This is a genomic window from Paenibacillus sp. FSL H8-0332, from assembly GCF_037963835.1.
Classification (GTDB): Bacteria; Bacillota; Bacilli; order Paenibacillales; family Paenibacillaceae; genus Paenibacillus_AQ; species Paenibacillus_AQ rhizoplanae.
In genome coordinates, this window is the sequence record NZ_CP150145.1 from 6,511,158 (window position 1) to 6,568,828 (window position 57,671).

Below are 57,671 nucleotides of genomic sequence, written 5' to 3' on the forward strand. Positions count from 1 at the left end.
GACACCTACTCCGGCTCCTGTTCCAACTGTAGCACCTCCGGTGTTCCCGGGTTCTACAGCGCCTATTTCGGCTCTGGGGGTTGCTAAGGATTATTCAGTGTATATCCTGGAGGATATTGATTATTCATCTACTTCTTTTCAGAATAAAGCACGTACAGCAGCGGGTGGTAATTTTACAACTCCAAATCTGACCTTGGGTGGAAATTTACCTGAAAGTGAATCAGGAGCAACTCTTGTAGTCGGCGGTAACATAAACTGGTCATCTAATAACGGAAGTATGCGAGGCAAAGCGTATTACGGAGGCAAAGTAATTGCTATTGCAGAAGCCTACAAAAATAAGGTTTTCCTTGATACATCACTGCCATTTGCCCAAGTTAACCAGCATTTAAAGAATCTCTCTAGCTATTTGGGCCATTTACCAGGCACTAATGTTACCTCCGTCTTAGCAAACGGCAGAAATGACTTTACTCTTAACGGAACAGACCCAAATCTAAATATTTTTAATGTTACTCTCAAGGATAGCTCTAAATCTATCAGTGCTGTGAACATAAATGCACCAGCCGGTTCTACAGTAGTTATTAATATATCAGGCAAATCAGCAAGCTTTGGTAACGGCTCTATTAACCACGAGAATGTTGCCAACGATCACATTATCTTCAACTTTTATGAAGCTGAAACTCTTGTTTCGCAATATTATGCTATAGATCAGTCGATTTTGGCTCCTTTAGCAACACTCTCATTAACAGGAACTTATAATGGAACAATAATTGCTAAAAAACTGCAACCTATTGGTGGAGGAATTGATATCGGTGGTGTAAATCCCTTTAATGGAAATTTGCCTGAAATGCCTGCCGCAACCACAGCACCAACCGCAGTCCCTACAGCGACTGCTACACCTGCAGCTACAGTAACAGTTACACCAGTACCTACTGCTAGTGCCACGCCAACCGTGATGCCGACAGCTACACCTGTTCCAACAACTGTGACTATGAAGTTTTTAGCTGTTAATCTGGAAGTGATTATTGAGATTACTTCAATTGTGGTACACGATGAATATATACTGGTTGATCAAAAGTTATCGCTCCCGTCAATCACAACTATTCTGCCTGACGATGTAGATGCGAAGGACCGGACTCTTCAGTGGACTATCGTAAGCGGCAAAGATTTCATTAAATTCATAAGCGACGGTATGATCCAAGCAATTGCGCCGGGCGAAGCAGAGATTCTGGCTTCAGTTCAAGATGGAAGCAAGGTTGTCAGCAATATAGCCAGGATTACTGTAACAGCCCCTATCCCGCCTGAGCCTATACGTACCATTGAGCTTACCGGAGATACTTCAGGAACCGCCAATACCCCAATTCATTTGAATGCTGTATACACCAGCAATCCAGTTGAGACGGATATAACCTATAAGTGGACAATCACAGATGGGAATGGCAACAACGTTAATCAATACCTGACAACGAGTGGTCCAACTTCACCTACGGGAACCTTTAATGCACCGCAGAGTGGGATTTATACTATCACAGTAACTGCATACAGCAATAGTAATACGGCTGGCTCCCCGGCCATCAAGACCATTGCCATCACCAATCCTTTAAGAGACTTTATAATCGATAGTGCTGACAGTGTTTTTGTTGGTAAATTCATAGAGATGAGTCTAAAGGACTTCGCTCCTGATAACGCAGATGATGCCTTCGATATCCATTGGAGCTTAGTTGGAGATGGTGCTCAATATGCAAGCTTAACCAAAGCCCCAGACGATACGAATGACACTAAGTATATTTTAACTGGCATCAAAGCAAAGGATACTGTCACTGTTTCAGTCACAGCAGGAGACATTACTAGGATTAAGAAAATTAAGATCGAACCTCTGGTTCTTACGGATATCCAGTTTACCGGCACTATCGTGGAGATGAACGTTGGCGAAACCAGACATCTGGACCAGCTTCTCTGGTTCTCGCCAAGAGAGATTACTCTAAATGATGTTCGGGATCAATTGGATTGGACAAGTACTTTCTCTGGAATTGCCTCCTTCCAAACTCCTGTTACTGCAGACAATCGGGGGATAATTCATGCACACAAAAGCGGAAGTACACTTGTAACTGTGCAGTATGCTAACAACCCCCTGATCAAAACAACTATACTTGTCAAAGTATATCCTCTTGATACGGATGACCGTTACTAAGGAAACTAAATTACAATATTAAAAGGAGCCTTTGGGCGCAGTGGATAATGCCGCGAAAAGGCTCCTTTTAATGATGTATAACGTCAATTTACCAGTTGCATAGGTCCGACATTTACATTGACGGTTTGCACTCTGGGTAAGCTGGATTGCTGATTCTCATAGATATCCGGTTTATAATCTATCACAAAACGCTCTGGAGCTGCCGCTTGGTTAATGATTAGCCTGCCAGCATTGCTTGGAAGAGGCTCCATAACATTACCTTTCACTGCATGGACAGTCAGATCATCTTTAGCAAAAAAACCGCCGATCAGGTGGAACATAGAGCCCACGCCATACAATTCACCACTGGAGTCTGTATAAAAGAAAGCTTCCATCGTTTCCTCTGCACTTGGTTCGTTCACAGCAAAGGCGTGCAGGCGGTTGATAAGCACTTTCCCTTTGGAGATCAGGACCAGTTCTTTGGTTTCCAGGTCATTACCCTGAAGTCCCCGAATATTTGCATCCTCAACCGTTGTATCACCTAACACCAGCAACGTCGAATCAAACTTAACGTTGCCTTTGATCTTAACATTGCCGGTAACTAATATATTAGCCCGGACTGGTAAAAAATCCGGTTTAAAGTTATTGATCTCCAAATTCCCGGCAACGATGAACCAGCGGGGCATACTCCCGCTTTTGGGATCAATCTCATTGGACGGTCCCTCCCGGTAAAACAATTTCTTGTAATCCAAACCATCGACAAGCAAATTTCCGTTAAAAACAACTGTGGAATCCAAGTTCTCCAACTGCTGTAGTTTCTCATTGTATATTTCAAGATCCCTTTGATACTGCTCAAGGACAGCTTCCTCGGCATCCGGAAGCACTTTATCTGGAGCTATCGGCATCCCTTGAATATGTGTGACCTCCGAACGCCCGATAATCCAAGAATTTAAGTCTGCAATGCCTTTGTTGTATTCTCCACGCATACTGTTTCTTAATGATTTTTGGGTAAAATCATCCTTAGAGGTGGACAGCCCCTGAGCCAGCTTATCAAAAAACGACTCCTCAACGTTGATTTGGACAAATTTATTTTCCTCCTTAATTTTGATGTTAGCCGGATTCACATGCAGAATCTTAGCCAATATATCATTCCTTGCGCTCTCTGTTTCAGGCAGGGAGGTCATCGTATCTTCTTGATCTTCTGACAGGATACTCTCTTTCGGCTGGAAATTCTCTTTATACTTGATGTTGCTCATTGCTTGAACATGTACCTCACCCGGGGCTGACCCATTCGCATTACTCATGATGATAGGGAAATCCAAGGTGACTTCAGGATATCTATGTCCCAAGTAAGTGTACCAAGGTGTATTCGTTATCAGCAGCTTCTCTCCGGCATACACATTGCCCTTAAGCACAGGAGCTCCATTCAGCCTTAGAGTCTTCTCTGAGCCGAAAACATACTTCAGGAAGTCTGGATAACTGTCTATAATAACCTGTTGCCTCAGTGTCCGTTCCACTCCGTTGACCACAGCCTTGGAGCTGATATTGATCGTATATTGGATAGATTGTTTTTTGATTTTTTTGTCTTTAGTATCATCATACTTGATGCCATCCACCGAACCCCTGCTGGTAGATTGTAATTCTGTAGCTACTTTCAGACTGGACTTATTGCCATCCAGCTTCGCAAGAATTACTCCCAGGCTTTCCGGGTCAATATCCTCCAGCTGTAATCCCTTCAGCTCGGATTGAATATAGGCCGCAGCTTCATTAAGTCCTTTTTGCGCAAGATGCAGGGACTGTACGTCACTCTCCCTTGTTTCACTTCTTTGGGCTCCTCCAATGGTTGCACCTAGAACTGCTAATCCGAGAATTGTGAGCAGGAGGACAATAAACATTACCAGTACGAGTGCAGAGCCTTCTTCTGACTTCATGCGGGAGAACCACTCCGCCGGTCTGCTCCTATTCTTAAACCATAATCCCATTTCTGCCCACCGCTCCTAGAATCCGAATTTGCTCTCAACCACAAGCTGCCGTCTGGTATCTCCACGTTCTAAAGTCAGAGAAAGCTTGATACTTAGCAGGCCACTCTCACAAGGCTGGATTGAATTTGCACTGCATTCCAAGCTCATTGAAGAATTCGGGTCCAACATTGAATCTGTCGAAGTCCGTGTATTATATGTATCTGCTGATGTTGGAGTAGTTACGTCACCTACGGAATTTGGAGTTGATATGGGTTCTGTTTTTGAAAGCTCATTAATCACTAACTGCCCGCCGGATATGCCTATTGCTACTTCATCGATCCCACCGCTAACATTATCTCTGCGCAGAAGTATGGTCTTATTCACTTCATCAGAAGAAATAGTGTTTGGAGCAAAAGTATAGATTTCAGTAATAATGGCAGACATCAGTAAGTCACTTTCATCCCTCAACGTATTCTCCATAGTCACTCTCTGATAACTCTGCACGCCAAACGTCATTACTCCATAGACCAGTGCGGATACCAGAGAAAATAAAGACAACGCTGCAATGAGCTCTATAAGCGTAAAGCCTTGTTCTTTGCGGAGAAGATCAACGAATTTTCTCATCTGTAATATATCCCTCCACAACGGTCTCCTTAGCATTTGTTCTAACCTGAATGGAATCCCGCACTCTGACCCGAACCGGCAAAAGGTACTCAGCAGTAGCCTTCTCAACAGCATCCGATGAATGTATCATTCCCGTATGCAGAGTAGACTGATATTCAATATCTATCTGATAACTGATGTTATTAATCGTAGGATTCAGTACCTTCGCCAAAGTGTTCACATCGCTCACCGCAGTACTGTAGACGCTGCAGCTCACTGTTGTCTCTGTCAACGGAACACAGCCGGAGGCCTGAATCGCAGGGTGACCTATAATTTCAGGTTCTGCTCCTGAAGCAGGTTTCCCTTTAAGGTACAGCTCAAGCTTCTGAAAATCCTGCTTCTCCATATAAAACAAAGCGTTCCGCGCCAGATTGACCATGATCGTCTTGTTCTGGTTGGATTTGGAGTAGGATAGCGCGTGGGTGAAGTATGAGGTCAGCACCAGGGACACTATCGACAAAATGACGATGGAGGCCAGCACCTCGATCAAGGTGAAGCCCGCTTCCTTGCCCCGCTCGCGGCTGCGGTTCCATGGGTCTTTCCAGGACATTGTGTTCGCTCCCTATACTCTATTGGATTCAATTATGGATAGTTCCCACGCAGCAGAATATCGGCTTCTCTCACCCTCTGGCCGGAGTACATCCATGTCTTCAGTCCTGTGTCCTTGCGTATTTCTATGAATCTTTCTACCTACTTCCATTATATTCTTTCTCCTCCGGCAGCAGCAATGCTTGCGGACAATAAATCTGGAGAAATCTACAATTTATATCAGGTGGGGGCTGTGCTATCATGTGGGCAGAAAGGGGATACGTAAATGGCTTTGATTGAATGTAAATTTTATTCGGAGGTGCTGGGGCTCAGTACTTCGATGACTGTCATTCTGCCGCAGCAGACCACTACGCAGATCGGAATGAGCAATGTCTCCAAAGGGACCTTACACCCCACCCTGTACCTGCTGCACGGCCTGTCTGATGATGATTCGATCTGGCTCCGCCGGACTTCGATTGAGCGTTATGTGGCGGAGATGGGTATCGCCGTAGTTATGCCGCAGGTACACCGCAGCTTCTACACGGATATGAAGGCAGGAGGACAGTATTGGACGTTTATCAGTGAGGAATTACCGGCGCTGGCCCGTTCCTTCTTCCCCCTGTCTCCAAAACGTGAGGATAACTTCGTAGCAGGGCTGTCGATGGGCGGTTATGGGGCGATGAAGCTGGGACTGCGCAAGCCGAAGGACTGGGCCGCTGCAGCAAGTCTGTCGGGAGCGCTCGATATGGCGCATAATTACTTGAACTTTGAAGATTCAGCGCAGAAATCCAAGGATTATCTGCAGGTTTTTGGAGACAAGGACATTACAGGCACTCCAGAAGACCTGCTGTGGCTGCTTCAGGAAGTTAACCGCTCCAAAGGGCCGAAGCCGCTTCTCTATCAGTGCTGTGGCACCGAGGATTTCCTCTATGAGGACAATCAGGTCTTCCGTAAGGCCTGCGCCAAGACCAAGCTGTCTCTAACTTATGAGGAGGGGCCGGGCCAGCATGAGTGGGGGTATTGGGATACCAAGATCCGCGATGTGCTGAAGTGGCTGCCGCTAAGCAAGTAGAATCTTCCAGATTGTAAGCGGATACGGATCATTCCCGTAAGCTTCTACTGGGGTGCGGAGAATATAACCTTATTATCGCTCAAAAAAAGACTGTCCTACCGCATCTAACCGATGCTGAGTAGAGACAGTCTTTCGTTTATCCTCTAGTTTCGCCTTCAGGCTCTACTAGTCTTACTCCGCAGCATGTCCATGCTGCTTCACCCATTCACCCGCAGCCGTCAGGTCCGCTTCGGCCCGCCCGATGGCGGCCTGCACCTGAACCGTGGCGGTACCGCCGTAGACATTACGTGCGTTCACAACAGCCTCGGGCTGGAGCACCGCATAGATCTGGTCGTCGAACAGCGGGGAGAACTGCTTGAATTCGTCCAACGTCAGATCCAGCAGGAACTTGCCCTCGTTGATGCAATACAGGACTGTCTTGCCGATCACCTCATGCGCCTGACGGAACGGCAGGCCTTTGCCTACCAGGAAGTCGGCGATATCGGTCGCGTTGGAGAAGTCGGTATTCACCGCTTCGCGCATCCGCGCCTTGTTCACCGTCATGGTGGAGATCATCGGTGCGAACAGCTGCAAAGCCCCTGTAAGGGTAGCTACGGTATCGAACATGCCTTCCTTATCTTCCTGCATGTCCTTGTTATAGGCCAGCGGAAGTGACTTCAGCACAGTCAGGAGTCCGATCAGGTTGCCGTAGACACGGCCGGTTTTGCCGCGTACCAGCTCCGGTACATCCGGGTTCTTCTTCTGCGGCATGATGCTGCTGCCGGTGCAGAAGGCATCGTCCAGCTCCACGAAGCTGAATTCGGTGCTGCTCCACAGCACCAGCTCTTCGCTAAGACGGGACAGGTGAGTCATCACCAGCGAAGCATTCGCCAGGAACTCCACGATGAAGTCGCGGTCACTGACTGCATCCAGACTGTTCTCATAGACCCCGTCGAAGCCAAGCTGCTCGGCCACGAAGTGGCGGTCAATCGGGAACGTCGTTCCCGCCAGCGCCCCGGCACCCAGCGGCAGCACATTAATCCGCTTGTAGCTGTCCGTCAGGCGCTCCGCATCGCGGCGGAACATCGATACGTAGGCCAGCAGATGATGCGCGAACAGAATCGGCTGTGCCCGCTGCAGGTGGGTATATCCCGGAACGATGGTCTCCAGGTTATCCTTGGCCTGCCCGATCAGCGCACCCTGCAGCTCATGCAGCAGCGCTACCAGCTCCACCACGCGGTTACGCAAGTAGAGGTGCATATCCGTAGCTACCTGATCGTTACGGCTGCGGCCGGTGTGCAGCTTACCGCCGACCGGGCCGATCTCTTCGATCAGGTTCTTTTCAATATTCATGTGGATATCTTCATCGGCAACCGAGAACACGATCTCTCCCGCACGTACCTTGTCCAGCACCTTCGCGAGCCCATTCTTGATCGTCTCGACATCCTCCTGCGGTAGAATTCCGCATTTGCCCAGCATCGTGACATGTGCCAGACTGCCCTGCACATCCTCTTCTGCCAGCACTTTATCGAACTCGATAGAAGCCGTATATTCCTCTACCAGCTTGTTCGTTCCTTTGGTAAAACGTCCGCCCCACAGCTTGCTCACCTGTTGTTCCTCCTCGATGGACGTTAGAAGGGCCGCCCCTGTCCGGTTGGGAGGAACGGCCTTCTTGTGTCCGCTTTTATATGCTGCTACTTATTGGATTCCGCTACGCCTGCCGATACCTTCAGACGCAAGGCATTCAGACGGATGAAGCCGGTCGCATCGCCCTGGTCATAGGCTTGGGTAGGGTCTGCCTCCATCGTGGCGATATCCGGGTTGTACAGGCTGACCGGACTCTTGACTCCGGCGCCGATGATGTTGCCCTTGTAGAGCTTCACGCGTACCGTACCGGTCACGTTCTTCTGGCTCTCCTTCACCAGGGCCTGCATCGCAATCCGCTCCGGCGCGAACCAGAAGCCGTTATACACCAGCGTGCTGTAACGGGTGATCAGGCTGTCACGCAGGTTCATCACTTCACGGTCCATGGTGATCGATTCCATTTTGCGGTGAGCGGTGAACAGAATCGTTCCGCCCGGAGTCTCATACACGCCGCGGCTCTTCATGCCGACAAAACGGTTCTCGACCATATCCACGCGTCCGATCCCATGCTTGCCGCCCAGCTCATTCAGCTTCTCCATCACTTGCAGCGGAGATAATGCTTCGCCGTTCAGCGCTACACAGTCACCTTTGAGGAAGTCCAGCTCCAGATATTCCGCCTCGTCCGGCGCATCCTCCGGCGCATTCGAGAGCAGGAACATTTCCTTGTTCTCCGGTGCGCTTGGATCGAACCAAGGATCTTCCAGCACGCCGCTCTCATAGCTGATATGCAGCAGATTGCGGTCCATCGAGTACGGCTTAGCCGCTGAGGCTTGTACCGGAATACCGTTGGCTTCGGCGTACGCGATCATCTCGGCACGGCCCGGGAACTGGTTGCGGAACTCTTCCAGACGCCAAGGCGCAATTACCTTAATGCTCGGTGACAACGCAGCGGCATTAAGTTCAAAACGCACCTGGTCGTTACCTTTGCCGGTAGCTCCGTGAGCAATGGCGGTAGCGCCTTCGGCGATGGCGATATCCACCATGCGCTTGGCGATCAGCGGACGGGCAATGCTGGTACCCAGCAGATATTGTCCCTCATAGAGTGCGCCCGACTGGAACATCGGGTAGATGAAGTCATTCGCGAACTCGTCGCGCAGATCATCGATGTAGACTTTGGATGCGCCGGTTGCTAGTGCTTTTTCCTCCAGACCGTCCAATTCCTCTTTTTGACCAATATCCGCTGTAAAAGCAATAATCTCCGCATCATACGTTTCTTTCAGCCATTTCAGAATGACTGAGGTATCCAGCCCGCCGGAATAGGCGAGTACAATTTTTTCTTTTGGCATGGGGTGTTTAGCTTCCTTTCGGTGTGGGAGGTTATAAGATAAACTGCAACATCATAAACGGGTTTTGGACGTCACTACAGAGAATATTTGGACTTCCGGCCGCTGTTGTCTACAGATTTCTTGATTTATACCGCTCTTCGCGGTTGAAATCCGTAGACAAAGGCGGATGCTCACGCTCCTACAGTTCCAAAATTCCCTTCCGATCCTCCCAACCCTCTTATTTAAGTTCCCGTTGATCCTATATATGTGTTGTGTATATATAATTCTATTACTTTAACCCAGCGCTTGCTGTGGGTTGGGTGTGGCCGATCTAGCCCATCAAAGCCGCCATAAGCGCCTTCTGCGCATGCAGGCGGTTCTCCGCCTGATCGAAGATCACGGAGTTCGGGCCGTCGATAACGCCGGTGCTGACCTCTTCCTCACGGTGGGCCGGCAGGCAGTGCAGGAACAGATAATCACTCTTCGCGCCTTTCACCAGCTCTTCGTTGACCTGATAGTCCTTGAACGCTGCTTCACGCGCCAGCTGCTCGGCCTCGAAGCCCATGCTCGCCCAGACATCTGTATAGATCACATCAGCGTCCTGTACGGCCTCCTGCGGGCTGCGGGTCACCGTGATGACCGAGCCTGTCTCCTTGGCGATCTCACGCGCCTCGGCCACGACAGCCTCGTCCGGCTCATAGCCCTCAGGTCCGGAGATAGAGACATGCACACCCAGCTTCGCGCCGCCGATCAGCAGAGAATGGGCCATATTATTGCCGTCGCCGATGTATGCCAGCTTCAGGCCCTTCAGCTTGCCCTTGTGCTCGTATACGGTCTGGTAGTCCGCCAGCACCTGGCAGGGATGCGCAAGATCGCTGAGGCCGTTGATTACAGGCACTGAGGCATACCGGGCCAAATCTTCCACTTTATCATGGCCGAACGTACGGATCATGATACCGTCCAGATAACGCGACATGACCTGGGCCGTATCACCAACCGTCTCGCCACGTCCGAGCTGGATGTCATTTTTGCTGAGGAACAGCGCATGACCGCCAAGCTGATACATCCCTACTTCAAATGACACGCGTGTACGGGTAGAGGATTTCTCAAAAATAAGGCCGATCGTCTTCCCCAGCAGCGGCTGGTAGACCTCACCATTCTTCTGCTTGCGCTTCAGCTCAATCGCGAGGTCAATCAAATACGTGATTTCCTCCGGGCTGTAATCATTCAGCTCCAATAAATCACGGCCTTTGAGCTGTGCGGAAATCTTGTCTGTAACGCCTGGTGTACCGTGACTCATGAATTTGCCTCCCCGCTTACTTTGTTAGCATAAGTATGAATTAGTTCCGATAGGATGTCCACCGCCTGATCAATCTCGGCCGTGCTGACATACAGATTAGGCAGCAGCCGTATCACATCCGGGCCAGCTTGAACAAACAGCAGTCCGCGCTTTTGTCCGGCGAGAACGATCTCGGCTACCGGCTCCTGGCATTCAATGCCGATCAGCAAGCCTTTGCCGCGAATCTCCTTCACAAAAGAAGTGTCCGCCAACTTCGCTCTCAGCTGTCCGCTTAAGTATTCGCCCATCTCCGCAGCCCGCTCGGGCAGCTTATCTTCGAGCATGGTCTCAATGGTCGCTTCCATCACCGCTGCCGCCAGCGGGGTGCCGCCGAAGGTACTGGCGTGGCTGCCCGGGCTGAAGGCCTCGCGCAGATAGCCTTTGCCGAGCATCACACCAGCTGGGAAGCCGCTCGCCACACCTTTGGCCAAGGTGAAGATGTCCGGCTCAATGCCGTAATGCTGATGAGCGAACAATTTGCCCGTACGGCCCATGCCGGTCTGCACTTCATCCACGATCAGCAGCAGCCCGTGCTCCTTGCATAGTGCCACGACGCCATCCAGGAATTCCTGCTGCACCTCAAGGACGCCGCCCTCAGCCAGCACCATCTCCAGCATGATCGCCGCTGTATGCTCCGTAATCGCTGCCTTCAGCGCCTCCAGATCATGGAGAGGAACGGTCTTGAAGCCTGCCGGAAGCGGCAGGAAGCCCTCTTTTACCTTCGCCTGTCCAGTGGCTGTCAGTGTAGCCAGCGTACGTCCATGGAAGGACTGCTCGAACGTAATGACTTCATAACGGTCCACACCTTGCACCTTCTGATGATACCGGCGCGCCAGCTTGATGGCCGCTTCATTCGCTTCCGCTCCGCTGTTGCAGAAGAAGACCTGATCCGCACAGCTATTCTCGGTGAGCAGCGTAGCCACCCGCTCCTGTCCCGGAATGTGGAACAGGTTCGAGACATGCCACAGTGTATCAATCTGCTCCTTTAGCTTCGCACCGACCTTCTCCGGCGCATGGCCCAGGCTCGTTACCGCAAGTCCGCACATGAAGTCCAGGTACTTGTTGCCCTGATCGTCCCAGACCCAGCTGCCTTTGCCCTTGACCAGACTGAGATCATATCTGGCGTAAGACGGGAATATCGCACTCAGCTTGGCCGGAGCAGAAGCAGCCTCCTGTCCCTGCGTTTCCGCTGAACGTCCCTGCGGCGCCTCTGTCAAAGAATTCTTGTCCGTTTGCGTAAGCTCACTCATTCTTAGTCACTCTCCCACCATGCTGCTGCCGGCTTCCCGTCAGCGCGTCTAATTTCTTGTCACTCTGCTACGAAACTAAGGATACCTCTCAGAACGTCTTTCTGCCCTGTCTGCTGCATTTCCTAACGGACAATCCGCGTCCCCAGCGCTTCGCCCTTCAGCACCCGGCTGAGTACACGCGGCTCTTTGCCGTCTACAATAATAACCTCGGACACCTGACCCTGGATGCAGTCCATGGCGGCACGCACCTTGGGAATCATTCCGCCGTAGATTTCACCGTTCTCAATCAGCTCTTCGATCTGCGCCACCGTTACGGACGGAAGCACGACCTTCTCCCCGTCCACCGTCCGCATAATGCCCGGCACATCCGTAACCACGATCATGCTCGGTGACCCTATATAAGAAGCCACCGCTCCGGCGGCAGTATCTGCATTGATGTTGTACCGCTGGCCATCGCCATCTACGCCTACTGGTGCAATAACCGGAATATAGCCCATCGCCAGGATACCCGTCACAATCTCTGCCTGGACTCCGCTTACCTCTCCCACCAGACCGACTTCATGATGGTTAGCCACCGGACGCGCCGTAATCAGGTTACCGTCTACGCCCGATACTCCGAGCGCCTGTCCCCCGCTGGCCTGAATACGCCGGACAATCGCCTTGTTGATGCTGCCGGACAGGGTCATCTCGACCACATCCAGCACCTCTTCCGTCGTTACCCGCAGGCCGTTCACGAAGCGGCTCTCAATGCCGAGCTTCTCCAGATTGCCGGAGATCGCCGGGCCGCCGCCATGGACAATGACAGGCTGGTTCCCGCTGAGCTGCAGCTCCCGCAGATCCTCGAAGAACGAATCCGGCAACGCTGCCAGCGTACTCCCGCCGCATTTCATTACGAACAACCCGGAGGCCCCCGCCTGCGACTGAGACTCTATCGGTTCTAACGTCATCTCCCTGCCCCCTCTGTACAAGCTTCTACACGCCTCTGCACAAATTACGTACGGTAAGCCGCGTTAATCCGCACATAATCATAAGTCAGGTCACAGCCCCAGGCTGTAGCCTGCCCGCTGCCGTCTGACAAGGTTACCGTGATCAGCACGGTATCGCTTTTTTGCAGATAATGCAGCGCCTGCTCCTCATCAAAAGCCACCGGACGCGATCCGCGCAGCACCTCGATCTCACCCAGCTTTATATCTACCCGCTCCGGCGATACCGGAACGCCCGCGCGCCCTACAGCCGCGATAATCCGCCCCCAATTGGCATCCGCACCGAAGATCGCCGACTTCACCAGGCTTGAGCCGACCACGGTCTTGGCAATCGCCGCCGCAGCCTCATCATGCACCGCCCCGTTCACCTGCACCTCAATCAGCTTCGTGGCCCCTTCGCCGTCACGGGCAATCGCCATGGCCAGACTCTGGCACACATGAGTGAACGCCGCTGCAAAAGCATCCCAGTCCGCATGCAGACGCGTCAGCTTCTCATTGCCGGCAAGTCCGCTGGCCATCGTGACCAGCATATCATTCGTACTGGTATCACCATCAACAGTAATCATATTAAAAGTAGTGTTGGTCGCGCTTCGCAGCAGGCTGAGCAAATCCTCGCCGTCAATGAGCACATCGGTGGTCATGAAGCCCAGCATCGTCGCCATGTTCGGGTGAATCATCCCGGAACCCTTCGCGGCTCCGGCAATCGTAACCTCTGTACCGCCTACCGTTACTTTTACGCAGCTTTCTTTTTTGACCAGATCGGTGGTTAGAATCGCCTGGCTGAATTCCTCCGCACCGGCAGCGCCTGCGTCCATCTTCTCCGGCAATCCGGCAATCCCGCTGCGCACACAGTCCATCTTCAGCAGCTCCCCGATCACACCCGTGGAAGCGACAGCGACATCCAGCTCATTCACACCCAAATAACGGGCAGCAGCCGCACGCATCTCATACGCATCCGCCTCGCCCTGATCCCCTGTACAGGCATTGGCATTGCCGCTGTTCACGATCACCGCCTGCAGCGTCCCGTCCGCCAGACTCTCCCGCGTAACCTTCAGCGGAGCCGCCTGAAACACATTGGTCGTATACACCGCAGCCGCCGTAGCCGGCACCTCACAGAGAATCGCGGCAAGGTCATTGCGCTCTGTTTTTTTGAGACCGCAGTGCAGGCCACCGGAGGTGAAGCCCTTAGGTGCAGTAATACTTCCGCCTTCTACGACGGTATATAGTGGTTGCTCACTCATGATATTGTTTGACCGCTTGCGCTTATGGATACACTGGTGTGTAACCAAGCCCGCGGGTTTCCTCCCATCCCATCATCAAATTGAGGTTCTGAATCGCTTGCCCTGCGGCGCCCTTAACGATATTGTCGATAACCGACACAATGGTAACCCGTCCAGTACGCGCGTCTGTAGCAAAGCCGATATCGCAGTAATTCGATCCGCTGACTTCTTTCGTCGCCGGAACCACGCCGGGCTCACGCACCCGCACATACGGCCTGCCTGCATAATAGTTACGGTATAATTCCACCAGATCCTGCTCGCTGTGTTCGCCATTCAGTCCGGCATACATCGTAGTCATAATCCCCCGGGTCATCGGCACCAGATGCGTAGTGAACGTTACTGTTACTTTCTCCCCGGCGATATCGGTCAGCACCTGCTCAATTTCCGGGATATGCTGATGTTTGTTGATTTTGTAAGCTTTGAAGTTCTCATTCATCTCGGCAAAATGCACCATCAGGCTCGTTCCCCGCCCTGCCCCGGACACCCCGGATTTCGCATCAATAATGATGCTGTCCGGCTTGATCCAGCCTGCCTCAAGTGCAGGAATCAGTCCCAGCAGCGTAGCTGTCGGGTAACATCCCGGATTCGAGATGAAATCCACTCCGGCCGCACGTTCGCCGTACACCTCGCATAAACCGTATACCGCCTGCTTCAGATAAGCTTCTGGAGGAGCCGGGTGCTTATACCACTGCTCATACTCCGCGCCATCCTTCAACCGGAAGTCCCCGGACAGATCGACAACCTTGAGTCCGGCTTCCAGCAGCCCGGGCACCAGCTTCGCGCTCACTCCCGAAGGGGTAGCAGTGAATACAACATCCGCTCGGCTCGCAATCTCTGCTGCATCAACACCATCCAGCTTGCGCTGTACCACTCCTGTTAAATGCGGAAAACCCTCCTCAATCGGCACACCCGCACTCGAAGAGGAAATCACTGAAGTAATCTCTATATCAGGGTGGCCCTGCAGCAGCCTGATCAGCTCCACGCCCCCATAACCTGTTGATCCGACAATTGCCGCTCTCAGCTTGCCTGTCACTGTCATCCCCGCTTCCCGTTTCTCATTTCTATCATTATCGCTCATGCATAACCGTCCTGCAAATATGTATTATTATACGACCGAATTAATATAAATACAACATGTTACGTTAAGTTTATTCAGAGGATTCCATGCAAAAAGAAAAGCGCAGAGCCCCCTAAGGGAGTCTACGCTTCTCTTTTGAACCCTTCGCCCAGCACTTCATGAGCCTCCGTAATAATCACAAATGCCCCCGGGTCCACCGAGCGGACAATCGCCTTCAGCCTGGTAATTTCATTCTGGCCTACTACGACCATCAGCACCGTACGGTTGTCACCGGTATAGCCGCCTTGCGCATTGAGCTTGGTCAGCCCGCGGTCCAGATCATTCAGAATCGCCTGCGAGATGTCCTCTGTGTGATCCGAGATGATATACGCTACCTTCGTGGTGCTGAAGCCCACCTCCAGCGCGTTGATCACCCTGCCGGTGACGAACAGCCCGATCAGTGCGTACATCGCCTGCTCCATCCCCAGCACAAAAGCCGCCAAGGTAATCACCGTACCATCCAGCAGCACGACAGACAGCGAGAAGCTGAAGCCGGTTAGCTTTTGAATAATCTGAGCTGCAATGGTCAGTCCGCCTGTAGAGCCGCGCCCCCGGAAGACGAGGCCCAGGCCGAGACCTACACCAATTCCTCCATAAATAGAGGCCAGGAGCGGATTCGTGGTCGGCACAGGCCCGTCCTTCGTCAGGAAGATAAACAGCGGCAGCACAAAACTGCCCAGCAGAGAGCGGATGCCGTACTGTTTGCCGAGGAAGATCACGCCGAGAATGAAGAGCGGAATATTAAGCGCCCACTGGGTAAAAGCAGGCTCTGCCCCAAACCAGGCCTCAGCCAGTACCGACAGCCCCGACACCCCGCCGGATGCAATCCGGTTCGGGAGGAAAAACAGGTTGAACGCCAGCCCTGTGATCAGCGAGCCGATCAGAATTAGCACAATGTCCACCGTATGACGCAGCGGCCCGTTCAAGGGGATGAGCGGAGGTTTGTTGCGTGAATTGATTTTTTGCATGGTTGGCCGGACTCCTTTATGTTCAGACAAAAATTCCTACACCTCCGAAGACGCGTAGGAATAGGATTACATTTATTCAGTTTCCGTCTTGATCTGGCTCCGCAGATAGCCGTCAATGAACCCGTCCAGATCGCCGTCCATTACCGCTCCAATGTTGCCTGTCTCTACAGAGGTGCGGTGATCCTTCACCATACTGTAAGGATGGAACACATAAGAACGAATCTGGCTGCCCCAGGCAATCTCGGATTGTTCCCCGCGGATCTCGTCCAGATGTGCCTGCTGCTCCTGAATTTTGCGCTCATAGAGCTTGGAACGCAGCATCTTCATTGCCTGCTCCCGGTTCTTGATCTGTGAACGCTCATTCTGACACGTGACTACCACGCCGGTTGGCATATGCGTAATCCGCACCGCTGAGTCCGTAGTATTGATGTGCTGACCGCCCGCGCCGCTGGCCCGGTACGTATCAATCTTCAGATCTTCCGTACGGATATCCACCTCAACATCGTCTGCAATCTCCGGTACCACATCGCAGGATACGAAGGAGGTATGCCGTCTGCCTGAGGAGTCAAAAGGCGAAATGCGCACCAGCCGGTGAACGCCCTTCTCTGCCTTGAGGTACCCATATACATTGTGGCCTTTAATTAATAAAGTTACACTCTTGATCCCCGCTTCATCGCCCGGCAGATAATCAAGCACATCCACCTTGAAGCCCCGCTTCTCCGCCCAGCGTGTGTACATGCGCAGCAGCATTTGGCCCCAGTCCTGAGACTCGGTACCACCTGCCCCCGGATGCAGCTCCAGAATGGCATTCAGTTTATCGTAAGGCTGATTGAGCAGCAACTGCAGCTCGAACTCATCCACTCGGGCGCTTATACTGCGGATCGTTCCGGCTATCTCATCAGCCAGTGCGTCGTCGCCTTCCTCATCTGCCAGCTCCGCCATCATGGCAGCATCGTCATAATCCTGCTGAAGCTTCTCGAATTGGTCAACCACCGACTTGACGACATTCATCTCGCCAATCACGCTCTGCGCCTGATCAGAATCATCCCAGAACCCGGGAGCCGCCATCTTCTCTTCAAAGTTCGCTATAATCTCCAGCTTCAGGTCTAAGTCAAAGTGACCCCCTAAGGTTGGTTAATTTCTTGCCCATTTCACGCAGGTCCTGCTTCACATTAGGATCGATCAATTGGATCACATCACCTTTCAAATTAAAATATTGCGCCGGGCTGCCGGTTTGGGCTGAGGAATATGGTGCTCAGCTTCGCCTGCTCAGCCAGAAACTCGGATGCCCGCTTTATTTGGGTGTACGACGTAACTGCGGGGAATGTTTGGACTTTCGGCCGCTATTGTGCCCAGATTTATTGATTATACCGCATAGCGGATAAAATCCGGGCACAAAGGCGGACGCTATCGCTCCTGCAGTTCCAAACTTCCCCTCCATTACTTCCACCCTCATTTAAGAGACCACCCGTCGCTTCCCTCTGTCCAGCGCCGCCATCACCATAACTTCCAAAGCCCAAAAAAGCAGCCGGGCCGCAAACGGGGAGTCCCCCGGGCCCAGCCGCTTTTTATTGTCATTATAACCTAAGTGCCAGTGAACAAAACCGCAAATGCGGTAGGGTGAAAGGTATTCGCAGCTTAATGCCTGCTCATTATTTCACCGGGTTCATAGAACCGGCCTTGACCTCTCAGGCTCAACTGTAGCTCTGTTTCTTTTACGCCTGTCCGTGGCAGTTCTTATATTTCTTGCCGCTGCCGCATGGGCAAGGATCGTTACGGCCGACAGTGGATTCCACATGCACCGGACGGTTCTCAGCAGGCTCTGCGTTGGTAGAGATCTTGTCTTCCTCCACTACCGATTGCCGCTCCTGATTCGTCTCGATGTGCGCCTTCATAATGTAGGTCGCCACTTCCTCCTGAATGTTCGCGGTCATGGCGTTGAACATCTCGAAGCCCTCGAATTGATATTCGCGCAGCGGATCGGTACCGCCGTAAGCACGGAGGTGAATCCCCTGACGAAGCTGATCCATGGCATCGATATGATCCATCCATTTGCTGTCTACGGAGCGAAGCACGATAACCTTCTCGAATTCACGTACCAGCTCGGAGCCAAGACGTTCTTCACGTGCAGCATACTTCTCAAGTACACGGGCGAAGATGAATTCGATCATTTCATCTACTTCTTTGCCCCACAGATCATCGCGTGTCAGCTCATCTTCTTCAAGAAGCTTGCTGTTCACATAATCTGCAACCTCTTGCAGCTCCCAGTTCTCCGGGATATCGTCACTACAGTGGGCATTCACAATGCGGTCAATAACCGGCTTGATCATTTCCACTACGATGTCTTTGATATTGTCCGACTCCAGAATTTCGCGGCGCTGCTTGTAGATAATCTCGCGCTGCTGGTTCATGACGTCATCGTATTGCAACACGACTTTGCGGATATCGAAGTTGTTACCTTCTACCCGCTTCTGGGCAGATTCAACGGCCTTGGTAATCATACGGCTCTCAATGGGCTGATCTTCCTCGAATCCCAGACGGTCCATCATGTTCAGCACGTTGTCCGCACCGAAGCGCTTCATCAGCTCATCCCCAAGGGACAGGTAGAACTGTGTCGAACCCGGATCGCCCTGGCGTCCGGCACGGCCGCGAAGCTGGTTATCAATCCGGCGTGATTCATGGCGCTCTGTACCAATAATATGCAGACCGCCCACATCGGTTACCCCTTCGCCCAGCACGATATCCGTACCGCGTCCAGCCATGTTCGTGGCAATCGTTACCGTTCCCGGTTGACCGGCAAAAGAGATAATTTCGGCTTCTGCAGCATGGTGCTTCGCATTCAGTACCTGGTGTCTGACACCCTTGCGCTTCAGCATTTCCGATACGCGTTCAGAGTTCTCAATCGATACCGTACCTACCAGCACCGGCTGATTCTTCTTGTGGCGTTCCACAATTTCAGCAACGACCGCGTTGAACTTGCCGTTCTCGCTTTTGTAGACTACATCAGGCATGTCGATCCGTTGATTCGGCTTATTCGTAGGAACCTGGAGAACCTCAAGACCATAGATCTTCTTGAACTCCTCTTCCTCCGTCTTCGCCGTACCTGTCATGCCGCCCAGCTTGCGGTACATCCGGAAGTAGTTCTGGAAGGTGATGGTAGCCAGCGTCATGCTCTCATTCTGAACTTCAATCTCTTCCTTCGCTTCGATCGCCTGGTGCAGCCCGTCGCTGTAACGGCGGCCCTGCATCAGACGGCCTGTGAATTCATCGACGATCATAACCTCGTCTTCATTAACCACATAATCGACATCCCGGCGCATAATAGCGTTCGCCTTCAAGGCCTGTACAATATGATGGTTCAAGGTAACATTGCTGTGGTCATACAGATTCTCTATCCCAAAAGCACGCTCAGCCGTGGCCACGCCCTTCTCAGTAAGCGCGACAGACTTCACCTTAATATCCACGGTGTAATCCTCTTCGGCAGTCAGCTTCTTCACGAAACGGTCTGCCGCATAATACAGCTCTGTCGATTTCTCAGCCTGGCCGGAGATAATCAACGGTGTCCGCGCTTCATCAACAAGGATGGAATCGACTTCGTCAATAATACAGAAGTGCAGCGGGCGCTGTACCATCTGTTCCTTATAGAGCACCATGTTGTCGCGCAGATAGTCGAACCCGAATTCATTATTCGTTCCGTACGTAATATCGCAAGCATATGCTGCTTGTTTATCATTATGGTCCATGCCGTTCAGGTTGACCCCAACGCTCATGCCCAGAAAGTTATAGATTTGTCCCATTTGCGCACTATCGCGCTGAGCCAGATAATCATTTACGGTTACGACATGCACGCCTTTACTCAGCAGCGCATTCAAATACACCGGCAGCGTTCCAACCAGCGTCTTGCCTTCCCCGGTCTTCATCTCGGAGATCCGGCCTTCATGCAGCGCCATACCCCCAACCAGTTGAACGTCAAAATGCCGCATGCCCAGCGTCCGTTTGGAAGCTTCGCGTACGGTAGCAAAGGCCTCGGGAAGAATCTCTTCCAGGGTCTCACCTTTCTCAATACGGGCGCGGAATTCCGCTGTCTTCGCCTGCAGCTCTTCATCCGTAAGCGATACGAAATCCGGCTCCAGACCATTAATAACTTCCACCGTCTTCATGAGACGTTTGACATCCCGTTCATTAGTGTCGCCAAATATTTTCTTAACAAGTCCTAGCATGGTTAACCCCTTTCATGCAACACAGATGGTGGAACCGAGCCCATCCTCATAGATTGAAAGGGCCATATATGATTTCGATTCCGCTGCTTCATAAATTGTAACAGTTTGTAAGAGAAGCCGCAATACAAGCCGCCCTAACCTTATTCTGTATAATCCCCTTATATGAGGACAGATAATGGCATTTTAATGAAACTTCTATATATACGCACAAGAGCCCTATTCGCTTCAGGCGAATAGGGACTCGTCTAATTGTCCACGTTAGGCTGAACCGAAGCCTTCCTTATTCCAACAATTCCCGGTCCGCAGGTTAGTTCTGCTCGATCAGACCGTACTTGCCGTCATCGCGTTTGTAAACTACGCTAACTTCGGAAGTGTCAATGTTGGAGAACACGAAGAACGTATGTCCAATCATGTTCATTTGCAGAATCGCTTCTTCCACATCCATAGGCTTCAAGGTAAACCGTTTGTTCCGCACAACCTCAAGATCATCATAATCCTGTTCCTGCTCTTCAACAGCTACGGCACTGGCCGAACCTTCCACGAACAAGGTCTTCAGGCTGCCTTCCTGACGGAACTTGCGATTAAGCTTGGTCTTGTGCTTGCGGATCTGACGTTCCAGCTTGTCCACTACGGCATCGATGGATGCATACATATCATCGCTGCGGTCTTCCGCACGAAGCGTCACACCAGCCAGAGGGATTGTCACTTCCACCGTATGAAGGCCGCGAACGACGCCAAGCGTCACAAATCCTTCTGAGGTAGGGGGTGCTTCGAAATACTTCTCAAGTCTGCTGAGCTTCTTATCAACATACTCTCTCAAAGCGTCGGTCACTTCAATTTGTTGACCTCGAATGCTGAATTTCATAAGGCACTCCTCCTTTATTTACTTTTCCATTATAGCAAATTGTCAGGGCTAAGTAAAAAACAAATCATGACAGACTTTACATTCAACTAACAATACATGTAACAGAGCTGCCGTAACAACAAACGGCCCGGCTCGAGCATAAAGCCGCCCTCGCCGGACCGAATACTGTTGCTGTATTATCTCACTCTAAAACCTGGATTATGAATAATTGCCTTCATCAAGCTTACTTATTTAGTGTGAATCCGCAGAAGCTCTACAGGGGACAAGGTTCCATTAGAGTCAGTGATAAAGAAGACCTTATACGCTGTATTGGCAGTGAGTCCAGTCAGGTTAATGCTGTGTTTTACAACTGGAGCACCTGTGATTGTACCAGCCCAAGGCCCCATTAATGTAGCACCTGCACTGTTCTGTCCGTTAGCAATCTGCATTGCCGTTGGATCAGCATCTGTTGCCTTAACCACCACATATTTCAGAGGGGTTACTGGTGCGGCCATCTGCCCGTAAGCTGCATAGACCTCTGCTGTTACCGTTCCTATGCTAGTCACTCCAACCTGTGTAAGCGAAGTGGCAGTGCTTGCCGCTGTTTTCAATTGAAGCGGTGTTACGCCAGACCAATTACCAGAAGCATCAGCCAGGGCAACGTATACGGTATAATCCATACCTGCACTTAGACCATACACAGAGAAAGCAACAGTAGTGTCGCCAGTTGCAGCGATTTTGCCGGAATGAACGCCTGCTGTTGTTGCATTAATCATTCCGTCTTTCACTTGTGCTGCAGTTGGTGCTGTTACGTTCATGCTGTAAGGAGCAACTACATAATACACAGCTCCCGTTACAGAAGGCTTAACATATACATCTGCGGTAACCGAACCTACATGACCGTAGGTTACGTTACTGACAGAAGGCGAGGTCGCGCTACCGCCTCCGCCACCACCTCCGCCAGTACCTCCGCCACCACCACTACCGCCAGGAACCGGAGTAGCTGTTGGGCTAGTAGTTGGCACTGGAGTTGCTGTAGGAGCAGGGGTTGTTGTAGGTGTTGGCATTGGGGTTACTCCACCACCGGTATTCGGCTTATGCACAACCGAGTTGCTTATAATTCCAACCGCTTCGGCACGGGTAAGAGATTTCTTCGGACCGAAGGTTCCGTCAGGATAACCGTTGATGATCTTCTTCTCAGCCGCTGAGGCTACTGCCCCCTTGGCCCAAGCTGCGATCTGAGCATTATCCTTGAACTTAAGCGGAGTAGAGCTTGTACTCAGCTTAAGCAGCTTGGCAGCAATGACTGCTGCTTCCTGCCGGGTGAGCGGATTATTGGCCCGGAAGGTATTATTCTCATACCCGCCAATGTAACCAGCCTTCACAGCCTTGGATACTTCGCTATATACCCAGTTTGATTTCTTCACATCGGTGAAGCTAATGGAAGCCGTGTCGGTGAACCCGAACAGGCGATTGATCAATGCCACATATTCACCACGGGTAATAGCCTTATTCGGCTTCACCGTTCCGTCAGGATAACCGCCCAGGTATCCTTTATCCAGCCAGCTCTGCAGTTGCTTCTGCGCCCAATGTCCTTGAATATCCTTGGGTGTCTTCGCTGCGTACGCACTACCCAGAGATCCGAGCAGCATTGAAATACCAAGTACTCCGGCCGTAAGGCCACGCCACAATTTCTTCATTCTGTTGTTCATCCTCCTGTGATTTTGATGGGCATAGGCTTCACTGCATGTCTTCTTACCAAAAATCTTTCGGAAGCATACGCCTAAGCTAATAAATAGAGTGCAAACTAGGCAAGAAAAAAGCCCAACGGTTCTCATTACCCATATTTTGGAGAACGTAAACACTTTTCCAAACTAAATTTTACAAAAAGTCCAAATAAGCTCTCTTTTATTCCAAATTTAAATAATATTTATGAATATAATGTAAAATAACCTCGCAAAATGCGGTCTGCTTTGGATGCTCTGGAGGGTTGCTTCTCACGATTCTATGCACTTTCAAGCATATAAAAAAGACCCCAGGGAATGTCCCCAGGGTCTACCGCTAGCGTTGTCTCAATTGCTAACCATCTACCATATATGTAGGTCGGCTTCGCCGGATGATTATAATTTGATGACGTTAGCTGCTTGTGGTCCGCGTGCGCCTTCAACGATATCGAACTCTACGGATTGACCTTCATCCAACGTCTTGAAACCGTCAGTTTGAATCGCGGAGAAGTGTACGAATACGTCGCCACCATCGGCAGTTTCGATGAAACCATAACCTTTTTCTGCGTTAAACCATTTAACTTTACCTTCCATTGACTAAACATTCCCTTCGTCATCAGATGAACGTGAGTCTTGCTCACAATTCGACTATACCACCGCTGCTTCTCTATTGTCAATTGGAATAGTAAATGGTTACATGCAATATTTTACCAGAGTACAATTGACATCAGAAATGGATATAATTCGGTAATATAAGTTACAAAAAAAGGAGCAGACGTTTTAAAAATACCCGCCTGCTCCCCGACTGAAACAGGGAGAATCTATTATTTTTTCTATTATTTTTTCCGGTCCATCAGGAAGCTGTCCGGGGTGTAGGCTGTCTCGTATGCATTGCGTTGGATTTTGGCTTGATTGCGTTTTTGAAGCCAGTCTTTGGCTTCGAGGCGATGGGCATTCATGCGCGCCATGATGGCCGGATCATGCTCCAGGATTCGACGCAATACCTCTTTTTGCGCAAGGGTCATCTGACAATTCTCGACCTCTTCCCCAATGGCTTCGACAAGTTTCTGGCGTTGTTCTACGAAGGCTTCGAGTTCTTCGTAGGTGGCGAATTGTAATTGATTTATAATGGTTTGGGTTAGCTTTTCAAGTTCTTGTAACAGATTATCCATGCTGGAGGTCTTGTTCTGCAGTCATTTTAGAAGCCTGAGCGAAAGTCTGACGAAGTTCCAGTAGGTAACCAATCGCCTCCTCTGCCTGTTCCTTGGATTTCTTTATGTTGGATTCAATGAATAGATAATTAATATATTCATACATTGAAGCAAGCCCCTTGGACACTTCGTATGAGTTATCCAATGTAGTGATAAGCTCATTTACAATAGTTTGTGCCTTCCCCAAGTTAGTGCTCACTTTATTAAAGTCGGCCGACTCTATTCCTTCTAACGCCGCCTTACCAAAACGTATCGCTCCGTCAAACATCATAAGCAACAGTTGTGCCGGACTTGAAGTCTGCACCGAGGATTGCCGATATTTATCGTAAGGAGATGTTATCATTCATATTCACCCTTTGTTAAATATTTATTTGAAATAGCTTGAGAGGTTACTAGACTGGCTATTATACTTATTCATTGCGGTTTCCATGGCAGTGAACTTCTTATAATAGTTAGTCTCCATAGTTGTTAGACGGGTTTGTAAATTTGCTATTCGAGTATTATAGTCAGTTAATTTTTTTCCCATGAGGCTTTCAGTCTTATAGGCACCGGTAATCTCTGTAGTATATTTGGAAGTGCCAGCTTTCACAGCTAACTTATCCAACGATGTATTAACCTGTTCAGCCATCTTACTATATATCCCTTGTGATCCTGCCGTACCTTGAAATATTGATATTGCTTTTTGAGGATTTTCCTGAAGCGCTTGCTTCAATTTATCAGTGTCAATATTAATTTTACCATTTTCATAATACTGGCCTGTGGTAATACCCATTTCACTAAGCCCTTTTAATTGACCTGTTATAATGGTTCTCAAGGAAGCTAGTGTTGATTTCAGAATATCATCATTTTTCAACATTCCACTTTTTGCTTTGGCTTCCCACAGCTCAATATCCTTTTCTTTCATATCTTTCTTCTGTTCATCTGTCAGTGGAGTGAAATCTTTATATCGTTCCTCAGATACTTTTGTATTTAACAAACTTATCAGGTCGTTATAATCTTTAACAAAGTTAGTGATGGTATCTAACGTTTTTGTTGTATCTGTTTGAGTAGAAATTTCAGTAGCACCGTCTGTGCCTGACACCGCCAACAGTGTCATCTTCACACCGTTTACTGTGATTGTATTGTTCTCAGAACTGAACTCTTGTATATATGTTGCCGGATTCCCTGCCTGAGCTCCATTATTGGCAACTGATACTTCGATCGAGGCCTTTTTAGCTGCAATCGGGACTACACCAGAATCCATCCCAAAAAGATTCAATAGCGAGCTTTCTGCAACCACACCACTGGAGTTAGTCATTTTCAGATTATTATCAGTTCCATAATCCTTAGCAGTGATATTAAAGCGTCCACTGACTTCATCAAAACTTGCAGTTACCTTTGCATTAGCAGCTCCATTAATTTTGCTAACTACATCAGCAATAGTATCATCTTTACTTAAAGAGATGTTGGTCTTGTTAATGAATAAATCATAGGTAGAAAGCCCTCCACCCAACTCACCCAAAGTAGTCTTAAGTGTTGCTTTTACTCCACCTTCCACCATGCCGACAGTTAATGCCGCTTTTGGTAAAGAAGACTTCTCAGCAAGATTATTAACCTTAACGCTCATGGGAATCGAACTTGCATCAGCATTCGCCTCTGCCTGAATAGCTTTGGTATTACCAGTCACAACAGCTTTCTGTGCATTCATTGTAGCGGCTAAATTATACTTTAAAATCTTATTATTACGGAAGTCTACAAGTTTAGAGTTAATTTCACGGTAATTATCCCGTTGCCACTGAAGTGTCTGTTTCTGTTGATTCAGTTTATCTAGGGGTATTCGTTTGGCATTCATCATTTCTTTAACAATACTTTCTGTATCCATACCAGAAACCATACCACTAAGGCGAATAGTCATAAGTTCATCCCGTCCTTTCTATACTTTCTCATCAATGATGATTCCGGCCAATTCCATCATCTTCGCTACCAGATCCAATGTCTTCTCGGGGGGAACTTCACGAATAAGCTCTCCTGTATCTTTATTAAGCACCTTTACCATAATAGCGTGCGTCTTTTCGTGTATGCTGACTTCCAATGTGGTTGAAGGACCTTGAAGGGCCTTAACCGCCTTCTCAATAGTACGGATCAATTGCTCTTCTCCTACCGATACCGCTGTACCCTGTTTCTCTAGCGTATTAAGTTGAGTTGTATGTATTAACGGAGCAGTTGGGGTAAGACTCCCAGCATTATCTGGAATTACATCCTTAACTGGAGCAGTGGAACCGGGTATATAAGTTGAAGCCTTACCTCCACTAGCTGTAAATGAAAACTGTACGTTCATAATAGAACCTCCGATAATAACAATTTACTATATATATCGGTTAGTTCTTGCGGAAGATTAAGGGAATGCAGAAAGATTCGTAATTAATCCATGAAAAAAGAGACCCCTAAAATAGGGATCTCTAATCTTGCTAAGAAAGGATTAACGAAGCAATTGAAGAACGCCTTGTGGCTGTTGGTTAGCCTGAGCCAACATAGCCTGAGCGGCTTGTGCAAGAATGTTGTTCTTAGTCTGGCTCATCATTTCTTTAGCCATATCAACATCACGTACACGGGATTCAGCAGCAGTCAAGTTCTCGGAAGTAGTTCCCAAGTTGTTGATAGTGTGTTCCAGACGGTTCTGGAACGCACCCAACTTGGAACGTTCGCCGGAAACTTGTTTGATTGCATCGTCCAATGTTTTGATTGCTTTCTCTGCACCTGAAGTAGTCAGTACATTGACATCTTTGATTTTGTCATCTTTGTTGCCCAAAGTTTTAGTATCCATTTGGCTAATGTCGATTAACATTGTTTGATCTTTGTTAGCACCAATGTGAATACTTGCACCTGTTGTAACTACATTAATAGTAGAAGTTGAGGCTGCCGCGCCTTTAACCACAAGTTCTGAAGATCCAAAAATAACATTTTGTCCAGTTCCTGTCACTGCAGTAGTTACACCTTCTGAGTCAGCAATAGTTGCAGTAGCATCTACGCCGTCTGTTAATGCACCCGCACCGATAAGAGCTGTGTCAGCACCGCCAACCGTAAGAGTTTTTCCTGAACCAAACTCAGTTGCTGTAAAGACAAGTTTGTCAGCACCATCAAAGGATGCTTCAAATCCTGTTGTAGCTTTATCTTTGTTCAAAGCTGTCAGTAATTTAGCCTTAGTGTCTACTCCTGTAGTATCAATCTTGACACCATTAATGGAAATGTCTTTAGTTGTTGCTCCAAAGGCAGTGTCTACAGCAGCATCAGCTGCATAAGCAGGAGTACCTGCAGCTGTAGCTGCTTTAGTAGCCTCGACTCCAACAGTAACCGTGTATGCACCCTTTTTAAGACCAGACAATGAAGTGATTTCTACATTTCCAGGAGCACTTGAAGTTCCAGATGCACCCAACGATCCATTCAACAGCGTCTGAGTATTGAACTCAGTAGTACTGGAAATTCTGTCAATTTCAGAATTCAACTGACCCATTTCCTTCTGAATTTCATTACGGTCGGAACCTGTATTAGTATCGTTACCTGCTTGTACAGAAAGTTCACGCATACGTTGCAGGATGGAATGTGTTTCATTCAAAGCGCCTTCAGCGGTTTGAATCAAAGAGATACCATCTTGAGCATTACGGGAAGCCTGATCCAAACCGCGGATTTGGCCGCGCATTTTTTCGGAAATTGCCAGACCAGCTGCATCGTCACCTGCACGGTTAATTCGAAGACCGGAAGACAGCTTCTCAATATTTTTGTTAGTGTTAGCAGTGTTAGCTGCCAGTTGACGGTGCGTGTTCAAAGCCGCGATATTGTGGTTGATAATCATTTTGTATTTCCTCCCTGAAATTGAGTTGTTCCACATCCATGTGGTAAACGCTGCCGTTAAGGTCGGCCGCCCCTCCGGATTCAGCGTCTAATATATATATCGACTTGTCCGGTAATTTGTTTATAGCTATTTACATGAAATCGCAAATTTATTTTTGTGTGCGTAACCGCTCCATTAGAGCATTAAGATTGCCTGGGGTTGGCGAAGCAGATTCCTTATTGGCTTCTTTTATTGATAGATACACTTCTTCCCGGAAGATATCGACATGCTTCGGAGCGTTAATGCCTACCTTCACAATATCTCCTTCAACACTCAGAATAGTAATCTCAATATTATCTTGTATAATAATCGACTCGCCTTTTTTGCGGGTAAGAACGAGCATATTATTCACCACCCTTTTCAAAATGATCATGGGGAGCATTCCATAAACTATGTCTTGTTTGATAGTTCGAGTTGTGAAGTACAACCTGCTTCCCTGAACGTGTAATCGGATTTAGTACTATAGGGGCAAGTAAATTAACAGTTGAGTGTTCCAACTCTTCTTTGATTGTAACCATACAACGAATATTTACATCCTCTATAATCTCTAATTCTTCCTTATCCGCTTGTGGAAGCTCAAATTCATAGGTCGGATAGAAAATAAAAGGGTCACTCAATAAAAACGATACACTAGTATTTTGAAGAGATTGTAAATAGCTGAACGGTCCGTCTTCTACCGTAATCAATGCAAAATCAATATCTTCTTCAAAACCCGGAACACCTTTAGGAAAATGATATATTTGTTCTTCTGTAATATCCAGGTTTCCCCAAGTCAATGTTTCTATAATCATTCTACGAACACTCCTTATTCATAAATAGTCTAATAAAAAAGCCATAGATATTTGGTTATATCAACCGAATCTATAGCTTGTAACAATATTTACATTTGAATATCTATCTCCGGCGGTACAAAGCTTATGGATGGTCTCTGTCTTAGATAAATATCTAACTTAGATGGTGTAAAGTTAATTTGAGGATCATGAGCCTCTGCTTGAATACTCACCTCAGATTTACGATATTCAATTTCAGGAGGAACTAACTCGACATTTATATGCACGTTATCAACCGATGCAGGTCCACGAATCTCCGGATAGGACACCGGCTGCCAATCTTCACCGTAAACCTCTGCTATACTATTTCCCGGTTTATGAAAATTAGCCACGCGTTCCCCTTGCTCCATTCGTTTGGCAATGCCTTGAAGCCATAGCTGCTCAATACCTGAATAGATACGCTGATTCATCTCGCGGTACGTTCCACCTGTATATGCGGCTCTGGCCTGAGTCTGATCAATCGTCATTTCAGCAGGAGACTGACGAATTTCTAATTGCCCAGGAGTTGTATTTATTTGCAGATCCGCTTTAGGCTGGACTATTGATAGGCTCCCGGAAGTGGTTTCCATTCCAATTAATGCATTGGTTTGCCGTATTTGAACTGCGGGTATCATCTAGAAGCTTCCCCCTATCTTATGAAGTCAACCAGGGTAGCCTGAATAATTTTGGAACCTACAGACAGAGAAGCATTGTAAATGTTCTCCTGGATCTTGGAATTCATTAACAACTCGGCATAATCACCATCTTCAGTCTTGGACTGCAGGTCTGTTAAATTCACTTCCATATCACTTAGTCTGTTCTTCATTAATTCTATCCGGTTAGCTTTGGCTCCTACTTCAGCCTGGACTGTTAATATCTTATTGATTCTACTATCAAGATTACCTAGTTGAGTAGATACCTCCGACGTATCTCCATCAGCCAATGCAGTTGTAATTTTATCGATGACTGCGAATATATTATCTTCTTCATTTCCGCCAAATACATCACTACCTGTAATGTTAATTGGAAGCTGAACACTGTCACCTACAGAATAATTCAATAGTCCTTTATCTGTAACAATAGAAGCTGCACCAGATGTGTCAGGAGTTCCATCTGCTCCTGTAGCAAACTTATAGGGTTGAACATCATATTGCTGTCCATTAAAGATGTATTTCCCCTTGAACTGGCTATTGGAAATATCAATAAGCTGTTCCTTAAGCTGTTTCACCTCTGCATTAATACTATCAAGAGCCTCTTGAGGATTAGATCCACTAGCTCCTTTTACAGAGAGTTCACGAAGTCGTTGGATCACATCTCCCGTCTGAGTCAATACAGTATCATTAAATTCCAGCCAAGATGTAGCGTCATCTACATTCTCCTGATATTGCTCATTAGCTGACAAGTCCGCGCGGTATCGAAGAGAATAAGTAATACCTACCGGATCATCGGAAGGCTTGTTAATTTTACGTCCAGTTGCTAACTGCAGTTGTGTATCGTTCATCGTACGGGCGTTGCGGTTAAGGTTAAGCAGAAGCTGTGAATTCATCATATTAGAGGTTACACGTAACATCGCTTAAATCCCCCTTTCTTATCTGCCTACGGTGCCGGTAGAGTTAATTAATTTATCGAGCATTTCATCATAAGTCGTCATAAAACGCGCAGCAGCGCTATAAGCATGCTGGAATACCAGCATGTTCGACATTTCTTCATCCAGCGAGACACCGCTGACTGACTGACGGCGCGCATTTACCTGTTCTACAAGATAATTGGAGTTCTCTGTCTGGCGGGTCGCTTCTTGGGATTGAACTCCCAGTTGTCCAACCATCGATTTATAAAAGGAATTTGCAGTTGCCTTAATTCCGGTAGTAGGCGATGTGAACGAGCCAGATTGTTGGGTGGCTAGAAGCAGGGCAAGCGTATTGTTCCCTTTGACAACTGCTTCAGAGGTGCCCGTTCCAGTAGTTCGAAGCGAGGTAGCTAAAAGATTAGTATCGGCAGCAATAACAGAATTAAAGCTAATGTTACCTGCTGTAAATACATTTCCGTCACCAGAGATTGTGAACAGCGGTTTCCCAGGATTGAGTGTGCCATCCATGGTATATCCGAGCTGATGAAGACCGTTCAGCCCTTTCACAGTTGTCTTCACATCAGCGCTTAAAGTAATACCTTTAGGGAAAGGTGTACCGGCTGCGATTGTGGTCGTAGTCCCACCTGCTTGGGGAATTATAACATCGGTAGTTAATACCGTACCTTCAGGAAGGATAGATCCTTTGGGGAGAGTAATCTCCATATCACCGTTAGCAATAGTATTCGCAATATTATCAAGCTGCTTCTTATAATCCGCAACATACTTCTGACTGGAAGAGATCATACCATGTACTTCGCCAGTCTTGAGATCGCCCGAAGCAAAAGCAGTGTTAAGGAATGCACTGTCCACAGTCGCAGAGACAACGGGTCCTTGTACAAGCTGTTGGCTGCCAAGCGAAATGTTATAGCCGTATTCGGTATCTACCACACTGACATTGGCAATCTTGGAGAGCTTGTCCGTCAACAGGTCACGTTGATCCCGCAGGTCGTTTGCTTTGTCGCCCATGCTCTCAATTTTGAAAATAGATGAGTTCAAGTCGGCAATGGAAGTTAAATATCCCTGTATCTCAGTACCCTTGACTGCCACATTGGAGGCCAAATCCGTATCAAGGTTACTAAGCTGTCTACTCATATAATTAAGTGCATCGGTCATAGCCTGAGCAGTCTGAACCACAATCTTACGGGAAGTGCTGTCTTCCGGGTTCTTACTGAGATCCGACCAGGATTTCCAGAAGTTATCGAGCACTGTACTTATACCTGTATCTGATGGTTCTTTAAAGATCGACTCCAGCTTATCCAGTGTATCTGATTGGATCGTCCAGCTCCCCAAGGCTGAATTCTCGCCCCGGTATTGGGTATCCAGAAAAGTCTCACGAATCCGGTCAATAGAGCCAAACTCAACCCCTGTACCCAACTGTCCAGGAACTGTAGACTTATTAAGTCCATAGGCTTCAATAGGGATTGAAGCTGTCATATTCACCCGCTGGCGGGTGTACCCTTCCGTATTGGCGTTGGCAATGTTGTGGCCGGTGGTATTGAGCGCAGCCGTCTGGGTAAACAGGCTTCGTCTTGCGGTCTCGATGGAGTGGAATGTGGATGTCATGCTACTTGTTCCTCCCTTGTGATTGCTGCGGTGAACGGGGCTGAGCGGATAAGCGGGTTATCCACGGGCATCAAAAAGCCCCGGCCGAGTCACACTGCTGCCCTTGTCGGACGGATGATGGTATGTCATTTCCTGATTTGGTCTTCCGACAAGCAAATCCAGGGAATAATCTATAAAGGTAAGCGACTGCTCAATCAGCTTCTGGTTCAGCTCATTGGCCTTTTTTAATTGCTGCAATGTGCCGGAAAGCTTCTGCTGAATATGCAGCAGGCGCGATTTGTCATCGGGATCGAATACAAGGCGGGACAGCTCGGTAAGATTCAGATTCAGATTGGAACGGATTCCAACCCCCTGCAAAAACTCGAATGCCGCTTCTGCACGCCGTTCTTCCAGCTGTCCAATCACCTTCATCAGCTTGGACTCGCGGTTCAGGATGTCAATGAGACCCTCTACCTTGTTGTCCATAATGGTCTGTTTCTTGACTGCGGCCAGATCCAGCATCTGCACATGCGCCTCGTCCAGCCGCTCAAGCAATTCTAATAATGTTGTAAGTGCCATGGGTGTGTTCACCTAATTCTCGGAGGATTGCTTAAAGTAGGGGGCGAGTGTCTCAGCGAGCTTGGCTGCGTCAACCTGGTAGGTACCTGCGGATACTTGCTGTTTCAGGCTCTCGATCTTATTCGCACGTTCAGTGTCAATCTTGCCGCTCTTCTGTGCCTGGAGCAGCTTAATGGCCTCATCCGAAATCGATACCTCATCCTTGCGTGTACTCTTCTTCATCTGTTCCTGCCTTTGCGATTCCGTACTTCGTTGGTATGGATTAATCGCATTAATTCGTCCGGCATCGTTAATTTTCATAACTTCACCTTCCTTCTGTAATAAAAAAGCCGATAATCTTTACTAAGTTTATCGGCCCCTGTTGAAACATTCTTTATAGCTGCAAGCGTTTTTTTGCAGAATTGTTTAGTTGCGGAACTTGTCCACCGCGCGGTAAGCACCATCTGGAGCCTTCTTGGGAGCCTTTGAGTCTGCACTATCCTTGGCCGCATTGGCCAGGTCTTTGGTCAGACGGCTGCGGCAGCTATCGCACATATGCCCTTCACGGATCAGGGTTCCGCATACCTCGCAAGGGTACATCATATTGGGCGCATTGGCTATGGAAATCCGGCCCTCCCGGATAAAACGCGTGATTTCCTTAATGGAAATATCGGTGGCATCGGACAGTTCCTGTATGTTGGTGCCTCTATTTTTGCGTAAATAATCTACACAGATTTCATACTCATGCTCTAACTCCTTGATGCAGGGCTGGCACAGGCTCATCAGGTTCTTGACATATAACCGGCCGCATCTCGGACAATTGTCTACATTCATTTCTACCGCGGCTCCCTTCTATCATTCTGCACAACTCATGAATCGCTTATGCTACTAAGATTACATGATCGCCGAAGATCCGTCTATGTTTAGTATCGGTCAGGGAAGCGGTTTTATTGAATTCCGGAGCGGCGGCAGCTGCTAGGAACGCGCCCAGGTCAGAGAGTAGATCTCAGCAGAGCAATTCTGACTGCGGCAGAGCTGCTGAAGCGCTTCGGCGCAGGCACGAATCGTACTCCCCGTAGTGTAGATATCATCGACAATAATGATTCGCAGGGGGCGCTGTTCAAGCTGATGCGACGCACGGGAATGCAGGTGTTCATTCAGACTTTGCAGAACCGCCGAATCTGTATTTCCGGCAAAAGCATGCTTCATATCGGCCAGACGCTCGCTTCTGCTTTTGAAGCTCTGCTTGGCCGTGTGATGCGTGCGGACCAGCAGCGGAAGCTGAGGGACTCCTCTTCGCAGGGATACTACTTCAGCCAGCCGCTCTGCCTGATTGAAGCCCCGCTCGGACAGACGGACAGCGCTCACAGGTACAGGGACTAGCAGGTCGGCTTGCCATAGGTTAGAACCCACACGCACACGAAGCTTTGATTGGAATACCGGGAATGGTTTGTTGAAAAAATCACCTTGTTGCGCTCCATTTAATTGTTGATTACTTTGTTCTTGTTGCAGCAGCGCGTATGCCCTGTCCAGCATCAGACCGAGCAGGGGGGCGAGCCGCTCATTCCCACGGTATTTATACTGACCTAATACTTCCCGCATTTCACTGGTGTAAGCTACTGCACTCCGGTTGCACCGGATCGGTAAGGGCCCATGGCTGCGGCTGCAATCGGGGCAACCCACATGACGCCCGCAGATCTGGCACCGGGGAACGCGAATCCATGGAATGCCGCTCTGGCAGTGTACGCAGATTCCGGGCCATTCAGGAGAAGGACGGCCTCTGCGGCCGCAAAACAGACATTCCGGCTGCGAAGGCGCAATTAGGGAGCGGGCTTGCTTCATCCAAGACGTCAGGGAACGCATTCTTAACCCTCCTTCGAAATGAGGTGTATGGAGTTTAAAAGTACAGAGTGTCTAGAATTCAAAATTAGGAGACTGTTAAGACTGGATATATCCCTGTCTGCGGGCAATGGCATTCATACTGCGGATCTGTGATATGGCGGCGCGCTGCGAGCGGCTCCACTCTGCTGAAGCGAAGATGACATTGCCTGCCGGATCATCCTTGGAGCGTCCCGCCCGGCCCGCCATCTGCACCAAGGCTGCCTCATCAAAAAGTCCGCTGTCCGCATCCAGAATAAACACATCACTATGCGGTACTGTGACCCCACGCTCCAGAATCGTTGTCGTTACCAGCAGGGAAATAGTGCAATCCCGGAACTTAAGCACCTTCTCTGCTCTGCCCGGATCTTGAGAGGAGGTTCCCTCTATAGACACTTCGGGAAATATCCGCCGCAGCAGCTGCAGCAGCCCCTCAATATGGGCGATTCGGGAGACAAAGAGGAAAATCTGCGCCTTACGGTCAAGGGACCGCTGCAAAGCTGACAGCAGTCTCCCCGGAAGCTTCCCCTGCCTCAGACAGCGGTAGAGCGGCGGAATCCGGATATGGTGCGGGACCGGTAAGGGATGGCCATGAAAGCGGACCGGGACCCTTGCATGCGGCAATCTGCCGGAGCGGGCAAGACGCTGTAGCCCCACAGGCGGCGTGGCGGAGAGCAGGATGAATCGTCCGCCGGGCTTGCAGACCTGCCTTGCGGCATAGTCCAGCATAGAATCGTTGTGATAGGGAAACGCATCGATCTCATCGATGATGACCAGATCGAAGGCCTGGTTGAATCGCAGCAGCTGGTGCGTGGTCGCCAGGGTGATCCGGCTGCGGCGCAAGCGGTCCTCGCTGCCTCCGTACAGCACGGCGGGGACATCCGCCGGGAATGCCTTCGCCAGGCGCGGCGCAAGCTCCAGCACGACGTCGCGCCGCGGGGTGGCGATCAGCGCCCGCCCTCCGGCCGCGAGCGCCGCTTCCAAGAGCGGGAAAGTGATCTCCGTCTTTCCCGCGCCCGTCACCGCCCAGAGCAGGAACCGCTCTGGGCCCGGGTCGGCGGAGCGCCTGCGCGGCTCCGCCAGGAACCCCAGCGCAGCGGCGGCGGCTGCCGCCTGCGCTGCGCTAAGCCCCCACCGGCGTGCCGCAACGGTGGGGGACACGCCGGCCGTGCAACGCACGGCCGGCAGCGGTGCGCTGCGCAGCAGCAGCGCGCAAGCCCGGCTGCGCCCCAGTGCGAGGCAGGCCTCGCAATAGGCGCAGCCGGCAAGGCCGCACGCGGCGCAGGCCGTGCGGCCCGTGGGCACGCTGCCGCAGCGCAGGCAGCGCAGTGCTTCGCGGCGGCGCAGGCCCAGCCGCGCGGCGCCCGCAGGGCCCAGGACGGCGGCCGTAAGGCACAGCCGTCCCTGGAGATAGGCGAGCTGCGCCGCAGCCCGCCAGTTCTCGGCCAGCTCCGGGAGCTGCTCGGACACCAGTGCCTCTGCTTCACCCTGAAGCAGAGAACGCCCGTCCAGCGCCGCAACCAGCCGGTCAGCTCCCGCTACAAGCATCTCCATCTCACTCCTCCGTAAGCTCACCCGTTCATTCGCTCGCCAATTCTCCCTCCTACTCCCCCGTTCATCCATCCACTCCTTCCCCTGCCCACCTGTCTGTGCATTCTCCCATACACCCTCCAATTCCCCACACCCGCTCCATCCCCTGTCTTCCGGCAGCCTATACACCGCAGCCTCCTCAAAGGGCCAACCCGCTCCCCGCTCCCCTCCATCCGCTTGCTCCGCCCGGATCTCCGTCTTCAAGTGGGCTGAGGCGTATTTCCTCCAGGCTGTCTCATCCCAGTGCTGCATCTGGTCCGTGAACCGGCAGGCCGCTGCCAGCTTCACCGCCCAGCCCAGCGGCAGTGACCGGGAGAGCACCACCAGCCCCTCCGCCTCACCCGCCCACCATAATTCGTCCACCGCCAGATTAAGCGAAATCCGGGCCTGCCATTCTCTGCCCTGCGCCACTACATACACGGCCACCTTCAATCCCATCGCCCCCTTATCTTTTTGAACACACAAAAAAGCACACCGCCCCATTCCTGGAGAGTGTGCTTCACCCGTAACTTACATATTTAGCTGTCATTCGCCGTGCTTGGATGGGGATCTCCTGCTTCCCGGCAGCCGCATCATCCGCAGCGGCAGCAGCGGCTCCTGAACCCGCAGGTCCACTGTAACCCCCTGCTGGAGTTCTACCCTGTCCGCAAGACCGAAGAACGGTACCGCAGGCGCAAATTCAATAGCTGAGTTGTGATAAGCCATCCGTGAGGCTACCGCCATAGTCCTGTCCTCTGAACCGTCATCCACCAAGGTAACCTGCAGGGGCCTGCCGATCCAGCAAGCATGAACTGCAAAGGCCCTGAGATACCACTCCACCACGGCCTCATGATTACGGGTAATCAGAATATAGTGAAGCCGCTTACCAGTCCGTGCTGCTGCCCGGGTCTCTTCCCGATGATGCAGGAGTTGAACAAGGGCTGCTGCGGATGCATAAATAGAGATAATCCAGATTAACTGGGCGATCATGAAGATGCACCTCCCTCTTATACCCACACTATATGCCGGTGATAAAAGGACGGTGACAGCCCACTAGCGCGGGAACATTTCCCGCCAGTTCAACTTGGGTACATAATTAAATCAGCATTTTGCAAAATTCGAATAGAGTGCGGACTGAAACAATACTATGGCTGCAGCTCGCGGCTGCATACAAGTTATGTACCGTTTTATAGGATCATTAGGATTCTCCAAAACGCTCAGTTAAAAGTTTATGAGAGGAAGCTATAAAGTTACCCAGCCATATTTGATAGAATTAATTACAGCCTGCGTGCGGTCGTCCACTTCCATCTTTTGCAGAATACTGCTGACATGGTTTTTGACCGTCTTCTCACTGATAAACAGATACTCCCCGATCATCTTGTTACTCTTGCCCTCTGCCATCAAGCGCAGCACCTCTGCCTCACGGCGGGTCAGCGGATTGTTGTCGCCTGCGACGAATTTGACACCGGCTTCCTTCACGGCCGTCTCGGCCATAGCGCCAGTCTCGTTAAGATACGTCATGCGCCGCAGCTGATTAATCAGCTTGCCGGTCACCTTCGGATGGATAAAAGCATGCCCCTCGCATACAGAGCGGATCGCATTAATCAGCGACTCAGCTTCCATATCCTTCAACAGGTATCCGTTCGCCCCCTTGCGCAGCGTCTCAAATACATAGCTTTCATCGTCATGAATCGAGAGGATAATCACTTTGACATCCGGGAACATTTCACGGAGCTTTTGCGTAGCCTCCACGCCGTTCTCGATGGGCATATTGATATCCATCAGCACGATATCCGGCTTGTTGCCGTTGCAGAATTCAAGCACCTGGATGCCGTCACCGCATTCGCCAATGACCTCGATGTCATCCTCCATATTCAAAATACGCTTGAGCCCTTCACGAAACAATTGATGATCATCGGCCAAAAGAACTTTAATGGGCGCTTTGCCAGAGTTTTGGTTCTCCATCACATTACTCCTTTCCCTTTTCCACATTCGTCGGAATGTGAATTACGATTGTTGTGCCCTGGTTCTCGGCTGACTGTATTTCCATTCTTCCCTCCAGCAATTCCACGCGTTCGCGCATACCCACCAGACCGAAGCTTTCCCGGTTGGCTTGTTCACTGATTTTTTTTACATTGAAGCCTAAGCCATTGTCTTTCACGACAATCTTGATCAATTGAGCCTGATAAGTAATCTCCACCAGTACGTAACTCGGATAAGCGTGCTTCGCCGCATTGGACAGACCCTCCTGCACCAGCCGGTATACCGCCGCTTCCATCGCTGAGGACAAACGGTGCTCCTTCCCCCTGGTTTCAAAAGAGGTGCGGATCTTCGTCTTCTCCTCATAATCATGCACGTACTTCCGCAGAGTCGGAATCAGCCCCAAATCATCAAGCGCCATCGGACGCAGGTTGAAAATAACCTTGCGCATTTCTTCCAGGCTGTATCTTACCTGCCCCTTTAAGTCTATTACTTCGGCTTGTACCAGCCCAAATTCCTGCTTTACCAGCATTCTTTCTACAATTTCCGTCCTTAGGACTAGATTCGCCAGCATTTGAGCAGGACCGTCATGAATTTCCCGGGCAATTCTTTTCCGTTCCTCTTCTTGAGCCAGGATTATTTTGAGTCCGATCATCTGACGGTTCTTCGCAGATTCGACAATTCGCGTCACTTGACCTAGTTCTCCAGACAGATATTCCAGGACAACGCTCATTTGCGAACCAATCGATTCGGCACGTTCTACAGAATTTTCGACACTGCGAACCCGCATTTGCAGTTCATCGCGTCTGTTCCGCAGATAAGCCTCCCTCTCCCTGGTCATCATCAGCTCAAGCTGCAGCTCTGTCGCCTTCTCATAGGCAATCCGTATGTCCTTCTCCGTGTAGCGGACAAAATCCCGGCTGACCTCTGTCAGCCGGATTCGGGAGCGGTGGTACTGCTGCTCCAGCTTGTCTACCTTTTGCAATGTTTCATCCGTTTCTTCCATGACCCGCTGCAGTTCTTTGTTGAGTGCAGCAAGCTCATCCCGTGCCACCTGCAATATTTCGAATATCTGATACTTGCTGCTCTCCATCACGTCGATGGTGTTTTTAATCACCCGATCTATCGCATCGGCTTGAAATTCCACGGATGCTTGCCCCATTTCTATCGAATCGTATTAAAGGCTTTCCTTTATACTAACATATCACGATTCGATAGTTACGGTCTTAGTGTTCTGTTCCCATTTTACAGTGAGTCCAAGCTGTTCTGTCACGAGTCTGAGCGGTACTAAAGTCCTGGAATTCAGGATCATAGGTGATACTTCAGCACTCTGCCGCTTCCCGTTCAGCACGAATTCCTTCTTGTTCACGGTCAGATCCAGCGCCTTGGCGCCGCGAAGGACCATTATCTTCTTGGTCTTCGCATCCCAGACTGCATTGCCGCCGAACGCGTCCAGAACATATTTTATCGGCACATACGTACTGCCGTCCTTCACGATCGGTGCGACATCAATCGGCCGCTTGGTGCCGTTAACCGTCATCGCCTTGCCCCCAATGCTCATCGCCGCCGTCCCTTTGGGCAGTCCCGCCTCACTGGAAAGCGATGGCATCACAAAGGAAATATTATCAAAGGCCACTGTCCCTGTCTTGGCCCGCTCATCCTGGCCTTCTTCTACATTTACCACGTAAAGTCTCTTAAGGGAAGCTGGGAATTTAATCCCTGAGCCGGACAGATCGATATTAAGCGTCTTCCAGCCGTTCCAGTCGATGACTTTCGCCAGATCAATATAGGCCGTCTTTCCGCTGGCATCCGTCAGCTCGGCACGCATCCAGTTCAGGCTCATGTCCCCCATCACATCGACTGACATTGAGGTTGCCGCCGCCGGAATATCCTTGCCTGTTGTACCGTTGAACTGGGCGTATGCGTACATTTTGCCGGTGCCTGCACTCATATCATAGCTAAGCGATAAGACCTTCGAGCCTGCACGCTCTGCGCTGCCCGCAACTACTGCTGCTGTTCCAGTGACGCCTGCCGCATTGGTAGTGAACGTGAACGGATAGTTGGCATTCTCGAAATCCTCCCACGCCGTAGCAGCTGCAGTAGACAAAACAACCGCCGTGCTGAAGCCGTCATAGCGGGCAATCGCATATCCGGTAGTTACGCCAGGATCGACCGCCTCCACCTTAAGCTTGCCGTCCCCCACACTTCCCTTGAAGCCGATAAACTCCCACTTCAGTGCGGTTGCCGGAACAGCTATCGTTGCTCCGTTCTTCGATACTGCGCTAACCGGAACCGATACAGTGGCCCCGGCTTGCAGCGGTGCAGTTGCTGTACCGGCAATCAGGCTGGACAAGTCTTCTCCGCCCAGAACGGTGACCTCGGTCTCGGCACTCGCTGTTCCGCTGGTAGCCTTCAGCTTCACGGTTCCTGGCTTGACTGCCGTGGCTTCGCCCGCATTCACAGTCACACTGCCGCCGCTGGCGGTCCAGGCCGGGTTAGCTGCCGCTACATCCACCGGATTGTAATACGTATCATAGCCCTTCAGGGAGTATGTGGCCTTTTGTCCGATTAACAGCACCGAACTTCCGCTGATCTTGATCCCTTTCACTTCACCTTGCGGAGCAGAAGTATATACCCCTACGCCGTTAACGATTGTGCGCTGCTCCTTGCCGTATTCGGTATTGAAGGTAAGTGTAGTCGAGGTTTCAGCCAGCGGGCGGTCTACCATCGTTGTAGAGCCCCCTCCGTCCAGATTAATCCCTTTCCACACCCCGATATTCGTCATGAAGGATTGCAGCTCTGTCAGTGACAGACCCGCACTATTGCTGTTCTTCTCGGCTGCAATGACATATACATACCTGCCATCCTGGGAATAACCCAGCGCTGTACGCGCCCGGTATCCGCCAATGCTACTTGTAGAACGGGAGAACGACGACGCTTTGCCGTTATTGACCAGAATGGTATGCCCCCCAATCATCATCTGCAGCGTGGAAGGATCAAGCTGCTGCTGGGTGGTTTTGGAGCGGAGCACATAGGTACTGTTCAGCTTCTGTCCTACTACCAGATGAGCCTTAACAAACTGCGCGGCCAGCCCGTGCGTCCGTAGAATATAGGCCCCTTTGGGTACGGTCACCGGCAGAGCTGAATCCAGCGAGATCTGGGTAATCGTATCATTCTCTACCAGCACCTCCGTTGGTGTAGTAGAGCTGCCCTTAGGCCGCTCCAGCGCTGTCCAAGCATCTGTATAGATATAAGCAGCATTAGCATGACTGTAAGTGGAGCTGCCACCTTCGGGATTGTAGGCCCCTTTGTTGACGCCGGACAGCGGGAACTGGGAACCATCCTCTGCGGTCAGCATCCCCTCAAACGTATATTCATCAATGATAGGTTTACGGTCCTTGGTTACTGCAAAAGCATACATTCCGTTCAGCTGTGAAGGAGTAGACACCAGCACTCCGCCGGATACCTGACCGCCAATCGGTGCACCTTCTCCGCCGGTATTGAAGTAATCCCCGTTCACCGCCGCGACCGCTCCTGTCTCCGCCGCCATTCCCCCGGTGCTCTGCCGTGTCGTCAGATTCCCGCCTTTGCCAGTCATTACATCTAGAGAGACATAAGGATTATTCAGATCGACACGAATGACGCTGGCCAATCCTGTCGCACTCTTACCAGAACGCACCGTGGTAAATTTATATTTCATCATCATCGCACCGGAAGTAACAACCTCTTCACTCAGTTTTGTCGCCGAGAAGGACGCTGCTGCTTGTGCTACCGGCGCAGGGCCTGCGCCCAGCCATCCGGCACCCTCACTCCCGACAACCGGCATGATCCAGATTACACCCGCCAGGGATGCAGCAATCCATTTTTTAGCAGGCGACCATTGATTTCCCCGTGTTTGCTCTGTACTCTTTTTCCCCATGTCAAGCTCATTCATTTCAGTGTAACTCTCCCATCTATTTGTACTCTTCTACCTCGCTATCAAGACCTGAATATCAGTTCATAGTAATAGACTATACCTTTAATAGACTGAATTCAGCTCGAAAAGTTGCGAAAATTGGAGAGAACTAGCAGGTTTTACCGGCTGGGTGGAGTCACACTGGGGCGGTCATGGCATGCCAAAAAAGCACCCGGCCATAGACCGGATGCTCTGCTTAACTATACAATTCCCTTACTCTTACAAATAGCCTGCTGTCTTCAGCATCCGCTGCAGCATGACCGCCGCCTGCCCTCGGGTAGCATTGCCTTGAGGCTGGAATTGCGTGGTGCTGACACCTTGAATAATTCCCGCCTTAACTGCCTTGGCTACAAATTCAATACTCTGACTTAGAATTTTCGACCGGTCCTTGAACGGGCTGAGCGTATCCATAACCGATGCACTCAGTGTTACCGGTTGCCCCGTATACTCCAGAGCCCTTACCATCATAATCGCCATTTGCTCACGGGTAATCTTATCCTCCGAACGAAAGGTCCCATCCGTATTGCCGTTGATGATGCCGGCTTTGGCGGCGGCTTCTATGAAGTCACTCGTTTGTGTAAAGGGACGTACATCCTTGAATTGAGAAGCTCCACCGCGTACTGCCTGTAGGCCTAGCCCCCGGCTGAGCATCACTGCGAACTCGGAGCGGGTGATCGGCTGATCAGGCTTAAACGCAGTTCCATAGCTGCTATCGATGATATTTTTGGCGGCCATCTCTGCTACAGCAGTCTTACTCCAATGGGAGGTCATATCTCCAAAGGTACGCAAGGAAATGAACACCCCCACCACCTGGTTACCATTCGTGCGTGCACTAACAACGCTATTACTGCCCACTGTAGCAATTTGGGCCGGCAAATAAATAGCATCATTGTATGTCGAATCTACTCCGGCAGCCATCGTTTGTGCAGAGTTCAGTACAGCAGCATTGCGGACAGTGTATTGTCCCGCTACATTTAACTCCTTGGCGTTAGAATAGTTATCTTTAATAGAACCCGTTAGACGTAAATCCATAAGACCGGTAACGTTACGCATAGCCTGGCTTCCGATTTTTTGTTCGAACGAATAGAACGTTCCGCCTGGAACACTCTCCATACGCAGAACAAGTGAGACCTTACTGATATCTGTCCCCAAACTAGCAATTAGCGAATTTACATCAATATCGCTTAGTTTTACACCATACATATGATCTCCATACCGGATGATCAGTTTTGCATTTTTATTGCTTGCGGCTACATCCGATAGAGCTTTTAACGGAACGGTAACATACGCTGACTTCTCTGTAGAAGGAACCTCGAATACCAACTCATCTGCACCTGCAAGCTTCAGATATTGATAACTGGCAGCCATACGCTCTGCATTCAGATCATATCTTTTAACCATCTGTTTGTAGACCGAAAGATCTGTAACCGCAAGAGCAGAATCACTCTTCAGTAACGCGTACTCCTTGCCAAACTCACTGGCAGGCAGAGTTCCCAGATAAGAAGGGCGGCTTCCATTGCCGGTTACACCAGTGGTCAGATTCTGAACAGACAATGAATTGAAGGACGGAAGCGAGTTACCATTCGTGTCGGTAATCATCCCCGCACCGGAGAGATAAGAGAGCTCCACCTTTTGCCCGGCCGTTACTGCTTGCGAGAGATTTAATTTTAAAAGAGTGCCGGACAGACTGAAATCCTGAACATCAATGCTGCTTCCATCCGCCTTAATCCCAAACTGATTGGCATACAATTTCGAAGATGACTGCATGCTCTTGGTAAAGGTAACATTAAGTTCAGTGCCTTTCACTGTAGCTATGCTGATCTCGGATACTACCGTGGCTGAAGTTACAGACACTGGCTGAAGATCAACATAGGCTGCACGATTTCCATTCAGATCACTAAGTCCAAGAGTACCTGGAACATAGGATACCGTCACCGTTCCGCTTAGCGGCAATGCATTTTGAAGGGTCAATGTAGCCTGTGTACCACTCACCGATACATTGGTAACATAGTTTGGTTTGCCGCCAACCAGTACTGAGAACTGGCTATTCATCGGTAAATTAATCGTAGACAGACCTTCGTTATAATTCAAAAGTATCTTATTGCCCGCTCCTGTCGCATTCTGGAACACCGGCGGCACATTATCCTTACTATTACGGATGTTAAACTCAGCGAAGTTTGCAATATTTTGCCCCAGAGAGCTGACCAGCGGATACGAGCCGGCGTAGTACGATACCCGCACCGACTCCGAATTGCCTACCTCAGAACCTACATTTAAATATAGGGTGTTGCCGCTGGTACTGATAGAATTCACCCCAAGCGAATACCCGTCAGTCGTTACCACAAACTGTTCATATGCATATGGGGAGACCGTTTTGAGCGTATCATTGAAGGTCAGTGTCACCGTTCTGCCGGTAATTCTTCCTTCTTTGGGCGTAGGGAGCGCCGATTCTATAGTATTGGTGATCTGCTGTCCAGAAAAGGTAGGCGCAGCATTACCGCTCGTATCCTGAATCGTCCGCACACCGCCGGTATAGCTGATTTTTACATTCTGGCCTACAGCTATGCCTGTGCTAATCACTACAAATACACTGTCTCCTTGAATATAGGCACTTTCAATATTCCGGGTCTCCTCATTGACGGTTACCCCGAAGCTGGAAGCCAGCAGAGCCACTGAAGCATTAAGCGTCTCATTATACCTCAGGCGGATCGTCCGGTTGTTCTCCAGCACTGCGCTTGTCAGCGCCGGGGGAGTCTTATCTATGGCCACAGTGCGGAAGCTCCATGACTTGGTCCCGCTTAATCCCTCATACTGCACGCTGGGGTCAGCGGCGTCCGTGAACGCTCCTTTGGCGATGTCGATATAATAGATCGTATCGGATTCAAGTGCTGCGGACGGCTTAATAATAAATTCTTTGGCAGAGGAGCCCTGCTGGACTGTCGCTGTCACTTTAGAACCATTACTTTTGTATAGTACAACCCCGTTCGTGACGGTGCTATTATTGACAACCTCCCGGTTGAAATTAATCACAATCGTTTTGGAGATATCTACTGACTCACTGCGGTCCGCTGGTGATAACGCGGCTACAGACAGACTTGTCAGTGATGCTGTCGTGAACGTCCAGGAGTACGGGCCTGAAGCCGGAAAGATATGACCATCCTGATCATAAAAAGCCCCCTGCGGTATAGTAACGGTATATAAAGTCCCGCTGAGTAGCGGTGAAGCTGTGGAGGCTGGCAACAGTGTAATTGCCGAACTTCCCCCACCGGTAACATTCGTTGAATTGACATTCAGCCATCTTGTTCTAGGGTCCCCTTCTGCACCTGGAGAGACTGAGATCACTCCAGAAGCCGGACTCATCGGGCGGTCGAAGTACAGCTTAAGGGCTCCACTAACCGATGCGCCAAAAGAGGCGTTGGCCGGAGCCGTAGATGCAGAGATAGTCCCCGTGCCGATCGTGGAAAAGCTCCAGCCGCTGCCGCTGGCTATCCCCTGATAGGTTGTATTATTAGCATCCTTGAATGCATACCCATCGATAAGCACATAATAATTCCCGCCGGACGGAAGCTTATTAGCCAGCGTCAGGGTAACCGTTGTGGAAGAATCTGCACTCTGGAAGGCTACCCCAGCTTCTCCATCCCTGATCGCAAACTCCTGTATAACCGCGTTATCCGCTGACGAGAGCAGCCTGACACTGCCTCCCCCGGCTGTAAGCACTCCGGATAAGCGTATACTCAGCTCCGTTAAGCTACCTGCCTCTACTCTGGAATTGATGGCAGGAGACATGCTGCTTGCTATAATCGCCGGATTCACCTCCGGAGCTGTCGTGAACTTCCAGCTTGTTGCTGCTGATTCATTGCCTGCACTATCCTTGAACAGCCCCTTAGGCACACTTACGCTATATGTTTTGTAGGGAGCGAATTTAAGGCTTGAGCCTAGCTTGATCTCATAGCTTGCTGAGTTTCCGATCAGTCCTGCACTCCCGATTGCAATTTCGGTAAATACCGTTTCGGCATTTACATCTGTAATGGTGATTTTCCCGGCTTGCGGGATCACCTGACGGTCAAAGCTAAGCCCCAGCGAAGCCCCGACATTTACAAAGACAGCGCCATTCGCAGGAGAAATGCTGATTCCAAATTCCGAAGCGGCGTATACCGCAGATGTATGTATACCGATAGCCGGACTGCCCAGACCAAGCAGCAGATTGCCTGCAATGATAATTGCCGTCCCTATTCTTAATTTCTTTTTCATTCTTAAAAACTCCTTTCAGCCCTTCCAGCACTTCTTGTATTTGTATACTGTTATATTTCGGCTAAAGGGCTTCCAAAGTTTAGAAGATGACGGTTGAGGGCACATCGGTTTTACTCTTTTCACAAAAAAAAGCCCACACAGCAGCCTCTTCATGAGGACTGCGATATGGGCATACTTTGCTTGCATTATATTAGCTCGTTGCGCCAACTATTTCTTGTTAAACGCCCGCCTGGGCTTTTAACAAATCCGCCTTATCCAGGCGTTCCCAAGGAAGGTCCACATCTGTACGGCCAAAATGTCCATAAGCTGCTGTCTGTCTATAGATAGGCTTACGCAGATCCAGCATCGAGATGATTCCCGCCGGACGAAGATCAAAGTTATCGCTGATCAGCTGAACCAGCTTCTCCTCACTGATCTTACCCGTTCCATATGTATCCACATTGATCGATACAGGGGTAGCAACACCGATAGCATACGCCAATTGAATCTCGCACTTGTCGGCAAGACCGGCAGCGACCAGATTCTTCGCTACATAACGAGCAGCATAGGCAGCAGAACGGTCTACTTTGGTCGGATCTTTACCGGAGAAGGCTCCGCCGCCATGACGGGCATAACCGCCATATGTATCCACAATAATCTTGCGTCCAGTCAGACCGGCATCTCCTTGAGGACCACCAATAACAAAGCGGCCAGTAGGATTGATGAAGTATTTAGTGGCTTCATCCAATAGTTCAGCTGGAACAACCGGAAGAATGACATGCTCTTTGATGTCTGCCTGAATTTGCTCAAGGGTAATTTCTTCTGCATGCTGAGTAGATACTACGATAGTATCCACACGCACCGGCTTGTCGCCCTGGTACTCAATCGTAACCTGGGTTTTGCCATCCGGACGCAGATATTTCAAAGTTCCATCTTTACGGACTTCCGCCAGACGCCTGGCAATCCGGTGAGACAGGGCAATCGGAAGCGGCATAAGCTCAGGCGTCTCGTTCGTAGCGAACCCGAACATCAGACCTTGGTCACCGGCACCAATGTTAGCAGTCTCTTCATCTAATGACGCAGGGTCCCGATTCTCAAGAGCAGCGTTTACACCCTGGGCAATGTCTGCCGATTGCTCGTTCAAGGAGCTAAGGACAGCACAAGTATTATAATCAAAGCCAAACTTCGCGCGGGTATAGCCAATTTCCTTAATAGTATTACGTACGATTGCCGGAATATCCACATATTCAGATTTAGTGCTAATTTCCCCGATGACAAGCACAAGACCTGTTGCTACAGCTACCTCACAAGCTACACGGGCATTAGGATCGTTAGCAAGAAATGCATCTAGTACCGCGTCGGATATCTGATCACAGATTTTATCGGGGTGTCCCTCCGTTACGGACTCAGAAGTAAACAGATGACGCCCTTTGATCGACATATACAACAACCTCCCATATTGTTGATCTGACACTGTATTCAAGGGGGCTCCCTAGTAGATAACAGGCCAAATATAAGTAGTAGAATAATAATGGCCAATGCCTGTTTTATTCAAAAAATGAACCTTTTCCGAATGGAAAAGGTCTACGGCCTTCCTCAAAAGTCATATTATCTTATTTACCGGGTGCTGTCAATTGAAGCCAGTTATGCGAAAAGAGACTGCTCGGCCTGTTTGATCAACCTCTTTGTGATTTCCCCGCCAACAGATCCATTATCTCTAGAGCTTAAATGACCCAGATATGGAGTTCCTCCAGATGCGCCTGCTCCGCCAATTGTCCCCAGCTCAGAAGCAAACTCCGTATCCATTCCCCCGCCGTACGAAGCTCCATATAATCCGAATTCAGAAGCAATTTCATATTGCATTTGTTTCAGCATTGCCCGACTCTCTGGTACCACTGTGCGATTTGTACGTGCCATGTTACAGCACCTCCTGCGAATTTTTTTAAGATTACAGGTGGTATTGTGTACGAATTCGAACGGCCTGAGTCAGCGCAATGTTTGTCAGCTGTGGGAATGAGTTCCGGGGTATATGGAGGTCCAATGTAGGGCATTCTTTATATAGAAAGAAAAATGTCGATTGAAGAGTACTTAAATCAGATTGTAGTTTTATTTGAGAGTATATGCACCACGGACCATAACAACGATTTTCATTGTTTGACCGTCCTGTACAGCGATTCCACGACCATCCCGTGGGAAAGATAACAGATGATTCGTAGGTGCAGCTACACCATTCGCCAAATCGACACCATCCGTCAAATCAGCTACCCCATTAGCATCTTGGGAATAAATAACCGCTTTGCCGGCACGAACAATGAATTCTGCACCTGCTCCAGCAATAAGAGTCTGGCCTGGCTTCACATCAACAATTTCACTGGCATTGCCCGTATTGCCTGTATCACCCGAACCGGAAGCTGGCGCTTTGGTAGGAGCTGTGGTTGCAGCCGGTGCATTAGTTGCTGTAGCGGCCGGAGCTTGAGTAGGCGGACTTAGGGTCCCACCCTGCAAAGCCTTCTGAATCTGCTGGTCCACATAGCTCTTGGTAACTACCGGGTCCTCTGCCGTTCCTGGCTGTGAACCGACACCGGCGCCTTCAGCCGTTAAGTTAAGCATGGAGCCTGCCCACAGTCCACCTGCTAACAACACTGCTGACATCGTAACTTTCCAAGCTGTCTTCAAAGGTGATTCCTCCTCATTTCGGGATAAATGGCTAAAAAAAAGAATAGCCTCCGAAGAGGCTATTCTTAATTGCAGTAATCGGAGATTACTTAGCGGAAATTTCAGTACCATCAGTGATGAGGTTACCATCTTTATCGTGTACTTGAGCATTCTTTGCAATCTTAACAATAATTCTGTTTACATTATTTGCATTCAGATCCAACTCATCGTTAAGGTTTGCATTAGAATCAACAGCTTTCTTGGAGAAGGTAACAGACCATTTACCTTTATCCGATCCATTAACGATCTTTGTAACTTTATAGAAGTCTTGATTAAGAACATTAGAAGCAGAAATGTCATTATTGATGTAGAATTCCAGATCTTGTTTATCCAAGTCTGTTACTTCTTTAGAGAATCCAAGGATAAGCTCATAAGAGTTACCACTAGAAATCACTGCTGAAGTCAGAAGCGGACTAATTCTGCTAGTCAATGTTCCTTTAGCACTTGCTGCTACAATGGCATTTCCAGCAGAATCAGTTACACCGTTAACAACAAATTTGTAGTCATTTTTTGTTTCGGTGATAGAAGAACTTGGAATATGAACGATTGCACGAGCATAAACTGGTTTTTCTGCACTTCCTACAACTTCGTTACCATTTTTATCAAGGTTTCTAATAGTTACGAAAGAGCCGCTAGGCAGAGCTTTGTCATCCAAAGTATAGCTATTAGCATCAATTACACTTGGGACACTAAGGCCACTTGCATCGTACAGATCGACAGTAATAGTAGCATCACCGTAAACTGTTTCAGTTACAGCCTTTGTACTATCATTAAATTTAATACCCTGAGCGAACAGTACAGGAGCCTCTCCATCAGTAGCTTCTGAACCAATAGTTACAGTCAGTACAGTTGCAGCAAGTTTGTTAGCAGAGAATGATTTATCTCTAAACAATCCTTCTGGCAGACGAACTGTATATTCACCCGGAGCTACACTAACACCAGTCAGTACAAATGTTTTACCGCTACCGGATACAGTGCTAGCAAACGTAGTAGATTGACCAGTTTTGTTGTTAATAAGAGTAGCAGAGCCAGCTCCAAAAACAACATTTTCAGAGAATTTCAACTGCAGACCCTTAACAGAACCGGATGTTGTATAAGTGATTCCAGTAACTGTAGGAGCTACAGTATCCTTTGTGAAAGTAATAGCTTGACTTGAAGCAGTCCCTAAAGTATTACCCAAAGTGTCTTTAACAGTTGCTCCGAAAACAACTGATCCAGTGAAAGTACCACTTGAAGGGAAACTAGTCAGAGGTGTTTGAAGTGTAAATGTTTTACCGTTATCAGCGGTAACAACAGTAAACGTACCTTGGCTTTCACCAACAGAATTCAACAGACGAACATTACCAACCAAAGATGCACGGTCAACGTTCTTATCAAATTCAACTTCAACAAATTTATCACTTACAGCAGTTACGCTCTTGATAACAGGAGCGGCAACATCCGAAACAACAGTAACTGTTGATTTGATCGGATTCGGATTAGCAACATTGCCTACGAAGTCAGTTACGTTAAGCAGCGAAACATCATATGTCTTGCCACTTTCCAATGTTACACCACTAAGTTTGAACTCAGTGTAAGTATCATTCTGAACTGTCGCAGCAGCGGCCGAACCATTCACGTAAGCAACGATACCAGTGGTTTTAACTGGCTCACTGAAAGTTACATAAACGTCTTTAGTGTTAACCTTAGCAGTAGAAGTAACACTAACAAGTGTTGGAGCTACAACATCTGCAACAGGCAACAATTGAGTGTAAGCCGGAATAGCTTCACCAGCAGTTGTTTTAACAGCATCACTTACTACAACTGTGTAATTACCTTTAAGTGCCTTGATACCTGGCAAAGTAATGGTAGCTTCAGTTTTGTCAGCATTGAATGTTACATATGCACTAGCAACTTCATCATCTTTGCTGCCTACTTTAGTTACTTTCACAACGCCATCGATAACTCTGCTGGATTCAGCCACTGTATCGACATCAACTGCACGGTTAAATTTAATCACAACTTGCTTAGCATTTGGAGCTGTTGCAGAAACAACCTTAGGAGCCTGCAGAGTTACTTTTGCAGTGTAGTCCTTTTCAAGGTGTTTGAAGTTGATTGTTGTTTCAACGCCTGCTACCAGAGCAGTTGTCAATTCAACGTTTGCAGTTGTTTTATCAGAGAAAGTTACAACTACTTTGGTTGGGCTTACTGCTTCAGCAGAAGCTACAGTCAATGTAGCAACTTTACCGATTTGATCAGCATAGTAAGCTGTTTCAACTACCAAAGAACGAGTAGCGTTTGCTTTGAAGTTGGTGTCCTTAGCAACTAGACCGGCGTTGATAACTGCTTGAGCATAGCCTTTAGCCCATACAGATGCACCGTTGTCAGTTGTAGTTGGTTGTTCCAGCTTAAGAGCGATTGCCAATACTTTAGCAACTTCTTCAACTGTTACTTTACCATTGTAGTTAAAGATACCTTTAACAGTGTCTTGACCTTGCATCAAGCCTGCAGCTGTAACAGCTTCTACATAAGGAACAGTCCAGTTTTTAGCTGTGTAACCTTTATCTTTGTAAGACAACTTGCCAGTTACTTCAGTAAGACCGAACAATTTAGTAACGATCTTAGCGAATTCACCGCGAGTCAGATCTTTTTCAAGGTGAGCTTTACCATCAGGGAATCCATTAACAACACCCTTTGCTGCTAAAGCATCAAATGCTTGTTGTGCAGTTACCTTTGCTGTTTCACCAAATGCTACAGAGGCAAACATCGAGAATGCCATTGCTGTAGATAATGCTACGGATAAAATTTTCTTCATAACCTTTTTTTCTCCTCCTTGGACCTTCATAAACTGGGATTTTTCTTTAGTTGTGTAGCTCATATCACTCATTTGTCGAGCACCCCCTTTCCCGAGTTGAGCAGATTAAGTATAAATAATGTCTGTGACGGGTATCACAGAAACTTGTAAACAGCTTCAAGGCATAGTAATACTAGATTCCTAATTCTACCTAAGTATTATACAATGTGCCTCTGGTCACGTAAAGCTAATTTTTCCATTTAGCAATGTGCAGTGCCTCCAGGGCATTCCGCAATTGCCTTGTGCAAGTGACTCTACACCTTAAACGCAATAGTTTCAAAAAAGTTGCGCTTTGGTTAAAAAAAATTTTTCCCGCCTGCTGTATCCCTGCCCCGATACACTAGAAGATACAATATGTATGTTCTACTAACTATTGTTAATGTTGGGTGGCTACGGGAATCAGTATAGCATAGAGGTATTCCAAACGTCATTAAACAATATTTGCTAAGTTAATAAACAAATATTGCATATTAAAAGTAGTGATTGTGCAGGTCAGTATTTAAGCTAATAAGTATATACCCACATTGCACCAGGGTTAACACCTTCCCGGATAATGATCTACATAAAAAAAGGCTACTGAGATCAACTCAGCAGCCTTTCCTTCAACTTACTATATCCAGGACTATCGAATCTTCATCGATAGCTGTATTAACTCCTGGCGCTTCTCAGGACTTGCATTAACATTCTCATACATGGCATCAATCGCTGCACGGTTCTCGCGGTAGCTCTTCTCATGTTTGATTGTGCTATGGGACCATTCGATCAAAGCATTCTCCGCAATAACCAGTTCATTATAAGCATCATGGAAGCCAGTTGCTTGGACAAGCTCTTCCATAACTTCCTGAGTGATCTCCTGCAGAGCCCGCTTCGCTGCAATTTCCTTTTCCATAACCTTTGCTCTATTCTCAAACATATTCTTTGCTTTCGTGTAATCCAATTGTGCTTTTGATAAAATCGGTTTCATCGATGGCTTTCACCTTTCACGTAAAAATGGTTTCTTTGACATTGTAACGCAAATGGGAGCAGATTACAAAGATGTCCGAATGGTAATTTAACCTGTATAAGGTCATTACTCTTGGGCTGTCATCCCTAGCTCAGGGTTTTAGGGAAAATTGTAGTGCTTTTTTTCAAAAGCTCCACAGCAATTTTACCGGCCTCAGCTCTTGTCATATTGGCTTTGGGATTAAAGTTGTAAGAAGCCTTTTTTTGCCCTGGAGTGTTCACTTCAGCCCCGTTCATGATTTTAGCCTTTGACACGGCCTGAACAGCTGATAAAGCGTAGGACTCTATCTTACCGGAATCCAGGAAGGACTTGGCTACTGCATCCTTCAATTTCTGATCGTTAACCGGCAGCTTCAACTTCAGCGCTCTGGCGATCATCACAGCGGCTTGTTCACGCGTGATTGGTTGATCCGGCCCAAACACTCCGTCGGTAAGTCCCGTCACAATTCCTGCTCTTGATGCCGTCTCAATATGTGCGTAGTCCCATGTAACTGAGCCGGCTCCCGGAACCAGATCTGAATAAGTCTTATTATCATCGTAGTTAAGCGGCAGATTCAGACCTTTTACAAGCAGGGTTGCAAACTCTCCTCTTGTTGTTTGATCGTCTGTTCCAAATTGTTCAAAACGAAGATTGTTCATGATTCCCTTGGAATACAGAGCATTCAGAATATTTCTAGCCCATTGGTGGTTCGTAATATCGTTATAGCCACGGCTCATCTTCATAACCTTGTAATAACCAAATTCATCAAATGGAACACTAATCGTATGTTTCTTGGTATCAACGGTCCCGCCAATATTAACCCATTCCCGGTTGGAATTATATTGGAATACAGTTACTACTGTCCCTGCATCGTCAACTACATTGGAGTCAAAGGACAGAGTCAACGTTCCCCGTTTGGACGGAGTGATTTTGCGTTCTGCTGGGGTCTGCGGGTCACCGAACAGACCATCAACAGAATAAGGGGCTAGACCATTCGTTGCAGGAATATAACCTGCAGATGCTGCTGTGCCCAGTTCACCAAGGCCTCCGCTAATCCAATACACATCCGAAATTCTCACAAAGTTGCTGCTCTCATACGGAGAACTGAAACGAAGAGAAAATTCGTCAGGAATGATCCAGTTAGGGATGCCGCTCTCCTCAAACGTTATTGGGAAGCCGATGACATTGCCATAATCATTACGGCGCTCGACCACACCCGTTGTGGGCTCTGCAATACCGAAGCGAAGTTTGGTATTTGGATAGAACTTATTCAGATTGCGCGTATCTGTACTTTGCATTACTGTTCCTTTAGGAAAGTTAAGCTCTAGCTTCTTATTAAATACACTGTATTTGTCTGCTACCTTAGGTGCCATATACTGCGAGTCAACCGCCACAGTACCTGTATAGAATATAGATATGGTATCTGTACTTGTACTGCTTCCTCTGACGATCTGAATTTTAATACTATTGGCCTTATCCGGTTTCAACCCTACATAATCCAATACGAATCTGCCAGGGCCCAGATCCGTTCTTTTGACTGCCTGTTCTTTATCAATAATTACGCTGGTAGCTCCCTCAGCCTCAATATCGAAATGAACAAAATTCTTATTCACAACATATTGAGTACCTACGGAAGGCTGGGGTGACAGAATACGGTAGGCACTTACTTCCCGGACCAGTTCCAGCTTCTGGCTAGTCTTGGCACCGGTGCTGTTGATCAATTCAAGCGTATATATATAAGTTCCCGGTGTATCATTGGTAAGATCCTGAATTCGCATAACGAAGTCTTTTTGACTGCCGGCAAAGCTGGTGGTATAACGTTGATCCGCAAAGATCGGGCTTACTGTGTTCGCGGAACTCGCGTTAGCAGGAATATCAAGCGACAATATATTTTTGGTCCCCAGGTTCAGATTAAGCTTGACTGCCCCGCTGCCTCTTAGCACCAAATCATAGGTCTTCAGGCTGGTCGTATATTTCGTTTCATTATAAATGAAGTCAGGTGTCAGATTGAACAGCTTTGTCAACAGGACGTCCGTTGGCCCAAAATTAGCGTCCGGGAATGCCGATCTCCCTGTACCTAAAGCTGGCTGGAACTTGCTGATGGTCGATACATTCTCATCAAGAATATAGACACGCAGTTCCTTGCGAACCTCACGAACCTGTCCTTTTTCATCTACCCCTGTACCGGTTAGAACAATTTTGTTCTCCCCAAATACAATGGGTCCTGCACTTGCATCAATTTTTAAATCCACTGTAAAAGTGCCGTCACTGGCGTTCGGAAATTTCTCTGAGCCGATAGGCATGACCTTTGTTCCGTTCACATACATTTCAGCTAAAAAGTATTTACTGGCCAGATTAAAATCAACATATTGTCCCTTGACGTTCAACGATGTACTTTCTTTAGAGTTTATTACATAAGTCTGTCCGTCTGTAAGGTTCGATACATAAATATAGCTCTTAGAGGCAAATGAAATATTCACATCCTTGTTGGAGGACGATCCATCAATCTTGAAGCGTACAGTCTGATTTCCGTTCTGGAAATCCGTAATTTTAAAGATGTGCTCTGTAGAAGTTACCGACTCCACCCACTCTGGCTTTAACACTCTGGTGGACAAAGGCAAATAGCTTGCAAGCAGATTTACAGGTTTGGTTGTTACAGCCGCATTGGTTTTGACCAAAATATAGAATTCTCCCGAATCTACCTTGGCCCCATTCAGCGCTACTCCGGCAGGCACCGTCCCGGTTCCGTTATATCCCGCTAAATACTTCATATCCGTGATTACAATATTATTCTTCATATACTGAAATTCAATGGAGCGGTTTACCGTCTTGGTTCCATAAGCTACGGAAAGGTTATGCGTCTGTTTCTCAAGGCGGTTGGCTGGTGTTGCATTGTCCTTTGTTAAGGTCAGAGGGATTTTGAAGGTTACCAGCCTATAAGCGGGCGCATCCTTGACTGGAGAGGGCACCATAATTTCAGTTCCTTTTTTTAATTCTACAGCACCACTACTTCCAAGTGTTAATCCTTCACCAAATTCAATAGTGGGTACTATGCTATCCAGCTTCACAACTGCTGAGCCCTGGAAGGGTACTCCGGCATTGTCTGGAACCATCATTTGGACGAACAGGTTGGCGGTATCGCTGTCTTCTGTCATCACAGGCTGGTCTCCGTACAAGAGATCCTGGCCTTGGCCGGTCGTCTTATCCCCTAAATACATTGCAACGATTGGATTCTTCTCATCATAGTAAAAGATAGAATACTGGAAGCTCAGCGTGTCAGAACCATTCTGCACAACCAGCTTAAGGGTATTCACCCCAGGCTTAAGCTCCATTCGCTGAGAAAAGAAGGTTCCATCCTGAAGCAAGGATGTACTTGACGCAGTACCGTCATTAAGAGCAACGGTAACCTTGGTAGCATTCTGCGCCTTACCTTCCAGTGTGATCTCTTTATTGGCTACAACTAACTGTGCGCCTTCATTTAGATTCAGCTTCTCAGATCCACCCAGAACCTGAAGCTTCTCTACATACGGCACCTTATCAAACAGAACATAAAATGCTTCTGATCGTTCATTGCTGCCTTGTGATCCAGTCAGTGTAATCCGGTTCATACCCGGATACAAGGTCAGATTGGCACTGAATCGGTTATCAGGACTGTCAACATCCAATTGGACAACACCTGGAGTTACACGTGTAGGGTCTTCGATCCACTTTTTATTTGTCTGATCCCAGTTCAACAGTTGAACATTGGCTCCAAGTGTAGAACTAGTCACCTTGGTAAAGGTTCCTGTCACGGTCAAGCTCGCATCTGTCACCTGCAATACATTATCTCTTGCAATTTGCTTTGGCGGCTGTGTAGATGACGGCAGTAAGGTCAGATCAACCGTATTCCGAAGTTTTTGGTTATCCGGTGTGAAGTAACTGGTAGGCTTATCTGCAGCCGCCGCAATATTCATAAGTCCTGGCGGGACTAAGGATACCAATAAAGCGAACAGAAGTGTCCAGATAAATGTTTTTCTCATGCGCTGCATGTCATTAACCTCTCCCTTTTGTAGATGATAATTATTTTATCGGTCTAACCGTCCATAATTTGAAGGACTATGTCCAACTTCTCTGTAAATGGCATCCAGATCTGCTACAGTAGACACAATTGGATAGCTCTCTTGAGATTCCGTTCTTATGAGCGCACTAAAAAAGCGTATCCTGTGACAGGATACGCTTCAACTCAATGTAATCAAATTGGATACAGCCTAACTCCAAGTGAATGTATCACTTAGTGCCCCGTTCCTGATCCACCTTCATCCGCATTCTCAAAAACAAGTCAATCACCGGACGTTTGGTCTTGCTGATGACGCCGGTGATCTCTGCGCCGATTTGCAGGAAGAAGAGCATGACACAGATGACTACGAAGGTAACCCAGTTGGCTTCGTAGAGCGAAGCGGAGGTCTGGATGACTGCAAGGACGCCGAAGAATGCGGCAATGCCGTAGATGATCAGTACCGTCTGGCGGTGACTGAAGCCAAGCTCGCGCAGACAGTGATGGAGATGGCCTTTATCCGGAGCGAAGATCGGCTTCTTCTGCAGCTTGCGCCGGACGATGGCGAAGAAGGTATCCGATAACGGAACTCCGATGATCAGGAGTGGTGTGATGAATGAAACCACCGCAATCTGTTTGAAGCCGAGCAGTGCTAGCAGCGCCAGGCAGAAGCCTAGGAACAGCGAGCCCGTATCACCCATGAAGATTTTGGCGGGATGGAAGTTGAAGAACAGGAATCCCAGAATGCTGCCCAGCAGCAGCAGACAGAGCAGGGCAACCATGGTGTTCCCCATTAGGAAGGCCATTACAGCGATCGTAGCAATTGCGATACCGGATACGCCTGCTGCAAGCCCGTCCAGTCCGTCGATCAGGTTCA

Annotated in this window: 46 protein-coding genes (2 of these 46 cut by a window edge); 3 read left to right on the forward strand and 43 right to left on the reverse strand. The window is 48.9% G+C overall.

Features of this window, described 5'->3' with window-relative positions:
• Window positions 1–2,188, forward strand: partial view of a DUF5057 domain-containing protein gene (locus tag NST43_RS28345; protein ID WP_339220691.1) — the 3' end only. The gene continues 2,630 nt to the left of window position 1, outside the view; the window shows 2,188 of its 4,818 coding nt (coding positions 2,631–4,818); its start codon lies off the left edge, out of view; its stop codon occupies window positions 2,186–2,188.
• An 83-nt stretch (window positions 2,189–2,271) separates the two neighbouring features.
• Here NST43_RS28345 and NST43_RS28350 read toward each other — a convergent pair whose 3' ends face one another.
• The 3 genes from NST43_RS28350 to NST43_RS28360 all read right to left on the reverse strand — a co-directional run bounded on the left by NST43_RS28350 (window position 2,272) and on the right by NST43_RS28360 (window position 5,341).
• Window positions 2,272–4,098 carry a hypothetical protein gene (locus NST43_RS28350; RefSeq protein ID WP_339220693.1) on the reverse strand — a complete coding sequence of 609 codons (1,827 nt, stop codon included), beginning with the start codon at window positions 4,096–4,098 and terminating at the stop codon, window positions 2,272–2,274.
• 66 nt (window positions 4,099–4,164) lie between these two features.
• Window positions 4,165–4,752: a prepilin-type N-terminal cleavage/methylation domain-containing protein gene (locus NST43_RS28355; protein WP_339220694.1), complete on the reverse strand. Its 588-nt coding sequence runs from the start codon at window positions 4,750–4,752 to the stop codon at window positions 4,165–4,167.
• A complete protein-coding gene (locus NST43_RS28360; protein ID WP_339220696.1) occupies window positions 4,736–5,341 on the reverse strand; it encodes a prepilin-type N-terminal cleavage/methylation domain-containing protein in 606 nt (201 codons plus the stop codon). The genes NST43_RS28355 and NST43_RS28360 overlap by 17 nt, the downstream gene beginning before the upstream one ends.
• 264 nt (window positions 5,342–5,605) lie before the next feature.
• Here NST43_RS28360 and NST43_RS28365 point away from each other — a divergent pair, with 264 nt between their 5' ends.
• The gene (locus tag NST43_RS28365; protein ID WP_339220697.1) at window positions 5,606–6,391 is read left to right on the forward strand and encodes an alpha/beta hydrolase family protein; all 786 of its coding nucleotides are present in this window, start codon (window positions 5,606–5,608) and stop codon (window positions 6,389–6,391) included.
• A 171-nt stretch (window positions 6,392–6,562) separates the two neighbouring features.
• Here NST43_RS28365 and argH read toward each other — a convergent pair whose 3' ends face one another.
• From argH to NST43_RS28500, 27 genes are all read right to left on the reverse strand, one after another.
• Window positions 6,563–7,978, reverse strand: a complete 1,416-nt coding sequence (argH, locus tag NST43_RS28370) for an argininosuccinate lyase (RefSeq protein WP_339220699.1) — start codon at window positions 7,976–7,978, stop codon at window positions 6,563–6,565.
• Between the two features lie 86 nt (window positions 7,979–8,064).
• Complete coding sequence (locus tag NST43_RS28375; protein ID WP_036694693.1) at window positions 8,065–9,300, reverse strand: argininosuccinate synthase; 1,236 nt, start codon at window positions 9,298–9,300, stop codon at window positions 8,065–8,067.
• Between the two features lie 310 nt (window positions 9,301–9,610).
• On the reverse strand, window positions 9,611–10,579 hold the full coding sequence (argF, locus tag NST43_RS28380) for an ornithine carbamoyltransferase (RefSeq protein ID WP_339220701.1): 969 nt from the start codon (window positions 10,577–10,579) through the stop codon (window positions 9,611–9,613).
• On the reverse strand, window positions 10,576–11,868 hold the full coding sequence (locus tag NST43_RS28385; protein ID WP_339220703.1) for an aspartate aminotransferase family protein: 1,293 nt from the start codon (window positions 11,866–11,868) through the stop codon (window positions 10,576–10,578). Before NST43_RS28385 ends, argF begins: the two co-directional genes overlap by 4 nt.
• Before the next feature lie 122 nt (window positions 11,869–11,990).
• Complete coding sequence (argB, locus tag NST43_RS28390) at window positions 11,991–12,815, reverse strand: acetylglutamate kinase (RefSeq protein WP_339220705.1); 825 nt, start codon at window positions 12,813–12,815, stop codon at window positions 11,991–11,993.
• A 44-nt stretch (window positions 12,816–12,859) separates the two neighbouring features.
• Entirely contained in the window at window positions 12,860–14,092 is a 1,233-nt protein-coding gene (gene argJ / locus NST43_RS28395; RefSeq protein ID WP_339220707.1) for a bifunctional ornithine acetyltransferase/N-acetylglutamate synthase, read from the reverse strand.
• Window positions 14,093–14,114: 22 nt separating this feature from the next.
• Window positions 14,115–15,164: an N-acetyl-gamma-glutamyl-phosphate reductase gene (gene argC, locus NST43_RS28400; RefSeq protein ID WP_339225548.1), complete on the reverse strand. Its 1,050-nt coding sequence runs from the start codon at window positions 15,162–15,164 to the stop codon at window positions 14,115–14,117.
• A 167-nt stretch (window positions 15,165–15,331) separates the two neighbouring features.
• On the reverse strand, window positions 15,332–16,216 hold the full coding sequence (locus NST43_RS28405) for a YitT family protein (RefSeq protein WP_076080059.1): 885 nt from the start codon (window positions 16,214–16,216) through the stop codon (window positions 15,332–15,334).
• A gap of 72 nt (window positions 16,217–16,288) precedes the next feature.
• Window positions 16,289–17,366, reverse strand: a protein-coding gene (prfB, locus tag NST43_RS28410; RefSeq protein ID WP_339225549.1) for a peptide chain release factor 2 whose coding sequence is annotated in 2 segments (ribosomal slippage) — window positions 16,289–17,329 and window positions 17,331–17,366 — 1,077 coding nt in all. Because the reading frame shifts where the segments join, the coding sequence is not laid out codon by codon here.
• Between the two features lie 565 nt (window positions 17,367–17,931).
• Window positions 17,932–20,436, reverse strand: a complete 2,505-nt coding sequence (gene secA / locus NST43_RS28415; protein WP_339220710.1) for a preprotein translocase subunit SecA — start codon at window positions 20,434–20,436, stop codon at window positions 17,932–17,934.
• Window positions 20,437–20,743: 307 nt separating this feature from the next.
• The gene (raiA, locus tag NST43_RS28420; protein ID WP_339220712.1) at window positions 20,744–21,301 is read right to left on the reverse strand and encodes a ribosome-associated translation inhibitor RaiA; all 558 of its coding nucleotides are present in this window, start codon (window positions 21,299–21,301) and stop codon (window positions 20,744–20,746) included.
• 227 nt (window positions 21,302–21,528) lie between these two features.
• Window positions 21,529–22,980, reverse strand: a complete 1,452-nt coding sequence (locus tag NST43_RS28425) for an S-layer homology domain-containing protein (protein WP_339220714.1) — start codon at window positions 22,978–22,980, stop codon at window positions 21,529–21,531.
• A 420-nt stretch (window positions 22,981–23,400) separates the two neighbouring features.
• Window positions 23,401–23,598, reverse strand: coding sequence for a cold shock domain-containing protein (locus tag NST43_RS28430; protein ID WP_019915069.1), 198 nt, complete (start codon window positions 23,596–23,598; stop codon window positions 23,401–23,403).
• Between the two features lie 242 nt (window positions 23,599–23,840).
• Window positions 23,841–24,176: a flagellar protein FliT gene (locus NST43_RS28435; protein WP_339220716.1), complete on the reverse strand. Its 336-nt coding sequence runs from the start codon at window positions 24,174–24,176 to the stop codon at window positions 23,841–23,843.
• Window positions 24,169–24,558 (reverse strand): flagellar export chaperone FliS, encoded by a 390-nt coding sequence (gene fliS / locus NST43_RS28440; protein WP_339220718.1) that lies wholly within the window; start codon window positions 24,556–24,558, stop codon window positions 24,169–24,171. The genes NST43_RS28435 and fliS overlap by 8 nt, the downstream gene beginning before the upstream one ends.
• A gap of 24 nt (window positions 24,559–24,582) precedes the next feature.
• Window positions 24,583–26,109, reverse strand: coding sequence for a flagellar filament capping protein FliD (gene fliD, locus NST43_RS28445; protein WP_339220719.1), 1,527 nt, complete (start codon window positions 26,107–26,109; stop codon window positions 24,583–24,585).
• A gap of 18 nt (window positions 26,110–26,127) precedes the next feature.
• Window positions 26,128–26,532 (reverse strand): flagellar protein FlaG, encoded by a 405-nt coding sequence (locus NST43_RS28450; protein ID WP_339220721.1) that lies wholly within the window; start codon window positions 26,530–26,532, stop codon window positions 26,128–26,130.
• Window positions 26,533–26,673: 141 nt separating this feature from the next.
• On the reverse strand, window positions 26,674–28,044 hold the full coding sequence (locus NST43_RS28455; protein WP_339220723.1) for a flagellin: 1,371 nt from the start codon (window positions 28,042–28,044) through the stop codon (window positions 26,674–26,676).
• A 148-nt stretch (window positions 28,045–28,192) separates the two neighbouring features.
• Window positions 28,193–28,426: a carbon storage regulator CsrA gene (csrA, locus tag NST43_RS28460; protein ID WP_042240230.1), complete on the reverse strand. Its 234-nt coding sequence runs from the start codon at window positions 28,424–28,426 to the stop codon at window positions 28,193–28,195.
• A 1-nt stretch (window position 28,427) separates the two neighbouring features.
• Window positions 28,428–28,874, reverse strand: coding sequence for a flagellar assembly protein FliW (locus NST43_RS28465; RefSeq protein ID WP_339220726.1), 447 nt, complete (start codon window positions 28,872–28,874; stop codon window positions 28,428–28,430).
• Between the two features lie 89 nt (window positions 28,875–28,963).
• A complete protein-coding gene (locus tag NST43_RS28470; protein WP_339220727.1) occupies window positions 28,964–29,527 on the reverse strand; it encodes a DUF6470 family protein in 564 nt (187 codons plus the stop codon).
• Between the two features lie 14 nt (window positions 29,528–29,541).
• The gene (gene flgL, locus NST43_RS28475) at window positions 29,542–30,462 is read right to left on the reverse strand and encodes a flagellar hook-associated protein FlgL (RefSeq protein ID WP_339220729.1); all 921 of its coding nucleotides are present in this window, start codon (window positions 30,460–30,462) and stop codon (window positions 29,542–29,544) included.
• A gap of 18 nt (window positions 30,463–30,480) precedes the next feature.
• Entirely contained in the window at window positions 30,481–32,082 is a 1,602-nt protein-coding gene (flgK, locus tag NST43_RS28480) for a flagellar hook-associated protein FlgK (RefSeq protein WP_339220731.1), read from the reverse strand.
• Between the two features lie 57 nt (window positions 32,083–32,139).
• Window positions 32,140–32,640 (reverse strand): flagellar protein FlgN, encoded by a 501-nt coding sequence (locus tag NST43_RS28485; protein ID WP_339220733.1) that lies wholly within the window; start codon window positions 32,638–32,640, stop codon window positions 32,140–32,142.
• A gap of 12 nt (window positions 32,641–32,652) precedes the next feature.
• Window positions 32,653–32,940 (reverse strand): flagellar biosynthesis anti-sigma factor FlgM, encoded by a 288-nt coding sequence (gene flgM / locus NST43_RS28490; RefSeq protein WP_209988899.1) that lies wholly within the window; start codon window positions 32,938–32,940, stop codon window positions 32,653–32,655.
• A gap of 105 nt (window positions 32,941–33,045) precedes the next feature.
• A complete protein-coding gene (locus tag NST43_RS28495; RefSeq protein WP_339220735.1) occupies window positions 33,046–33,453 on the reverse strand; it encodes a TIGR03826 family flagellar region protein in 408 nt (135 codons plus the stop codon).
• A gap of 141 nt (window positions 33,454–33,594) precedes the next feature.
• Complete coding sequence (locus NST43_RS28500; protein WP_339220736.1) at window positions 33,595–34,221, reverse strand: ComF family protein; 627 nt, start codon at window positions 34,219–34,221, stop codon at window positions 33,595–33,597.
• A 119-nt stretch (window positions 34,222–34,340) separates the two neighbouring features.
• On the opposite strand from NST43_RS28500, the gene NST43_RS28505 reads away from it, so the two are divergent.
• Window positions 34,341–34,520, forward strand: a complete 180-nt coding sequence (locus NST43_RS28505) for a hypothetical protein (protein ID WP_339220738.1) — start codon at window positions 34,341–34,343, stop codon at window positions 34,518–34,520.
• Between the two features lie 37 nt (window positions 34,521–34,557).
• Here NST43_RS28505 and NST43_RS28510 read toward each other — a convergent pair whose 3' ends face one another.
• From NST43_RS28510 to NST43_RS28570, 13 genes are all read right to left on the reverse strand, one after another.
• On the reverse strand, window positions 34,558–36,525 hold the full coding sequence (locus tag NST43_RS28510; RefSeq protein ID WP_339220740.1) for a helicase-related protein: 1,968 nt from the start codon (window positions 36,523–36,525) through the stop codon (window positions 34,558–34,560).
• 87 nt (window positions 36,526–36,612) lie between these two features.
• On the reverse strand, window positions 36,613–37,056 hold the full coding sequence (locus tag NST43_RS28515; RefSeq protein ID WP_339220742.1) for a hypothetical protein: 444 nt from the start codon (window positions 37,054–37,056) through the stop codon (window positions 36,613–36,615).
• A gap of 252 nt (window positions 37,057–37,308) precedes the next feature.
• Window positions 37,309–38,031, reverse strand: a complete 723-nt coding sequence (locus NST43_RS28520; protein ID WP_036699238.1) for a response regulator transcription factor — start codon at window positions 38,029–38,031, stop codon at window positions 37,309–37,311.
• Window positions 38,032–38,035: 4 nt separating this feature from the next.
• The gene (locus NST43_RS28525; protein WP_036699270.1) at window positions 38,036–39,193 is read right to left on the reverse strand and encodes a sensor histidine kinase; all 1,158 of its coding nucleotides are present in this window, start codon (window positions 39,191–39,193) and stop codon (window positions 38,036–38,038) included.
• A 57-nt stretch (window positions 39,194–39,250) separates the two neighbouring features.
• Complete coding sequence (locus tag NST43_RS28530) at window positions 39,251–41,965, reverse strand: stalk domain-containing protein (protein WP_339225550.1); 2,715 nt, start codon at window positions 41,963–41,965, stop codon at window positions 39,251–39,253.
• A gap of 255 nt (window positions 41,966–42,220) precedes the next feature.
• Window positions 42,221–46,252: an Ig-like domain-containing protein gene (locus NST43_RS28535; protein ID WP_339220744.1), complete on the reverse strand. Its 4,032-nt coding sequence runs from the start codon at window positions 46,250–46,252 to the stop codon at window positions 42,221–42,223.
• A gap of 217 nt (window positions 46,253–46,469) precedes the next feature.
• A complete protein-coding gene (gene metK / locus NST43_RS28540) occupies window positions 46,470–47,672 on the reverse strand; it encodes a methionine adenosyltransferase (protein ID WP_209988916.1) in 1,203 nt (400 codons plus the stop codon).
• A 203-nt stretch (window positions 47,673–47,875) separates the two neighbouring features.
• A complete protein-coding gene (locus tag NST43_RS28545) occupies window positions 47,876–48,148 on the reverse strand; it encodes a small, acid-soluble spore protein, alpha/beta type (RefSeq protein ID WP_209988919.1) in 273 nt (90 codons plus the stop codon).
• A 189-nt stretch (window positions 48,149–48,337) separates the two neighbouring features.
• Complete coding sequence (locus NST43_RS28550) at window positions 48,338–48,907, reverse strand: hypothetical protein (RefSeq protein ID WP_339220747.1); 570 nt, start codon at window positions 48,905–48,907, stop codon at window positions 48,338–48,340.
• An 85-nt stretch (window positions 48,908–48,992) separates the two neighbouring features.
• Window positions 48,993–51,812: an Ig-like domain-containing protein gene (locus NST43_RS28555; RefSeq protein ID WP_339220748.1), complete on the reverse strand. Its 2,820-nt coding sequence runs from the start codon at window positions 51,810–51,812 to the stop codon at window positions 48,993–48,995.
• 589 nt (window positions 51,813–52,401) lie between these two features.
• On the reverse strand, window positions 52,402–52,743 hold the full coding sequence (locus tag NST43_RS28560) for a hypothetical protein (protein WP_339220749.1): 342 nt from the start codon (window positions 52,741–52,743) through the stop codon (window positions 52,402–52,404).
• A 125-nt stretch (window positions 52,744–52,868) separates the two neighbouring features.
• Window positions 52,869–56,789 (reverse strand): S-layer homology domain-containing protein, encoded by a 3,921-nt coding sequence (locus NST43_RS28565; protein WP_339220751.1) that lies wholly within the window; start codon window positions 56,787–56,789, stop codon window positions 52,869–52,871.
• 238 nt (window positions 56,790–57,027) lie between these two features.
• On the reverse strand, window positions 57,028–57,671 hold the 3' portion of the coding sequence (locus tag NST43_RS28570) for an MraY family glycosyltransferase (RefSeq protein WP_209988932.1). Its footprint extends 481 nt past the window's final position; 644 of the gene's 1,125 nt are visible here — the last part of the coding sequence; its start codon lies beyond the right edge, outside the window — the gene reads right to left on this strand; it ends in the stop codon at window positions 57,028–57,030.

What these genes read in the sequence shown, in the direction of transcription:
- NST43_RS28350 (WP_339220693.1), bottom strand. Translation starts at nt 4,098, where the DNA reads ATGAAGTCAGAAGAAGGCTCTGCACTCGTACTGGTAATGTTTATTGTC.
- NST43_RS28355 (WP_339220694.1), bottom strand. Translation starts at nt 4,752, where the DNA reads ATGAGAAAATTCGTTGATCTTCTCCGCAAAGAACAAGGCTTTACGCTT.
- NST43_RS28360 (WP_339220696.1), bottom strand. Translation starts at nt 5,341, where the DNA reads ATGTCCTGGAAAGACCCATGGAACCGCAGCCGCGAGCGGGGCAAGGAA.
- NST43_RS28365 (WP_339220697.1), top strand. Translation starts at nt 5,606, where the DNA reads ATGGCTTTGATTGAATGTAAATTTTATTCGGAGGTGCTGGGGCTCAGT.
- NST43_RS28375 (WP_036694693.1), bottom strand. Translation starts at nt 9,300, where the DNA reads ATGCCAAAAGAAAAAATTGTACTCGCCTATTCCGGCGGGCTGGATACC.
- argF (WP_339220701.1), bottom strand. Translation starts at nt 10,579, where the DNA reads ATGAGTCACGGTACACCAGGCGTTACAGACAAGATTTCCGCACAGCTC.
- NST43_RS28385 (WP_339220703.1), bottom strand. Translation starts at nt 11,868, where the DNA reads ATGAGTGAGCTTACGCAAACGGACAAGAATTCTTTGACAGAGGCGCCG.
- argB (WP_339220705.1), bottom strand. Translation starts at nt 12,815, where the DNA reads ATGACGTTAGAACCGATAGAGTCTCAGTCGCAGGCGGGGGCCTCCGGG.
- argJ (WP_339220707.1), bottom strand. Translation starts at nt 14,092, where the DNA reads ATGAGTGAGCAACCACTATATACCGTCGTAGAAGGCGGAAGTATTACT.
- NST43_RS28405 (WP_076080059.1), bottom strand. Translation starts at nt 16,216, where the DNA reads ATGCAAAAAATCAATTCACGCAACAAACCTCCGCTCATCCCCTTGAAC.
- secA (WP_339220710.1), bottom strand. Translation starts at nt 20,436, where the DNA reads ATGCTAGGACTTGTTAAGAAAATATTTGGCGACACTAATGAACGGGAT.
- raiA (WP_339220712.1), bottom strand. Translation starts at nt 21,301, where the DNA reads ATGAAATTCAGCATTCGAGGTCAACAAATTGAAGTGACCGACGCTTTG.
- NST43_RS28425 (WP_339220714.1), bottom strand. Translation starts at nt 22,980, where the DNA reads ATGAAGAAATTGTGGCGTGGCCTTACGGCCGGAGTACTTGGTATTTCA.
- NST43_RS28430 (WP_019915069.1), bottom strand. Translation starts at nt 23,598, where the DNA reads ATGGAAGGTAAAGTTAAATGGTTTAACGCAGAAAAAGGTTATGGTTTC.
- NST43_RS28435 (WP_339220716.1), bottom strand. Translation starts at nt 24,176, where the DNA reads ATGGATAATCTGTTACAAGAACTTGAAAAGCTAACCCAAACCATTATA.
- fliS (WP_339220718.1), bottom strand. Translation starts at nt 24,558, where the DNA reads ATGATAACATCTCCTTACGATAAATATCGGCAATCCTCGGTGCAGACT.
- fliD (WP_339220719.1), bottom strand. Translation starts at nt 26,109, where the DNA reads ATGACTATTCGCCTTAGTGGTATGGTTTCTGGTATGGATACAGAAAGT.
- NST43_RS28450 (WP_339220721.1), bottom strand. Translation starts at nt 26,532, where the DNA reads ATGAACGTACAGTTTTCATTTACAGCTAGTGGAGGTAAGGCTTCAACT.
- NST43_RS28455 (WP_339220723.1), bottom strand. Translation starts at nt 28,044, where the DNA reads ATGATTATCAACCACAATATCGCGGCTTTGAACACGCACCGTCAACTG.
- csrA (WP_042240230.1), bottom strand. Translation starts at nt 28,426, where the DNA reads ATGCTCGTTCTTACCCGCAAAAAAGGCGAGTCGATTATTATACAAGAT.
- NST43_RS28465 (WP_339220726.1), bottom strand. Translation starts at nt 28,874, where the DNA reads ATGATTATAGAAACATTGACTTGGGGAAACCTGGATATTACAGAAGAA.
- NST43_RS28470 (WP_339220727.1), bottom strand. Translation starts at nt 29,527, where the DNA reads ATGATACCCGCAGTTCAAATACGGCAAACCAATGCATTAATTGGAATG.
- flgL (WP_339220729.1), bottom strand. Translation starts at nt 30,462, where the DNA reads ATGTTACGTGTAACCTCTAATATGATGAATTCACAGCTTCTGCTTAAC.
- flgK (WP_339220731.1), bottom strand. Translation starts at nt 32,082, where the DNA reads ATGACATCCACATTCCACTCCATCGAGACCGCAAGACGAAGCCTGTTT.
- NST43_RS28485 (WP_339220733.1), bottom strand. Translation starts at nt 32,640, where the DNA reads ATGGCACTTACAACATTATTAGAATTGCTTGAGCGGCTGGACGAGGCG.
- flgM (WP_209988899.1), bottom strand. Translation starts at nt 32,940, where the DNA reads ATGAAAATTAACGATGCCGGACGAATTAATGCGATTAATCCATACCAA.
- NST43_RS28495 (WP_339220735.1), bottom strand. Translation starts at nt 33,453, where the DNA reads ATGAATGTAGACAATTGTCCGAGATGCGGCCGGTTATATGTCAAGAAC.
- NST43_RS28500 (WP_339220736.1), bottom strand. Translation starts at nt 34,221, where the DNA reads ATGCGGGAAGTATTAGGTCAGTATAAATACCGTGGGAATGAGCGGCTC.
- NST43_RS28505 (WP_339220738.1), top strand. Translation starts at nt 34,341, where the DNA reads ATGGAATGCCGCTCTGGCAGTGTACGCAGATTCCGGGCCATTCAGGAG.
- NST43_RS28510 (WP_339220740.1), bottom strand. Translation starts at nt 36,525, where the DNA reads ATGGGATTGAAGGTGGCCGTGTATGTAGTGGCGCAGGGCAGAGAATGG.
- NST43_RS28515 (WP_339220742.1), bottom strand. Translation starts at nt 37,056, where the DNA reads ATGATCGCCCAGTTAATCTGGATTATCTCTATTTATGCATCCGCAGCA.
- NST43_RS28520 (WP_036699238.1), bottom strand. Translation starts at nt 38,031, where the DNA reads ATGGAGAACCAAAACTCTGGCAAAGCGCCCATTAAAGTTCTTTTGGCC.
- NST43_RS28530 (WP_339225550.1), bottom strand. Translation starts at nt 41,965, where the DNA reads ATGGGGAAAAAGAGTACAGAGCAAACACGGGGAAATCAATGGTCGCCT.
- NST43_RS28535 (WP_339220744.1), bottom strand. Translation starts at nt 46,252, where the DNA reads ATGAAAAAGAAATTAAGAATAGGGACGGCAATTATCATTGCAGGCAAT.
- metK (WP_209988916.1), bottom strand. Translation starts at nt 47,672, where the DNA reads ATGTCGATCAAAGGGCGTCATCTGTTTACTTCTGAGTCCGTAACGGAG.
- NST43_RS28545 (WP_209988919.1), bottom strand. Translation starts at nt 48,148, where the DNA reads ATGGCACGTACAAATCGCACAGTGGTACCAGAGAGTCGGGCAATGCTG.
- NST43_RS28555 (WP_339220748.1), bottom strand. Translation starts at nt 51,812, where the DNA reads ATGAGTGATATGAGCTACACAACTAAAGAAAAATCCCAGTTTATGAAG.
- NST43_RS28560 (WP_339220749.1), bottom strand. Translation starts at nt 52,743, where the DNA reads ATGAAACCGATTTTATCAAAAGCACAATTGGATTACACGAAAGCAAAG.
- NST43_RS28565 (WP_339220751.1), bottom strand. Translation starts at nt 56,789, where the DNA reads ATGCAGCGCATGAGAAAAACATTTATCTGGACACTTCTGTTCGCTTTA.